The organism is Aquabacterium sp. A08 (genome assembly GCF_011742065.1).
In genome coordinates this window covers 1-40766 of sequence record NZ_JAAQQT010000661.1, presented here as the reverse complement: position 1 = coordinate 40766, position 40766 = coordinate 1, and the positions used below count along the sequence as shown (strand labels likewise).

38 protein-coding genes are annotated in these 40766 nt (G+C 67.9%); 6 read left to right on the top strand and 32 right to left on the bottom strand.

Annotation, left to right across the window (positions count from 1 at the left end):
* Positions 1-166: 166 nt before the first annotated feature.
* Positions 167-1243 (top strand): histidinol-phosphate transaminase, encoded by a 1077-nt coding sequence (gene hisC, locus HA630_RS15860; RefSeq protein ID WP_166835879.1) that lies wholly within the window; start codon positions 167-169, stop codon positions 1241-1243.
* Positions 1244-1310: 67 nt separating this feature from the next.
* Here hisC and HA630_RS15855 read toward each other — a convergent pair whose 3' ends face one another.
* From HA630_RS15855 to HA630_RS15735, 25 genes are all read right to left on the bottom strand, one after another.
* A complete protein-coding gene (locus tag HA630_RS15855) occupies positions 1311-1961 on the bottom strand; it encodes a glutathione peroxidase (protein ID WP_166835877.1) in 651 nt (216 codons plus the stop codon).
* Positions 1962-1976: 15 nt separating this feature from the next.
* The gene (hisD, locus tag HA630_RS15850; RefSeq protein ID WP_166835875.1) at positions 1977-3302 is read right to left on the bottom strand and encodes a histidinol dehydrogenase; all 1326 of its coding nucleotides are present in this window, start codon (positions 3300-3302) and stop codon (positions 1977-1979) included.
* Complete coding sequence (hisG, locus tag HA630_RS15845; RefSeq protein ID WP_166835873.1) at positions 3299-3985, bottom strand: ATP phosphoribosyltransferase; 687 nt, start codon at positions 3983-3985, stop codon at positions 3299-3301. Before hisG ends, hisD begins: the two co-directional genes overlap by 4 nt.
* Entirely contained in the window at positions 3982-5256 is a 1275-nt protein-coding gene (gene murA, locus HA630_RS15840) for a UDP-N-acetylglucosamine 1-carboxyvinyltransferase (RefSeq protein WP_166835871.1), read from the bottom strand. The genes hisG and murA overlap by 4 nt, the downstream gene beginning before the upstream one ends.
* A gap of 9 nt (positions 5257-5265) precedes the next feature.
* Positions 5266-5505, bottom strand: coding sequence for a BolA family protein (locus HA630_RS15835; protein ID WP_166835869.1), 240 nt, complete (start codon positions 5503-5505; stop codon positions 5266-5268).
* Position 5506: 1 nt separating this feature from the next.
* Positions 5507-6262, bottom strand: a complete 756-nt coding sequence (locus HA630_RS15830) for an ABC transporter permease (protein ID WP_166835884.1) — start codon at positions 6260-6262, stop codon at positions 5507-5509.
* 8 nt (positions 6263-6270) lie between these two features.
* The gene (locus HA630_RS15825) at positions 6271-7194 is read right to left on the bottom strand and encodes an ABC transporter ATP-binding protein (RefSeq protein WP_166835867.1); all 924 of its coding nucleotides are present in this window, start codon (positions 7192-7194) and stop codon (positions 6271-6273) included.
* A 12-nt stretch (positions 7195-7206) separates the two neighbouring features.
* Positions 7207-7488, bottom strand: a complete 282-nt coding sequence (locus tag HA630_RS15820; RefSeq protein ID WP_166835865.1) for an STAS domain-containing protein — start codon at positions 7486-7488, stop codon at positions 7207-7209.
* Positions 7489-7500: 12 nt separating this feature from the next.
* Positions 7501-8154, bottom strand: coding sequence for a phospholipid-binding protein MlaC (locus HA630_RS15815; protein ID WP_166835863.1), 654 nt, complete (start codon positions 8152-8154; stop codon positions 7501-7503).
* 105 nt (positions 8155-8259) lie between these two features.
* Positions 8260-8985, bottom strand: a complete 726-nt coding sequence (locus tag HA630_RS15810; protein WP_166835861.1) for a VacJ family lipoprotein — start codon at positions 8983-8985, stop codon at positions 8260-8262.
* 42 nt (positions 8986-9027) lie between these two features.
* Positions 9028-9510, bottom strand: coding sequence for an outer membrane lipid asymmetry maintenance protein MlaD (mlaD, locus tag HA630_RS15805; RefSeq protein WP_166835859.1), 483 nt, complete (start codon positions 9508-9510; stop codon positions 9028-9030).
* A 16-nt stretch (positions 9511-9526) separates the two neighbouring features.
* Positions 9527-10309 (bottom strand): lipid asymmetry maintenance ABC transporter permease subunit MlaE, encoded by a 783-nt coding sequence (mlaE, locus tag HA630_RS15800; RefSeq protein WP_166835857.1) that lies wholly within the window; start codon positions 10307-10309, stop codon positions 9527-9529.
* A complete protein-coding gene (locus tag HA630_RS15795; protein ID WP_166835855.1) occupies positions 10306-11115 on the bottom strand; it encodes an ABC transporter ATP-binding protein in 810 nt (269 codons plus the stop codon). Before HA630_RS15795 ends, mlaE begins: the two co-directional genes overlap by 4 nt.
* A 94-nt stretch (positions 11116-11209) precedes the next feature.
* Positions 11210-12685 (bottom strand): glutamate synthase subunit beta, encoded by a 1476-nt coding sequence (locus HA630_RS15790; protein ID WP_166835854.1) that lies wholly within the window; start codon positions 12683-12685, stop codon positions 11210-11212.
* A gap of 30 nt (positions 12686-12715) precedes the next feature.
* Positions 12716-17455 (bottom strand): glutamate synthase-related protein, encoded by a 4740-nt coding sequence (locus tag HA630_RS15785; protein WP_166835853.1) that lies wholly within the window; start codon positions 17453-17455, stop codon positions 12716-12718.
* A gap of 194 nt (positions 17456-17649) precedes the next feature.
* Positions 17650-18357: a transposase gene (locus HA630_RS15780; RefSeq protein ID WP_166835851.1), complete on the bottom strand. Its 708-nt coding sequence runs from the start codon at positions 18355-18357 to the stop codon at positions 17650-17652.
* 11 nt (positions 18358-18368) lie between these two features.
* On the bottom strand, positions 18369-19583 hold the full coding sequence (locus HA630_RS15775) for an MFS transporter (protein ID WP_166835850.1): 1215 nt from the start codon (positions 19581-19583) through the stop codon (positions 18369-18371).
* 16 nt (positions 19584-19599) lie between these two features.
* Complete coding sequence (locus HA630_RS15770; RefSeq protein WP_166835848.1) at positions 19600-20853, bottom strand: deoxyguanosinetriphosphate triphosphohydrolase family protein; 1254 nt, start codon at positions 20851-20853, stop codon at positions 19600-19602.
* Positions 20837-21943 (bottom strand): 3-dehydroquinate synthase, encoded by a 1107-nt coding sequence (gene aroB / locus HA630_RS15765; RefSeq protein WP_166835847.1) that lies wholly within the window; start codon positions 21941-21943, stop codon positions 20837-20839. The genes HA630_RS15770 and aroB overlap by 17 nt, the downstream gene beginning before the upstream one ends.
* A gap of 4 nt (positions 21944-21947) precedes the next feature.
* On the bottom strand, positions 21948-22493 hold the full coding sequence (locus HA630_RS15760; protein WP_166835845.1) for a shikimate kinase: 546 nt from the start codon (positions 22491-22493) through the stop codon (positions 21948-21950).
* On the bottom strand, positions 22490-24601 hold the full coding sequence (gene pilQ, locus HA630_RS15755; protein WP_243855485.1) for a type IV pilus secretin family protein: 2112 nt from the start codon (positions 24599-24601) through the stop codon (positions 22490-22492). Before pilQ ends, HA630_RS15760 begins: the two co-directional genes overlap by 4 nt.
* Entirely contained in the window at positions 24598-25149 is a 552-nt protein-coding gene (locus tag HA630_RS15750) for a pilus assembly protein PilP (RefSeq protein WP_166835842.1), read from the bottom strand. Before HA630_RS15750 ends, pilQ begins: the two co-directional genes overlap by 4 nt.
* Positions 25146-25829, bottom strand: coding sequence for a type 4a pilus biogenesis protein PilO (locus HA630_RS15745; RefSeq protein WP_166835841.1), 684 nt, complete (start codon positions 25827-25829; stop codon positions 25146-25148). The genes HA630_RS15750 and HA630_RS15745 overlap by 4 nt, the downstream gene beginning before the upstream one ends.
* Positions 25830-25852: 23 nt before the next feature.
* A complete protein-coding gene (locus tag HA630_RS15740) occupies positions 25853-26473 on the bottom strand; it encodes a PilN domain-containing protein (protein WP_166835839.1) in 621 nt (206 codons plus the stop codon).
* Positions 26470-27552, bottom strand: a complete 1083-nt coding sequence (locus HA630_RS15735) for a pilus assembly protein PilM (RefSeq protein ID WP_166835881.1) — start codon at positions 27550-27552, stop codon at positions 26470-26472. The genes HA630_RS15740 and HA630_RS15735 overlap by 4 nt, the downstream gene beginning before the upstream one ends.
* Before the next feature lie 263 nt (positions 27553-27815).
* Between HA630_RS15735 and HA630_RS15730 the strand changes: the two genes are divergently transcribed.
* Positions 27816-30218 (top strand): penicillin-binding protein 1A, encoded by a 2403-nt coding sequence (locus HA630_RS15730; RefSeq protein WP_166835837.1) that lies wholly within the window; start codon positions 27816-27818, stop codon positions 30216-30218.
* Here the strand turns inward: HA630_RS15730 and cyaY are convergent.
* Complete coding sequence (cyaY, locus tag HA630_RS15725; protein WP_166835835.1) at positions 30208-30537, bottom strand: iron donor protein CyaY; 330 nt, start codon at positions 30535-30537, stop codon at positions 30208-30210. The two genes, HA630_RS15730 and cyaY, sit on opposite strands and share 11 nt — an antisense overlap.
* A 12-nt stretch (positions 30538-30549) precedes the next feature.
* Between cyaY and HA630_RS15720 the strand changes: the two genes are divergently transcribed.
* Positions 30550-30714, top strand: coding sequence for an LPS translocon maturation chaperone LptM (locus HA630_RS15720; protein WP_166835834.1), 165 nt, complete (start codon positions 30550-30552; stop codon positions 30712-30714).
* Positions 30715-30739: 25 nt separating this feature from the next.
* Positions 30740-32038, top strand: coding sequence for a diaminopimelate decarboxylase (lysA, locus tag HA630_RS15715; protein ID WP_166835833.1), 1299 nt, complete (start codon positions 30740-30742; stop codon positions 32036-32038).
* Positions 32039-32069: 31 nt separating this feature from the next.
* On the opposite strand, the gene HA630_RS15710 is transcribed toward lysA, so the two are convergent.
* The 5 genes from HA630_RS15710 to HA630_RS15690 form a co-directional block, all read right to left on the bottom strand.
* Positions 32070-32699, bottom strand: coding sequence for a sulfite oxidase heme-binding subunit YedZ (locus HA630_RS15710; RefSeq protein ID WP_166835831.1), 630 nt, complete (start codon positions 32697-32699; stop codon positions 32070-32072).
* A 4-nt stretch (positions 32700-32703) separates the two neighbouring features.
* Entirely contained in the window at positions 32704-33702 is a 999-nt protein-coding gene (gene msrP, locus HA630_RS15705) for a protein-methionine-sulfoxide reductase catalytic subunit MsrP (RefSeq protein ID WP_166835830.1), read from the bottom strand.
* A gap of 91 nt (positions 33703-33793) precedes the next feature.
* On the bottom strand, positions 33794-35155 hold the full coding sequence (ccsB, locus tag HA630_RS15700) for a c-type cytochrome biogenesis protein CcsB (RefSeq protein WP_166835828.1): 1362 nt from the start codon (positions 35153-35155) through the stop codon (positions 33794-33796).
* Positions 35152-37296, bottom strand: coding sequence for a cytochrome c biogenesis protein ResB (locus tag HA630_RS15695; protein ID WP_166835827.1), 2145 nt, complete (start codon positions 37294-37296; stop codon positions 35152-35154). The genes ccsB and HA630_RS15695 overlap by 4 nt, the downstream gene beginning before the upstream one ends.
* Positions 37297-37490: 194 nt before the next feature.
* Entirely contained in the window at positions 37491-38105 is a 615-nt protein-coding gene (locus tag HA630_RS15690; RefSeq protein ID WP_166835825.1) for a cytochrome c, read from the bottom strand.
* A gap of 109 nt (positions 38106-38214) precedes the next feature.
* Between HA630_RS15690 and yihA the strand changes: the two genes are divergently transcribed.
* The gene (gene yihA, locus HA630_RS15685) at positions 38215-38925 is read left to right on the top strand and encodes a ribosome biogenesis GTP-binding protein YihA/YsxC (RefSeq protein ID WP_166835824.1); all 711 of its coding nucleotides are present in this window, start codon (positions 38215-38217) and stop codon (positions 38923-38925) included.
* The gene (locus HA630_RS15680; protein WP_166835823.1) at positions 38922-39833 is read left to right on the top strand and encodes an alpha/beta fold hydrolase; all 912 of its coding nucleotides are present in this window, start codon (positions 38922-38924) and stop codon (positions 39831-39833) included. Before yihA ends, HA630_RS15680 begins: the two co-directional genes overlap by 4 nt.
* Positions 39834-39839: 6 nt before the next feature.
* On the opposite strand, the gene HA630_RS15675 is transcribed toward HA630_RS15680, so the two are convergent.
* Positions 39840-40706, bottom strand: coding sequence for a lysophospholipid acyltransferase family protein (locus HA630_RS15675; RefSeq protein WP_166835821.1), 867 nt, complete (start codon positions 40704-40706; stop codon positions 39840-39842).
* Positions 40707-40766: the final 60 nt, after the last annotated feature.

Genomic DNA, 40766 nt, shown 5'->3' with positions numbered 1-40766 from the left:
GCCGTCCAGGTTGACGCGGGCGGTGATGCGGGTTTCGAGGGTGTTGCGGGTGACGTCGGCTTGCCGCATGAGGGCCAGGGCTTCCAAGAGCGATTCCAAGGGTTGTTCGAGGGGGCATGATACCATCCACCTCCAAGGCAAACACTGCCCTTTACCCCTATACCCCATGAGCCGATTCTGGAGTGCCGTCGTCCACGGCCTGACCCCTTACGTGCCGGGCGAACAGCCCAAACTCGACAACCTGGTCAAGCTCAACACCAACGAGCACCCCTACGGTCCCTCGCCCAAGGCGTTGGAAGCGATCCGCCACGCCACCTCGGACGCGCTACGCTTATACCCGGACCCGAACGCCGACGCACTGAAAACCGCGCTGGCCCAGCGCCACGGCGTCAAGCCCAACCAGGTGTTCGTGGGCAACGGCTCCGACGAGGTGCTGGCCCACGCCTTTCAGGCTTTGCTGAAACACGACGGCGAACTCTGGTTCCCGGACGTGACCTACTCCTTCTACCCCGTGTACTGCGGCCTGTACGGCGTTGCGCACCGTGTGGTGCCGCTGGCCGACGACTACACCCTGCGGGTGGAAGACTACCTGCCACGCGACGGGCAGCGGGCCGGCGCCATCATCTTCCCCAACCCGAACGCCCCCACCGGCCGACTGCTGCCGCTGCAGGCGGTGGAACGCATCGTCGCTGGCAACCCCGACGCGGTGGTGCTGGTGGACGAAGCCTATGTGGACTTTGGCGGCGACAGCGCCATCGCCCTGGTGGACCGCTACCCCAACCTGCTGGTGGTGCACACCTTCTCCAAGAGCCGGTCGCTGGCGGGCCTGCGGGTGGGTTTTGCCATTGGCCACCCCGATTTGATCGAAGGGCTGGAGCGGGTGAAGAACAGCTTCAACTCCTACCCACTGGACCGGCTGGCCATCGCTGGCGCGGTGGCGTCGGTGGAAGACGAGGCGTTTTTCCAACACAGCTGCCGCCAGGTGGTGGACACCCGCGAGCGGCTGGTGACGCAAATGACCGCGCTGGGCTTCGAGGTGCTGCCGTCGGCGGCCAACTTCATTTTCGCGCGCCACCCGGGCCACGACGGCGCGGCCCTGGCGGCGGCGCTGCGCCAGCGGGCCATCATCGTGCGGCACTTCAAACTGCCGCGCATCGACCAGTTCCTGCGCATCACCGTGGGCACCGACGCGCAGTGCGACGCGCTGGTGGCCGCCTTGCGCGAGGTACTGACCGCCGGCTGACCCCCCGACTGGCGCGACCCAGCCAGCGCCGTCAGCACCCACCCATGGCTGGGCAGGCGCGGGGCGCTCAAGGCGCGGGGCGGGCAAGTTGCGCCTGCAGGTCGGCCAGCAGCTTGCGGTCGCTGGGACCGGTGGTGCTGGCGTAGGCCGACACGACCTGGCCGTCACGGCCGATCAGGTATTTGTAGAAGTTCCACTTGGGCGACACGCCGGTCTGCTGCGCCAGCTGTTTGTAGAAGGGCGAGGCACCCGAGCCGCGCACCGAGCTTTTGGCGAACATCGGGAATTTGACGCCAAAGGTGTTCTCGCAGAACTCCGCGATTTCGTCGTTGCTTTTCTTTTCCTGGAAAAAGTCGCCCGACGGGAAACCCAGCACCACCAAGCCCTTGTCCTGGTAGCGGGCGTACAGGTCTTCCAGCCCCTGGTACTGGTTGGTGAAGCCGCAGTAGCTGGCGGTGTTCACCACCAGCAGCACCTTGCCACGGTACTGGCACAGCGACTGCGGTTTTTCGTCCTGCAGGCGCGGGAAGGTGTGGTTGAGCAGCGCGGGGCAGGCACCGCTGGCCACGGGCGCCGAGGGCGTGGCCAGCGGGCTGGCGGCCAGCGCGGTCGGGGCCGAAGACAAGGTGAGCAGGCCCAGCAAACCGGCCGGCAGCGCAGCCAACAGGCGGGGCAGCGTGGCCAGGCGGTGGAGGCAACCCAAGGGACGGTGTGGCATGACAAATTCCTGCGTTCAACGCAGGCGCAACTCCGCCGCACGGGCGTGCGCCTGCAACCCCTCGCCGTGGGCGAGGACCGAGGCTATCTGACCCAGTTTTTGCGCGCCAGTTTCACTGACTTCGATCAGGCTGCTGCGTTTTTGGAAGTCGTACACCCCCAGCGGGCTGGAAAAGCGCGCGGTGCCGCTGGTGGGCAGCACATGGTTGGGGCCCGCGCAGTAGTCGCCCAGGCTTTCGCTGGTGTAGGCGCCCAGGAAGATGGCGCCGGCGTGCTTGAGCAGCGGCTCCCAGCGGTGCGGTTCGTGGCTGGAGACTTCCAGGTGCTCGGGCGCGATGCGGTTGCTGATGGCGCAGGCCTCGTCCATGCTGCGGGTGAGGATGAGCGCACCCCGGCCGTTCAGGCTCTTGGCAATGATCTCGGCGCGCGGCAGGGTCGGCAGCAAGCGGTCGATGGCGGTCTGCACCGCGTCGAGGTAGACGGCGTCCGGGCACAACAGGATGGACTGAGCCAACTCGTCGTGCTCGGCCTGGGAAAACAGGTCCATCGCCACCCAGTCGGCGGGGGTGCTGCCGTCGGCCAGCACCAGAATTTCGCTGGGGCCGGCGATCATGTCGATGCCCACGGTGCCGAACACGTGCTTCTTGGCACTGGCCACGTAGGCATTGCCGGGGCCGGTGATCTTGTCCACCTTGGGCACGGTCTGGGTGCCGTAGGCCAGCGCGGCCACGGCCTGCGCCCCGCCCAGGGTGAAGGCGCGGCTGACGCCCGCGACGTAAGCGGCGGCGAGCACCAGCGGGTTTTTCTCGCCACGCGGGGTGGGCACCACCATGACGATGTCTTCGACCCCCGCCACGTGGGCCGGGATGGCGTTCATCAGCACCGACGACGGGTAGGCCGCCTTGCCACCGGGCACGTAAATGCCCACGCGGTCCAGCGGCGTGACCTTCTGGCCCAGCAGGGTGCCGTCTTCGTCGCGGTAGGTCCAGCTTTCGCCGCTGGCCTTCTTCTGCGCCTCGTGGTAGCGGCGCACCCGGTCGGCCGCCTTTTGCAGCGCGTCGCGCTGGGCGGCGGGCAGGCCGTCGAACGCAGTCTTCAGCTCGGCCTGGGTCAGTTCGAGTTCGGCCATGGCGGCGGCGCTCAGGCCGTCGAAACGCTGGGTGTACTCCAGCACGGCGGCATCGCCGCGCGCTTTCACGTCGGCCAGGATGTCGGCCACCCGCCGCTCGATGGCGGCGTCGGTGTCGGCCGACCAGTGCAGGCGCTGCTGGAAGCGGGCCTCGAAATCGGCGTCGGCGGTGTTCAGGCGCAGCGGCTTGGCTTTGAGGGCGGTATCGGTCATGCGGCCACCCCCTGCGGCTGGCTGGCGCGCGCGAACGCGTCCAGAATGGGGCGCAGCGCCTCGCGCTTGACTTTGAGCGCGCCCTGGTTCACCACCAGGCGCGAGGAAATGTCCATGATGCGCTCCACCTCGACCAGGTGGTTGGCCTTGAGGGTGTTACCGGTGGACACCAGGTCCACGATGGCGTCGGCCAGGCCGGTCAGCGGCGCCAGCTCCATGCTGCCGTAGAGCTTGATCAGGTCCACGTGCACGCCCTTGCTGGCAAAGAAGTCGCGCGCAATCGCCACGTACTTGGTGGCCACCTTCAGGCGGGCGCCCTGGCGCACGGCGCGTGCGTAGTCGAAGTCGGCACGCACGGCCACGCTCATGCGGCACCTGGCAATGCCGAGGTCCAGCGGCTGGTACAGGCCCACGTTGCCGGCACCGCCCCACTCGGCCTCGTGCTCCAGCAGGGTGTCCTTGCCGCACACGCCCAGGTCGGCGCCGCCGTACTGCACGTAGGTGGGCACGTCGGAGGCGCGCACCAGCACCACCCGCACATCGGGCCGGTTGGTGGGCAGGATCAGCTTGCGCGACTTTTCCGGGTCTTCCAGCACCTCGATGCCGGCGGCGGCCAGCAGCGGCAGGGTTTCTTCGAAGATGCGGCCCTTGGACAGGGCCAGGGTCAACTGGCGGGCGCTCATGAGAGCCTTTCGATGTCCGCGCCCAGGGCGCGCAGTTTCACTTCCATCTGGTCGTAGCCGCGGTCCAGGTGGTAGATGCGGTCCACCACGGTTTCGCCGTCGGCCACCAGCCCGGCGATCACCAGGCTGGCCGAGGCGCGCAGGTCGGTCGCCATGACGGTGGCGCCGGACAGGCGCTCCACGCCTTCGACCAGGGCGACGCGGCCGTCGATGTGGATCTTGGCGCCCAGGCGCTGCAGCTCCTGCACGTGCATGAAGCGGTTTTCAAAAATCGTTTCGGTCACGCTGCTGGCACCCGGCGCCACGCAGTTGAGCGCCATGAACTGGGCCTGCATGTCGGTCGGGAAACCGGGGTATTCGGTGGTGCGGAAGGTCTGGGCCTTGAGCGCCGCCGCGCCAGGCGAGGCCACCCTCAGGCCACCGGGCACCTCGTCCACCGTCACGCCGGCATCGCGCAGTTTGTCGATCACCGCGTCCAGGTGGTCGCCGCGGGCGTGGCGCAACAGCGCCTCGCCGCCGGTGGCCGCCACCGCGCACAAAAAGGTGCCGGCCTCGATGCGGTCGGCCACCACGGCGTGGTCGCAGCCGTCCAGGCGCTCCACGCCCTGGATGCGGATGCGGCTGGTGCCGTGGCCTTCGATCTTGGCGCCCATCTTGATCAGCATCTCGGCCAGGTCCGTCACCTCGGGCTCCTGGGCGGCGTTTTCCAACACGGTTTCGCCGTCGGCCAGGGCCGCGGCCATCAGGAAGTTCTCGGTGCCGGTGACGGTGACCATGTCGGTGGTGATGCGCGCGCCCTTCAGGCGGGTCTGGCCCGCGGGCAGCTGCGCCACCATGTAACCGTGTTCCACAACGATCTCGGCGCCCATGGCCTGCAGGCCCTTGATGTGCTGATCCACCGGGCGCGAACCGATCGCGCAACCGCCGGGCAGCGACACCTTGGCGCGGCCAAAGCGCGCCAGCAGCGGCCCCAGCACCAGCACCGAAGCGCGCATGGTCTTGACCAGCTCGTAGGGCGCCTCGGGCAGCAGGTCGCCGGCGGCGTGCAGGGTCAGGCCGCCGCGCTCGCCGTGGGCCTGGGTCTGCACGCCCATGTTTTCCAGCAGCTTGCGCATGGTGGCCACGTCGCGCAGGCGCGGCACGTTGCGCAGCATCACCGGCTGGTCGGTCAGCAGCGCGGCGCAAAGCTCGGGCAGGGCGGCGTTCTTGGCGCCCGAAACGGTCACTTCACCGTGCAGGCGGCGGCCGCCGCGGATGCGCAATTGGTCCATGGGCGAGGCTCAGCGTTGGGCGGCCCATTCGGCCGGGGTGTGGGTTTTCATCGACAGGGCGTGCACCTCGTCGGTCTGGATGCGGGCGCCCAGCGTGGCGTACACCAGCTGGTGGCGCTGGATCAGGCGCTTGCCCTCGAAGGCCGGCGACACGATGACCGCGGCCCAGTGGCGGCCGTCGCCCGTGACCTCCAGGTGGTCGCAGGCCAGGCCGCTGGCGATGAGGGAGTGCAATTCGTCGGAGGTCATGTCAGTGCCGGATCTTGTAGCCGGTTTTCAGCAAATGGAGGGCCAGGCCCGCCACCCCGGCGAAGGCCGCGCCGACCACCGCCAGGCTGACCCAGGGCGAGACGTCGCCCTGGCCAAAGAAGCCGTAGCGGAAACCGTCGATCATGTAGAAGAACGGGTTGAGGTGGCTGACCTGCTGCCAAAAGGATGGCAGGGAGTGGATGGAGTAGAACACGCCGCTGAGGAAGGTCATGGGCATGATGATGAAGTTCTGGAACGCGGCCATCTGGTCGAATTTTTCGGCCCACAGCCCGGCGATCACACCCAGCGACCCCAGCAGCCCGGCACCCAGGAAGGCGAACACCGCGATCCACCCCGGCGCGACAAAGGTGAGGTCGGTGAACCAGACGGTGGCCAGCAGCACGCCCAGCCCCACCACCAGCCCGCGCACGATGGACGAGCCGACGTAGGCCACGAACCAGGCGCGGTGCGACAGCGGCGTGAGCAGCACGAACACCAGGTTGCCCATGACCTTGCTCTGGATCAGGCTGGACGAGCTGTTGGCAAAGGCATTTTGCAGCACGCTCATCATCACCAGCCCGGGGAGCAGGAAGGCGGTGTAGCTGACCGTGTCGTACACCTTGACGTGTTCCTCCAGCACGTGGCCGAAGATGAGCAGGTAAAGGATGGCCGTCATCACGGGCGCGGCCACGGTCTGGAAGCCGACCTTCCAGAAGCGCAGGATTTCCTTGAGGAACAGGGTCTGCCAACCGGTCATGGTGTGGTTCATGCCGCCACCTCCGCCGCCGGTTTGTGGCCGGTGAGGTCGAGGAACACGTCCTCCAGGTCGGCCTTGGTGATTTCGATGTCCTCCACCGCCACGCCGGCCTCGCGCACCCGCGCCAGGAGGCGCTCGACCGCCAGCGCGTCGGGCGCCGGCAGTTGCACAAAGCGGCCGGTGACCCGCGCCTGGGCCGCCAGGTCGGCCGGCAGGGCGTGGTCGGTCTTGAAGCGCAGCACGTTGGCCGAGGCTTGCTTGAGCAGATCGGAGGTTTTTTCCAGCGCCACCAGTTCGCCCTGTTTCAGCATGGCGATGCGGCCGCACAGGGCCTCGGCTTCTTCGAGGTAGTGGGTGGTCAGCAACACGGTGCTGCCCTGCTTGTTCAGGCGCGAGACGAACTGCCACAGCGTCTGGCGCAGTTCCACGTCCACGCCGGCGGTGGGTTCGTCCAGCACGATGACCGGCGGCTTGTGCACCAGCGCCTGCGCCACCAGCACCCGGCGCTTCATGCCGCCCGACAGTTGTCGCATGTTGGCGCCGGCCTTGTCGGCCAGGCCCAGGCCGTCCAGCAGTTCGTCGATCCAGCCGGCGTTGTCGCGGATGCCGAAGTAGCCCGACTGGAAGCGCAGCGCCTCGCGCACGCTGAAGAAGGGGTCAAACACCAGCTCCTGCGGCACCACGCCCAGGCGGCGGCGCGCCTGGGCGTAGTCGGTCTGCACGTCGGCGCCGTGCACCGCGACGTGACCACCGCTGGCCCGGGTGAGGCCCGCCAGGATGCTGATGAGGGTGGTTTTGCCTGCCCCGTTGGGCCCGAGCAGGCCAAAGAACTCGCCGGGTTCGATGTCAAAGCTCACCCCCTTGAGGGCTTGCAGCTCGCCTCGGGGGGTGGTGTAGCTTTTGGAAACGCGTTGGAAGGAAACGGCGGACATGGGCCCAGCATTTTACGCGGGCAGCAATGCACTCACGCCGTACAGGGCCGCGAGGTCGCGCAAACGGGCCGGCAGGCCCTGCACCTGCCAGCGGGCCCCGAGCGCCAGCACGCGGCGGCGCACGCCCAGCAGCACCGCCAGGGCCGACGAGTCGAACTCGTTCAGGGCTTGCGCGTCCAGCACCACCACGGCCCCGGCCTGGGGCGGCTCGGCCCGCAGGGCCGCCAGGCAACGGTCCAGGTAGGCACCGGCTTCGGCCTGGGTCAGTCGGGCGGGGGCAGCGGGCAGGCGCATGGCGGGGCCGGCTCAGGACTTGGCCGCGTTGCTGCGGTTGCGCTCGGCCAGCGCGGCGATCAGACCGTCCAGGCCCCGCGCCTGGATTTCCTGGGCGAACTGGCCGCGGTAGGTGTCCACCAGCCAGACGCCCAGCACGTTGATGTCGTAGACCTTCCAGCCGCTGGCGGTTTTTTCCAGGCGGTAGTCGAGCTGGATCGGGTCGCCGCGGCCGCGCACCTCGGAGCGCACCACCACCTCGGTGTCGGTGGGCGCGGCACGCATGGGGCGCAGCACCAGGGTCTGGTCCTTGACCTGGCCCAGTGCGCCGGAATAGGTGCGCACCAGCAGGGTCTTGAACTCGGCCTGCAGGCGCTGGCGCTGCTCGGGTGTGGCCTGGCGCCAGGACCGGCCCACGGCCGAGGCGGTCATGCGGGTGAAGCTCAGGTGCGGCATGAGCTTGGTGTCCACCAGCTGGGCCACCTTGTTCATGTCGCCGGCCTGGATGGCCGGGTCGCTCTTGACCAGGGCAAACACCTCACCGGCGACGCGCTGGATCAGGGCGTCCGGGGCTTCCACCGCGGTGGCGTGGGCGGCCAGCGGCCAGGCCAGGGCGGCACACAGGCCGGCGCTCAAGGCGAGCCAGCCGCGGCGGTCGGTGGTCAGGGGCGTGACAGAGGGGTTCATGGGGCGTTCCTTGTGGGCCGTGGCGCCGGGGTGGTCGCGCGGGCCCTGGTGGGGTACCGGCTGCGGCGCACAGGTTCCCGTGCGTTACACCCGGTCACCGGGGTTTCAATCGTCGTAACGTTCTTCGGGGGCGGCGCCGTTGCCGCTGATCTGCGAGGCGCGCCGCTGCAGGTAGGCATCGCGGGTGAAGCTGTACTTGTCCAGGGCCACCTCGTCCAGCAGTTCGCCGGCGCGCAGCAGGCTGGCGCGGGTGTCCACCACGCGCAGGCCGATGGCGCTGTTGCGGGTGGGCACGTGGTCCACGCCCTGGGTCAGCAGGTCGCCCCGCTGGTCCACCACCAGGCCGGCGGCGTCGCGCACACTGGACGGCCCGAACACCGGCAGCACCAGGTAGGGGCCGGAAGGCACGCCCCAGCGCCCCATGGTGTGGCCAAAGTCCAGCGTGGTACGGGGGATGCCCATCTCGCTCGCCACGTCCAGCACACCGCCCAGACCAAACACGGTGTTGACGTTGAAGCGCATGAAGTTCTCGGCCGCCTCGGCCGGGCGCGCCTGCAACAGCGCGTTGACGAAGGACCAGACGTCGCGCAGGTTGTTGAAGAAGTTGTGCACGCCGGTGCGCACCGGGCTGGGCGTCACGTCCTGGTAGGCGGTGGCCACGGGCTTGAGCACCGCGTCGTCCAGGCCGTCGTTGAAGCGGGTGACGCCGCGGTTGAAGGGCTCCAGCGGGTCTTGCGGGTGGGCGTTCGGCCCGGTCGCGCAACCGGCGAGCAGGCCGACGCTCAGGCCCAGGGCCAGCAGCATCGAACGGGTCGCGTGGTGCTTCTTCATGAAAAACTCCCTCGGTGGTTGGTGTGTGGGTATTGTCGCCGTTCAGCGCTCGGCGGGCGCGGCGGCACCGGCCTCCTCGGCCTTGTTGAACAGGAACTGGCCGATCAGGTTTTCCAGCACCACGGCCGACTGGGTCTGGGTGATCACGTCACCCGCCGCCCAGTTGCCGTCGGCGCCACCGGCCTCGATGCCCACGTACTGCTCGCCCAGCAGGCCGCTGGTGAGGATTTTCAGCGAGCTGTCCTGGGGGAAAGCGTAGCGCGACTCCAGCGCCATGACCACGTCGGCCTGAAAGGTCTGGTCGTTGAAGGCGATGGACTCGACCCGGCCCACCACCACGCCGGCGCTGCGCACCGCCGACTTGGGCTTGAGCCCGCCGATGTTGTCAAAACGCGCGGTGACGCGGTAGGTGGACTCGAAGCTCAGGTTGAGCAGGTTGGCCGCCTGCAGCGACAGGAACAACAGGGCCAACGCCCCCAGCAGCACAAACAAACCCACCCACAGGTCTTTGGCAGAGCGTTGCATGCACACCCTCCTCGGTTCAAATACCAAACATCAGCGCGGTCAGGACGAAGTCCAGGCCCAGCACCGTCAAAGAAGCCATCACCACCGTTCGGGTGGTGGCGCGCGAGACACCCTCGGGCGTGGCCTGGGCCACGTAGCCCTGCAACAAGGCGATGAAGGTGACGGCCACGCCGAACACCAGGCTTTTCACCACGCTGTTGCCGACGTCGCTCCACACGTCCACGCCGGCCTGCATCTGGCTCCAGAAGGAGCCGCTGTCCACGCCCAGCATGGGCACGCTCACCAGCCAGCCACCGACGATGCCCACGGCACTGAACACCGCGGTCAGCACCGGCAGCACCACCAGACCGGCCCAGAAGCGCGGCGCCAGGATGCGCGAAACCGGATCGACCGCCATCATCTCCATCGCGCTGATCTGCTCGCCGGCTTTCATGAGGCCGATTTCGGCGGTGAGCGAGGTGCCGGCCCGCCCGGCGAAGAGCAGCGCGGCGATCACCGGGCCCAGTTCGCGCACCAGGCTCAGCGCCACCAGCAGGCCCAGCGCCTCGGTGGAGCCGAAACGCTGCAAGGTGTAGTAGCCCTGCAAGGCCAGCACAAAGCCCACGAACAAACCAGACACGCCGATGATGGCCAGCGAGTAGTTGCCCAGGAAATGGATCTGCTCGCGCACCAGGCCAAAGCGCCGCAGCGCGGTGCCGGCGCAGGCCAGCAGCCGCCCAAACAGCCGGGTGGCGTAGCCGATGTCGGCCAGCTTGAGCCGCACCGCGTAACCGATGGCCGAGAGGCCGGAGCGGCTCATGCGCGCCTCCCGGGGCCGTAGTCGTCGCCCGCGGGGGGGGCCGGGTAGTGGAAATGCACCGGCCCCTCCGGTTCGGCGTGCACAAACTGGTGCACCAGCGGGTCGGTGCTGTGCCGCACCTCGTCGGGCGTGCCCTGCGCGGCGACGCGGCCGTTGGCCAGCACCACCACGTGGTCGGCGATGGCAAAGGTTTCGTCCAGGTCGTGCGACACCAGGATGCTGGTCAGCCCCATGGCGTCGTTGAGCTGGCGGATCAGCCGCGCTGCCGTGCCCAGCGAGATCGGGTCCAGCCCGGCGAAGGGCTCATCGTACATCACCAGCTCCGGGTCCAGCGCGATGGCACGCGCCAGCGCCACGCGCCGGCTCATGCCGCCCGAGATTTCCGAGGGCATCAGGTCCCGCGCCCCGCGCAGACCGACCGCGTCGAGCTTCATCAGCACCACGTCGCGGACCAGTTCTTCGGGCAGGCGGGTGTGTTCGCGCAGCGGAAAGGCCACGTTGTCGAAGACGCTGAGGTCGGTGAACAGGGCGCCGAACTGGAACAGCATGCCCATGCGGCGGCGCATCCGGTACAGGCCCGCCGCGTCCATGGCCATCACGTCCGCGCCGTCAAAGTGCAAACGGCCGGCCTGGGCCCGGTACTGGCCCCCGATCAGGCGCAGCACCGTGGTCTTGCCCCCGCCCGAGGCGCCCATCAGCGCGGTGACCTTGCCGCGCGGGATGTCCAGGCTCAGCCCGTCCAGGATCAAGCGATCTCCGTACCCGAAGGTGAGATCGCGCAGCTGGACCAGGGCGGGGGAGGACATGCAAAGAAGGGCTTGAAACAGAAAAGCCGGCGAACCGGCTTGTCGGATGATACGGGATAACCCGCAACGGCGTGCGCCGCACGCCGTTGGCCGCTCAGCGCGGCAGGTCGGAGTAGCCCATCAGGAACTCGTCCACCGCGCGCGCCGCCTGGCGGCCTTCGCGGATGGCCCACACCACCAGCGATTGGCCACGGCGCATGTCGCCGGCGGCGAACACCTTGGCCACGTTGGTGGCGTAGCCGCCGGTGAAGTCGGTGGTGGCCTTGGCGTTGCCGCGCGCGTCCTTGTCCACGCCAAAGGCGTCCAGCACGGTCGCCACCGGATTGGTGAAGCCCATGGCCAGCAGCACCAGGTCGGCCTTGTATTCCTTCTCGGTGCCGGGAATCTCGACCAGCTTGCCGTCCTTGAACTCCACGTTCACCGTGGTCAGGCTGGTGACCTTGCCCTTGGCGCCGTTGAACGACTTGGTGGAGATGGCGAACTCGCGGGTGCAGCCCTCTTCGTGGCTGGACGAGGTGCGCAGCTTGATCGGCCAGTAGGGCCAGGTCAGCTCTTTGTTTTCCTGCTCGGGCGGCATCGGCATCACCTCGAACTGGGTGACGCTGGCGGCGCCGTGGCGGTTGCTGGTGCCCACGCAGTCGGAGCCGGTGTCGCCACCGCCGATCACGACGACGTGCTTGCCGTCGGCACGCAGCTGCTTTTTCAGCTTGTCGCCGGCGTTGACCTTGTTCTGCTGCGGCAGGAACTCCATCGCGAAGTGCACGCCGTCCAGCTCGCGGCCGGGCACCGGCAGGTCGCGGCTCTGCTCGGAACCGCCGGTCAGCAGCACCGCGTCGAACTCGGCCTTCAGTTGCTCGGGCGACACGGTTTCCTTGGCGTCGTTGGTCACCTTGGCCGCCGGACCTTCGGTCGGCAAGGCGCCGACGATGACGCCGGTGCGGAAGGTCACGCCTTCGGCCTCCATCTGCTCAACGCGGCGGTCGATCAGCCACTTCTCCATCTTGAAGTCGGGGATGCCGTAACGCAGCAGGCCGCCGACGCGGTCGTTCTTCTCGAACACGGTCACGTCGTGACCGGCGCGCGCCAGTTGCTGGGCGGCCGCCAGGCCCGCCGGGCCGGCGCCGACCACCGCCACCTTCTTGCCGGTCTTGATCTTGGCCGGGCGCGGCTGGACCCAGCCCTCGGCCCAGGCCTTGTCGATGATGGCGTGCTCGATGGACTTGATGCCCACCGCGTCGCCGTTCACGTTCAGGGTGCAGGCGGCCTCGCAGGGTGCGGGGCAGATGCGGCCGGTGAACTCGGGGAAGTTGTTGGTGCTGTGCAGCACCGCGATCGCGTTCTCCCAGTCCTGGCGGTAGACCAGGTCGTTGAAGTCCGGGATGATGTTGTTGACCGGGCAGCCGCTGTTGCAGAACGGCGTGCCGCAGTCCATGCAGCGGGCGCCCTGCACCTTGGCCTGCTCATCGGTCAGGCCCACCACGAATTCCTTGTAGTGCTTCAGGCGCTCGGGCACGGGCTTGTAGCCCTCTTCCAGGCGCTCAAATTCCATGAAGCCGGTGATTTTTCCCATGATACGTATCCTCGGTTCGGTTCAGCGGGTTCAGGCGGCCACGGCGGCCTGGGGGGCAGCGGCCTTGGCGGCCAGTTCGGCCAGCGCGCGCTTGTATTCCGTCGGGAACACCTTGACGAACTTGCCACGGGTCTGCGCCCAGTTGTCCAGAATCTCGCGCGCCTTGGTGGAGCCGGTCCAGCGGTTGTGGTCTTCCAGCAGCTTGCGCAGCTGGGCCTCGTCGGTCTGGCCACGGTGCCAGGTGGCGCGGTCGGTGGTGGCTTCCTGCTCGGCGGCGGTCACCACTTTCTCCAGGGCCACCATGGCGGTGTTGCAGCGCTGGGCGAACAGGCCGTCCTCGTCGTACACGTAGGCCACGCCGCCGCTCATGCCAGCGGCGAAGTTGCGGCCGGTCAGGCCCAGCACGGCCACGGTGCCGCCGGTCATGTATTCGCAACCGTGGTCGCCGGTGCCTTCCACCACCGCGGTGGCGCCGGACAGACGGACCGCGAAACGCTCGCCGGCCACGCCCCGGAAGAAGGCCTCGCCGCGGGTGGCGCCGTACAGCACGGTGTTGCCCACGATGATGTTCTTGGCGGCGTCGCCGCGGAACTCGATGCTCGGGCGCACCACCACGCGGCCGCCGCTCAGGCCCTTGCCGGTGTAGTCGTTGGCGTCACCGATCAGGTACAGCGTGATGCCGTTGGTCAGGAACGCGCCGAAGGACTGGCCGCCCGTGCCTTCCAACTGGATGCGCAGCGTGTCGTCCGGCAGGCCCTCGGGGTGGAAACGCGTCACCTCGCCCGACAGCATGGCGCCGACGGTGCGGTTCACGTTGCGGGCCGTTTCCATGAAACTGACCTTCTCGCCCTTGTCGATGGCGGCGCGCGACTTCTCGATCAGCTTGACGTCCAACGCCTTGTCCAGACCGTGGTCCTGCACGTCCACGTGCTTGCGCGGCACGTCGGCCGGCACGGCCGGCTGGTAGAACAGGCGGCTGAAGTCCAGGCCCTTGGCCTTCCAGTGGGCGATGCCGGCGCGGGTGTCGAGCAGGTCGGCCCGGCCCACCAGCTCGTCGAAGCTGCGGATGCCCAGCTGGGCCATGATCTGGCGCACTTCCTCGGCGACGAAGAAGAAGTAGTTCACCACATGCTCGGGCTTGCCGGCGAACTTGGCGCGCAGCTCCGGGTCCTGGGTGGCCACGCCCACCGGGCAGGTGTTGAGGTGGCACTTGCGCATCATGATGCAGCCTTCGACCACCAGCGGCGCGGTGGCGAAGCCAAACTCGTCGGCGCCCAGCAATGCGCCGATGACGACGTCGCGGCCGGTCTTCATCTGGCCGTCGGCCTGCACTCGGATGCGGCCGCGCAGGCGGTTCAGCACCAGGGTCTGCTGGGTCTCGGCCAGGCCGATTTCCCAAGGCGAACCGCAATGCTTGATGGACGACCAGGGCGAGGCGCCCGTGCCACCGTCGTGACCGGCGATCACCAGGTGGTCGGCCTTGGCCTTGGCCACGCCGGCGGCGATGGTGCCCACGCCGATTTCCGACACCAGCTTGACCGAAATGTCGGCCCGGGTGTTGACGTTCTTCAGGTCGTGGATCAGTTGGGCCAGGTCCTCGATCGAATAGATGTCGTGGTGCGGCGGCGGGGAAATCAGGCCCACGCCCGGCACCGAGTAGCGCAGGAAACCGATGTACTCGGACACCTTGCCGCCCGGCAGCTGGCCGCCCTCGCCCGGCTTGGCGCCCTGGGCCATCTTGATCTGGATCTGGTCGGCGCTGACCAGGTACTCGGCGTTGACGCCGAAACGGCCCGACGCCACCTGCTTGATCTTGGAACGCAGGCTGTCACCGGCCAGCAGCGGGATGTCGCTTTCCACCTTGTCGCGGCCGATGATGGACGCGAGCGACTCGCCCTGCTGGATCGGGATGCCCTTGAGCTCGTTGCGGTAGCGCGCCGGGTCCTCGCCGCCTTCGCCGGTGTTGCTCTTGCCGCCAATGCGGTTCATCGCCACGGCCAGCGTCGCGTGCGCTTCGGTGGAGATGGAACCCAGCGACATGGCACCGGTGGCGAAACGCTTGACGATCTCCTTGGCGGGCTCGACCTCTTCCACCGAAATGGCCTTGGCCGGGTCCACCTTGAACTCGAACAGGCCGCGCAGCGTCATGTGGCGGCGGGTCTGGTCGTTGATGATCTGCGCGTACTCTTTGTAGGTGTTGAAGTTGTTGGCGCGGGTCGAGTGCTGCAGCTTGGCGATCGCGTCAGGCGTCCACATGTGCTCTTCGCCGCGGGTGCGCCAGGCGTATTCGCCGCCGGCGTCCAGCATCTGGGCCAGCACCGGGTCGTCGCCAAAGGCGGCCTTGTGCATGCGGATGGCTTCCTCGGCGATCTCGAACACGCCAATGCCTTCCACCCGGCTGGGGGTGCCGGTGAAGAACTTGGCCACGGTGTCGCTGCTCAGGCCAATGGCCTCGAACAGCTGCGCGCCGCAGTACGACATGTAGGTGCTCACGCCCATTTTGGACATGATCTTGGACAGGCCCTTGCCGATCGCCTTGACGTAGTTGTAGATCGCCTTGTCGGCCGACAGGTCACCCGGCAGGTCCTTGTGGATGGCCTTGAGCGTGTCCATGGCGAGCCACGGGTGCACGGCCTCGGCGCCGTAGCCGGCCAGCACGGCAAAGTGGTGCACTTCGCGGGCCGAGCCGGTTTCCACCACCAGGCCAGCAGTGGTGCGCAGGCCTTCACGCACCAGGAACTGGTGCAGCGCCGACAACGCCAGCAGAGCCGGAATCGCCACCCGCTCGGCGCTCACCGCGCGGTCGCTGACGATGAGGATGTTGCTGCCGCCCTTGATGGCGTCCACCGCTTCGGCGCACAGCGAGGCGAGCTGCGCCTCCACGCCTTCCTTGCCCCAGGACACGGGGTAGGTGATGTCCAGCGTGGTGCTCTTGAACTTGCCGTGCGTGTGCTTTTCGATCTCGCGCAGCTTGGCCATGTCGGCGTGGTTCAGCACCGGCTGGCTCACCTCCAGCCGCATCGGCGGGTTCACCTGGTTGATGTCCAGCAGGTTCGGCTTGGGGCCGATGAAGGACACCAGCGACATCACGATCGCTTCGCGGATCGGGTCGATCGGCGGGTTGGTCACCTGTGCGAACAACTGCTTGAAGTAGTTGTACAGCGGCTTGTTCTTGTCGGACAGCACGGCCAGCGGGCTGTCGTTGCCCATGGAACCGATGCCTTCCTCGCCGTTCTGGGCCATCGGCGCCATCAGGAACTTGATGTCCTCCTGCGTCATGCCAAACGCCTGTTGGCGGTCCAGCAGCGAGGCATCGACCTGCTCCATCGCTGCGTGCGAGGACTCTTCGGTCAGTACCTGCTGGCCTTCGGCCTCGCCGGCCACCGGCTGGGTCACGTCGTCCAGGCGGATGCGCAGGCCTTCGATCCACTGCTTGTACGGCTTGGTGTTGGCGATGTTGGCCTTCAGCTCCTCGTCGTCGATCATGCGACCCTGTTCCAGGTCGATCAGGAACATCTTGCCGGGCTGCAGGCGCCACTTGCGCACGATCTTGCTCTCGGGCACCGGCAGCACGCCGGACTCGGAGCCCATGATCACGAAATCGTCGTCGGTCACGCAGTAGCGCGACGGGCGCAGGCCGTTGCGGTCCAGCGTGGCGCCGATCTGGCGGCCGTCGGTGAACACGATGGACGCCGGGCCGTCCCACGGCTCCAGCATGGCGGCGTGGTACTCGTAGAACGCCTTGCGGCGCTCGTCCATCATGGTGTGCTGTTCCCACGGCTCGGGGATCATCATCATCACCGCCTGGCTGATGGGGTAACCCGCCATCGTCAGCAATTCCAGGCAGTTGTCGAAGGTGGCGGTGTCGGACTGGCCGGCAAAGCTGATGGGGTAGAGCTTTTGCAGGTCTTCGCCCAGCACGGGGGACGACATCACGCCCTCGCGCGCCTTCATCCAGTTGTAGTTGCCCTTGACGGTGTTGATCTCGCCGTTGTGGGCCACGTAGCGGTAGGGGTGGGCCAGCGGCCACTCGGGGAAGGTGTTGGTGGAGAAGCGCTGGTGCACCAGACCCAGGGCCGACACGCAACGCGCGTCCTTCAGGTCCAGGAAGTATTCGCCCACCTGGTTGGCCAGCAGCAGGCCTTTGTACACCACGGTGCGGCTGCTCATGCTGGGCACGTAATACTCTTTGCTGTGCGTCAGCTTCAGGCGCTGGATGTTGGCGCTGGCGGTCTTGCGGATCACGTACAGCTTGCGCTCCAGCGCGTCCTGCACGATCACGTCGGTGCCCCGGCCGATGAAGACCTGGCGGATGATGGGTTCGGTCTGGCGCACGGTGGGCGACATCGGCATGTCGGCGTTGACCGGCACGTCGCGCCAGCCCAGCAGCACCTGGCCTTCGGCCTTGATGGCGCGCTCCATCTCCTGCTCGCAGGCCAGGCGGCTGGCGTGCTCTTTGGGCAGGAACACCAGGCCCACGCCGTATTCACCGGCGGGTGGCAGGGCCACGCCCTGCTTGGCCATTTCCTCGCGGTACAGTTGGTCCGGGATCTGGATCAGAATGCCCGCGCCGTCGCCCATCAGGGCATCGGCGCCCACGGCGCCGCGGTGGTCGAGGTTTTCCAGGATCTTCAGACCCTGCTCCACGATGGCGTGGCTCTTCTGGCCCTTGATGTGGGCCACAAAACCGACGCCGCACGCGTCGTGTTCCTGGGCAGCGTCGTACAGACCGTGCTGTTGCAGCGCTGCGATTTCGTGGGACTGGGTCACGCCAAACTCCTGAGACTGATGACAAGTGTGCGAAGCATAGTGCAATGCAACAACAATGCCAAGCCTTTTAATTGGGGTCGGAGTAAAATTAAAATCCAAAAACTCTAATCACCAAACTAATTGGGGACAGATTAAATCGACTCGATGGACTTGCGCCTTCAACCCGAGGCCTAGCACGGGCACTCCGTCTACCCTCAGGACGGCGTGGGGCCAACCTGGGCCTTGGGCGGTCGCCCGGCCCGGGCTTTGCTGGGGCGGCGGCCCGTGCGCTCGTGCAAGGCCTGCAAGAACGGCTCGCTGCCCAAGGCCCAGCCCTTGAGGGTGGCTTCCGCCAGCCGCGCCTGGGTGGCGGCGTCCAGCCCCTGCTCCACCCGCGCCGCGTAGGCGGCTTCGCGCGCAAACGGGGTGTTGCCCAGCGCCCACACCAAGGGGTGCGGGGTCAGCCAGCGGTCCTGCCGCCGGCCCAGGTAATGGGCGTGGCTGGACCACGGGTACGCCGCCGGTGCATGCACCAGACCGGCGCGCACGGGCAGCAGGTCCAGATTCACCATGCTGGGGATCAGGTAAGAGGCAGCCTCCAGCAGGGTGGAGCGGTAGCGCCCCTCCCACAGGGTGCCGCTGCGGGCGTGGCGCTGGTTGAAGGCACGCACATAGCTGCGGCCCAGCGCCTGCATCAGCTTGCCCACCGCGTCGTCGGTCTGCGGCGTGAGCAACAGGTGCACCGCGTTGTCCAGCAGACAGTAGGCATGCACCTGCACCCGCTCGCGCGGGGCCAGCGTGGCCAACAGGTCCAGCAAGCGCTGCCGGTCAACCACGTCCACGAACACCGGCTGGCCGTTGTGGCCCCGCCAGACGACCTGGTGCAACACCTCGGCCAGGGACAAACGCGGCAGGCGGGCCATGGCGGGGTGAATCAGTGCCCGACGCGGTCCAGCCGCCGCTGCAGGGCCAGCGACAACACCCCACCGACCAGGCAGCAGGCCAGGTTGACCGTCCAGGTCAGGTGCCAGCCCCCGACGCGCGCGGCCAGCCAGGCCACCAGCGGCGGCCCCACGAACTGGCCCAGCGACGACAACTGCTGCACCCAACCCACGGTGGTGGACACCGCGTGGCCCCCGGGGGCCAGCCGCACCGCCAGGGTGAACAGGGTGCCCGGGATCAAGCCCCCCAGCGCCGAAAACACCAGCACCGCCAGGTAATTGACCACCGGTCCGCCCCAGCCGCTGAAGGTCCAGTAGGCTCCCAGCGCCATGCTGCCGTAGCCCCAGCCCAGCAGCGTCAGCGGCCGCACGCCGTGGGCCAGCCAGCGCCCGGCGGCGATGTTGCCGATGAGGTTGACGCCTGCCGCCAACGCACTGAGCGCCCCCACGGCCGCCAGCGACCAGCCCGCCGCGGTGTAGATGGTGGGCAAAAACCCCACCACCGCCAGCCACTGCCCCGAATACATCAGAAACGCCAAGGCCACCAGCCACGGGCCGCCCGAAGACAGGGTGCCGGCCAGCCGGGGCCACAGACCCAAGCCACCGCCCGGGGCCGCTGGCGCGTCGGGCGGCACCCAGCGCCACACCAGCCCGGCACACACCCAGGTGGCCAGGGCCAGGGTGGCCCAACCGGCGCGCCAGCCCAGACCGGCGTACACCAGCGGCCCCACCAGCAGGGTGGTCGCGGCACCGATCGGCATGTACGCCCCCCAAAACCCCAAGGCCTTGTTCAGCACCGCGGGGGCCTGCAGCTGGCGCCGCAGCAGGCCCGGCGCGGGCAGCACGGCCAGCAAAAAACCCAGGCCCTCCAGGGCCCGGGTGGCCAGCAACACCGCCGGGCTGGGCGCCGCAGCCCCCAGTGCACTGCCCAGGCCCAACAGGGCCAGGCCCAGCAGCATCACCCGCCGCGGTCCCAGCCGGTCGGCCAGCATGCCCACCACCGCGCCCAGCGTCATGCCCGCCATCTGGATCACGGCCAGCAAAAAACCGCCCTGCACCAGGGTCAGCCCCAGGTCCCGCGCCAGCACCGGGATGGCCGGCGGCAGCTTGCCGACATGGAAAGCGCTGACGATGCCCACCCCAACGATCAGCGCGGCGATGCGCGTGTCGGTCCGTGGGTCGGCGCAACGGGGGGCGGTGCTGGGCACGGTCGTCGGGGCCGTTTCAGGTGAACAGGCGCAGGCCGGTCAGCCGCTCGTGCTCGCGGATGGCGTAGCGGTCGGTCATGCCAGCAATGTGGTCGGCCACGCGCCGGCGCAGGCTGAGCGGGCGCAGGGTCTGCGGCGGCTGCGCCATTGCTTCGGGCGCTTGGGTGTAGGCCTGGTACAGGTCGCCAACGATGCGGCGGGCCCGCCCGGTGGTGGCCAGCACCTGCGGGTGGCGGTACAGGTTCAGCATCAGAAAGCGCTTGAGCTCGGACGAGGCCTGGCGCATGCCCGGGGAAAAGCGCAGCAGCGGCCCGTGTTGCCGCACCCCGTCGAGGCTGTCCACGCCGGCCTCGCGCACCGCCGCGCGGGTGGCGTCGATCACGTCGTACACCTGGGCGCTCAGCATGCGGCGGATGGACTCGAACAGCACACGCCGCCCGGTCAGGTCGGGGTGTTCGCGCAGGACCGCCCGGCGGTGCTCGTCGAACAGCGGCACCGCCTCCAACTGCGCCAGGGTCAGCAGACCGGAACGCACCCCATCGTCGATGTCGTGGGCGTTGTAGGCGATCTCGTCGGCCAGGTTGGCCAGTTGCGCCTCCAGCGACGGCGACTGGCCCCGCAAAAAACGCGCCCCCACGCCACCCGGTTCCCGCGCTTCCAGCCACTGCGCGTTGGCCCGTGAGCAGTGCTTGAGGATGCCTTCGCGGGTCTCGAAACACAGGTTCAGGCCGTTGAAGGCGGGGTAGCGTTCTTCCAGTTCGTCCACCACGCGCAGGCTCTGCATGTTGTGCTCGAAACCGCCGCGCGGCTCGTCCGGGCCCGCGGCGTCGGCGTGGCCGGGCACACCGTCCACGGGGTCGGGCGCGTGCGGGAGCTCGACCTCGGCTTCGGGCGGCTGACCGTGCAGGCAGGCGTTCAGCGCGTCCTGGCCGGCGTGGCCAAAGGGCGTGTGCCCCAGATCGTGGGCCAGCGCAATCGCCTCCACCAGGTCCTCGTTCAGGCCCAGGCTGCGGGCTATGCTGCGGCCCAGCTGCGCCACCTCCAGCGAATGGGTCAGCCGGGTGCGAAACAGGTCGCCCTCGTGGTTGAGGAACACCTGGGTCTTGTACACCAGGCGCCGGAAGGCGGTGCTGTGGATCACCCGGTCGCGGTCGCGCTGGAAATCGTTGCGCGTGGGCGCCGGCGCCTCGGGGTGGCGCCGCCCCTGGCTCAGGGCCGGGTCGCAGGCGCAGCCGGGCGGCAGCGCGGTGGCGTCAGCCGGTGCAGGCATCGACGACCTCGGCCACCAGCGCATCGGGGGCGCCGCGCACCACGGCCTCGCCCCGGCCGTTGACCAGCACGAACTTGATCTCGCCGGCCTCGGCCTTTTTGTCCACCCGCATCAGTTCCAGAAAGCGCGAGGCCTGGTCTGGCGCCAGCACTGGGGCCCGCACCGGCAGGCCGGCGTCGGCCACCAGGCGCGTCAGCCGCGCCACCTCGGTCTCGGGCAGCAGGCCCAACCGGGCCGACAGGGTGGCGGCCATGACCATGCCGCAGCCCACCGCCTCGCCGTGCAGCCAAGCGCCGTAGCCTATGCCGGCCTCGATGGCGTGGCCAAAGGTGTGCCCGAAATTCAGGATGGCGCGCAGCCCGGCCTCCTTTTCGTCTTGCCCGACCACCCAGGCCTTGATTTCGCAACTGCGGCGCACGGCGTGGGCCAAGGCCCCGGCGTCGCGTGCCCGCAGCGCGGGCAGGTGCGCCTCGATCCAGGCCAGAAAATCCAGGTCGGCGATCGGACCGTACTTGATCACCTCGGCCAGGCCGGCGCTCAGTTCGCGTTCGGGCAGGGTGGAGAGGGTGTCCAGGTCGCACACCACCCGCAGCGGCTGGTAGAAGGCCCCGATCATGTTCTTGCCCAGCGGGTGGTTGATGGCCGTTTTGCCCCCCACCGAGGAATCCACCTGGGCCAGCAGCGTGGTGGGCACCTGCACGAACGGCACCCCGCGCATGTAGCAAGCGGCGGCAAACCCCGTCATGTCGCCCACCACCCCGCCCCCCAGGGCGTAGAGCACGGTCTTGCGGTCGCAGGCGCGCGACAGCAGGGCGTCAAAAATACCGTTCAGCGAATCCCAGGTCTTGTGCGCTTCGCCATCGGGCAGCTGCACCACGTGCACCTGGCCGTACAGACCCGCCAGGGCCCGGCGCAGTCGCTCGGCGTAGAGCGGACCGACCACGTCGTTCGTCACGATCAGGGCCGCCGCCGCCCGGGGCAGGCCAGCCCAGGTGGCCGGATCGTCCAGCAAACCCCGACCGATCAGAATCGGGTAGCTGCGGTCGGCCAGGTCGATGGAAACGGTGAGCGGTGCGGTGGCAGAGGACATCCTGCTAGTGTAGCGAGGGCGTGTCCCGGTCCTCGGCACCGGGGCTGGCCGCCAGGTCCAGTTGCATGGCGATCATGTTGACCAGGGTCGCCACCGACGGGCGCCCGGTTTCGATGACGAAATGGGCCGTCTCGCGGTACAGCGGGTCGCGCACCGCGTAGAGGTCGCGCAACTTTTGCAGGGGATCGTCCACCTGCAGCAAAGGCCGGTTGCGGTCGTGCCGGACGCGGCGGAACACGTCTTCCGGCGTGGACCGCAGGTAGAACACCCGGGCTCGGTCGCGCAGGTGCCGGCGGTTGGCCGGCCGCAACACCGCCCCCCCCCCGGTGGACAGGACACAGGGCCCGTCCTGCGTCAGCGCGTCGATGACCGACTCCTCGACATCGCGGAAGGCGTCTTCGCCTTCGCGGGCAAAGAAATCGCGGATCGAGCAACCCAGTTGGGTTTCGATGCGCTGGTCCGAATCCACGAAAGGAATCTGCAGGCGCCGGGCCAACTGGCGCCCCACGGTGGTTTTGCCGGAACCCGGCAGGCCGACCAGTGCGATCACCGCTGGCTGGACAGCGATTCGGTCTGCAACCTCGGGGTGATGAACACCAGCAGTTCGGTCTTGACCGAGGACGAACCGCGCGACTTGAACAGGTTGCCCAGCACCGGAATGTCGCCCAAACCCGGGACTTTTTCCAGGGTGTTGGTGTCGCGCTGCGTGTAAATACCACCGATCACGATGGTGCCGCCGTTTTCGACCAACACCTGGGTTTCGACGATTTTTTTCTGCACCAGCACCAATTCCTGGGTCAGTTCGTTCAATCGCGCTTCGTCCTTTTTCACCTCCAGTTTCATGATCACGTCGCCATCCGGCGTGATCTGAGGCGTCACCCGCAACGACAAGACGGCATCGATGAATTCCGTGGTGGTGTTGCCCGCCTGATCCAGCTTTTTGTAAGGAATTTTCTGACCATCTTCGATTTTGGCTTCACGCTGGTCGGCGGTCAGAATCTTGGGACTGGCGATGGTTTTCACCTTGCCGTCCGATTCGTTGGCCAACAGTTCCAAGTTCAACAGCCGGGTGGAGCCAGCGTTGAACAGCGAGAAAGTGAACAAGCCGCCGTCCCGCGTGGCATCGGGCGCAGGGATGTTCTGCACCGCCGAGGTGTTGGTGGCGTTCAGGGAATTGAAACCCAGTGAGCCACCTCCTCGGTTTTGCAAATCGCCCCGCGGCGTGGACTTGCCACCAAAGCGGACCCCAAGGCTCTTGCTGAAGTCGTCCGAGGCTTCCACAATGCGCGCCTCGATCAGCACCTGCTTGACCGGGATGTCAATCTTCTTGATCAGCGCCCCAATTTCCTCCAGCTTGGAGGCCACGTCGGTGACGAAGATCTGGTTGGTGCGCGGCTCAGAGAACACCGAACCCTGCTTGCTCAGGATGCGCACCTGCGCCTCGCCGCTGCCCACGGCGGTGGTGAGTTGCTTGGCCACGTCTTCGGCCGTGGCAAAGTTCAGGCGGAAACTTTGGGTGCGGGGCACTTCCAGCACGCGCAAGGCCTGCTTGGCTTCCAATTCGGACTTTTCCTGGGCCAGAATCTCGGCCTGCGGCGCCACCCAGATCACGTTGCCGGTCTTGCGCATGCCCAGGCCCTTGGCCTGCAACACAATGTCCAACGCCTGGTCCCAAGGCACGTCCTTCAGGCGCAAGGTGACACTGCCGGTCACCGAATCGGAGGTCACGATGTTGAAGTTGGTGAAATCGGCAATCACCTGCAACAGCGAGCGCACCTCGATGTTCTGGAAGTTGAGCGAAAGCTTTTCACCGCTGTAGTTCGGGCCTTGGCTGAGCTTGTTGGGGTCGGTCTTGACCTCGCGCACCTCCAACACGAACTGGTTGTCGCTCTGGTAAGCGCTGTGCTCCCAGTTGCCGGTGGGCTCGATCAACAGGCGCACGCGATCACCGGCCTGGGTCGCGGTGACCATGCGGATGGGGGTGCCGAAGTCGGCCACGTCCATGCGGCGGCGCAGGCCCTCGGGCAGCGAGGTTTTCAGGAACTCGACCACCAGGTTGCGCCCCTGCTGGCGGATGTCCACCCCGGTCTGGTTGTTGGCCAGGTTGACCACCACACGGCCGGCGTTCTCGGGCCCGCGACGGAAGTCGATGTCGGACAGCGCGGCCACGTCGGACGGCACGCCCGGTGCCGCGAACACCGACCCCATGGCCCCGCCCGCCACCGGTGTGGTCACCGGCGGCTGCTGCAGGGTGACCAGCAGGGCGTTGCCGTCGATCCGGGTCTCGTAGGCCACGGCCTGACCCAGGTTGAGCACGACCCGGGTGCGGTCACCGGCCTCGACCACGTTGGCCGAGCGCAGGTTGCCCTGGTTGATCTCGAACAGGTTTTTGCCGCTGGCGTTGATGGCGCCGGCAAAGTCCAGCGCGATGCGGGCCGGCGACTGGATGGCAAAGCCGGCCGGCAGCTGCTTGAGCGGCTCGCTCATCTGGATACGGATGACCTCGCCCCCGCCCTGGGTGGCGGCGGTGACGGACTGGATCGCCAGTTGCGCCTGCGCCAGCCCGGCCATGAACAGCGCCGAAACCAGGAAAGACAGTTTGCCCGTGCGGGAGAAGGTGCGTGCCATGGCGTTGCCGGTGGTGTGTGTGGTTGTCATTTGCCGGTTCCCTCTTGTAGCTCCAAAGTCGACATGCGCTCGATCCACTCGCCCGCCGCGTCCTGAACGATTTCCCTCAGGGTGATCTGGTTTTCGGTGATGCGTGTCACGCGACCGTAGTTCTGCCCCAGGTAGTTGCCCGGACGCACCTGGTACAACAGGTTGTTGGCCCGCACCAGGGCCACGGTCTGGCCACGGCGGTCCATCAGGCCGACCATGGTCATGGTGTCCAGCGGCAGGGCCTCCAGCGGCTCCTTGCGGCGGTTGACCTCGGCCGCCAGCAGGCCCGAGGCGGCGGCAGTAGAGGCTTCGTCGCGGAACGACCGGCTCAGCTTTTCCTCGCTGAAGGGCGACAGTTCCGCCTGGTCGGTGAAAGCCTGTGGCACGTAAGGCTTGGGCTCCGACACCGGCTCCACATTGGGCTTGACGGTGTTGCGTTGCCCGGTCATCCAGTCGGCCAGTTCCTGCTGCCCCGACGCGCCGCAGCCCGTCAAGGCCGCCACCAGCGCAACCAGCAGCAAGGGGCGCTGCACAGCAGAGGCGATCATTTCTTGGCCTCCTTGGCTTTCTGGGCATTTTTCTGGGCCAGCACCTCGTCCGGGTCCAGGTAGCGGAAGGTCTTGGCCGTGGCGTCCATGGTCAGCACGCCCGCACGCGCCTGCACCGGCGACAACGCCAGGTTGTTCAGGGTGACGATGCGCGAGAGGTGTGCCACGTCGGACACAAACAGGCCCACTTCGTTGTAGCTGCCGGTGACCCGCACGGTGATGGGCAGTTCGGCATAGTAGTCGCGCACCACCTCCTGCCCAGGGCGGAACAGCTCAAACTGCAGGCTGCGGCCCAGCCCGGCCTGGTTGATGTCTGAGAGCAAAGCGTCCATTTCAGCCTTGCTGGGCAACTGTTTTTCCAGTTGGGCCACATACTGACGCACCTGCTCAAGCTGGGCTTTGAGGATCTCGAAGTTGACGGTTTTTCCCAGTTTCTGCGTGTATTCGGCGCGCAGCTGGGTTTCGCGGTTGCGTTCGGCGGTCAGGCGCGTGTCGAGGTCGCTGAGCCAGACGTACCACAGGGCCACCACCACCAGCACCGCCACCACGCACAGCAGCAGGTAGCGCGGCAGGTTGGGCCACAAGGAAGGGTCGTTGGGGTCCAGCCCGGTGAACTGGCTGCGGATGTTTTGCTGCAGGGCAGCAAAGTCGATGGAAGATTTTTTCGAGGTTTTGGCCATGGTTGTCCGACGAAACCGCCGCCTCACACCTTGCCCGCCGCGGGCGTGGACGCGGCCGCCCCGTTCTGACCCGCCGCTGTGGCGGCCTCTTTGGTCAGGGTGGCACGCAGCGAAAAATTGAACACCCGGCGCTGGCCCCGTTGGCCCAGGCTGGCGGTGGTCGCGGTGATTTCGATCAACTGCGGCTTGGTCAGCCACGGGCTGTGGTTGCCCAGGTTGCGCAGCAGTTCGGACACCCGCTCCTGCGACTGGGCCACGCCCTCGATGGCGATGGCCATGTCCTCCTGTTTGAGGGTGCGCAGGTACACGCCCTCCGGCAGTTGCTTGACCATTTCGTTCAGCAGGTACACCGGCAGGTTGCGGTCGGCCTGCAGGCTCTCCACCGCGGCCTGGCGGGCTTTGAGGCCGTCCAGTTCCTGCTGCAGCGTGGCGATCTCCTTGATCTGCACGTCCAACTTGGCGATTTCGGACTGCAGGAAACCGTTGCGCTGCTGCTGCTCGGCCATGCGGGCCTCGTAGACCCCGAAGATGGCCGCCGACACCGCCAAGCCCGCCACAGCGGCCAGCCCCAGGTGCACAAAGAACTGCTCGCGCCGCTTCTTGCGCGCGGCCTCGCGGTGAGGCAGGAGGTTGATGGTGATCATTGGCTGAACCTCCGCAGCGCCAGGCCGGTGGCCACCAGGTAGGACGTGGCTTCCATGCTCAGGCGGCTGGCCGGGATGGAAGGGGCCACCGCCATGCCGTCGAACGGGTTGATGACCTTGCACGGGAAGGACGTCTGCGCCATGACGGCCTCGGCCAGACCGGGCAGCGCGGCCGAGCCCCCGGACAGCAGGATGTGGTCCACCTTGTTGTGCGGGGTGCTGGTGAAGAAGAACTGCAGGGCGCGGCCCAACTCCTGGCCCACCCCTTCCATGAAGGGCGTGAGTACCGTGTCCCGATAATCCGCGGGCAGGCCGGCGCCGGAGCGCTTCTTGGCCTCGGCCTCGTCAAAGGGGATGCCGTACTGGCGCGCGATCTGGTTCGACAGCTGGACGCCACCGAACACCTGGTCGCGCTCGTAAATCATTTCGTCGTTGCGGATCACCTGCAGGCTGGTGGTCTGGGAGCCGACCTCAAACAGCGCGATCAGCATGTTGCGGCCCTTGTTGGGCAGCGTCTCGATCAGGCGGGAGGCCGCCAGCCGCGAGGCGTAGGACTCGACGTCCAGCACCACCGGGTTGAGGCCAGCGGCTTCGGCCAAGCCTTGGCGGTCGGACACCTTTTCCTTGCGCGAGGCGGCGAGCAGGACTTCGACGTAGTCGGGCAGGTTGGCGGCCGGCCCCACCACGCAGAAGTCAAGACTGACCTCCGACAAGGGGAAGGGGATGTACTGGGTGGCTTCGGACTCCACCTGCACCTCCAGCTCGGCGTCGGTCAGGCCGGCGGGCAGGTTGATTTTCTTGGTGATGACGGCCGAACCCGGCAGGGCCATGGCGACGTTTTTCGTCTTGGTGCCGGCCTTGCGCACCAGCCGTCGCAGGGCCTCGGCGACTTCGTCGAACTTCTCGACGTTGCCTTCGTTGATCCAGCCGCGCTCCAGCGGCTCGATGGCGCAGTGCTGGAGCACCAGCCCGCCATCCCGACCACGCCCCAGCTCGACCAGCTTGACCGTGGTGGAGCTGACATCAATGCCCAGAAGCGGCGCGGGCTCCCGGCTGAACATAGACCCCAGTGAGATCAATTCCATCCCCAAATGTGTGTGTCCGTTTCACGTCACCTGTGAACGTCCTGTTTCAATACTATCAGCAAGCACGCGCTGCACCCAAGCCACTGCCGCCTCGCTGCCAGCCCCGACGTTGTCAAAAACACACGTTGCATTTCTCGCTCACGGGCACAGTATCCGCCATTTTTCACGCGCGCTTACAAACTTTCACACCCCAAACACGCAAATTCCCCCCGCCCCAGCCCCGGTTTTTATAATTCCGGCCAGACACCAAGGCCTGCATGACCCAACGCCCCACCCCCTCTTCCGCTCCCTCCTCCGCCCCCTCCCCCCAACGATCATCCCGGCCCCGTGGCGGGCTGGCGCGGGTGCTGGTCTGGTTGCTGGGCCTGGCCGGCGCGGGGGTGGCGAGCCTGGCGCTGGTGCTGGGCCTGGGGCTGGCCATGGCCTACCCCAACCTGCCCGACGTGACCGAATTGGCCGACTACCGGCCCAAGCTGCCGCTGCGGGTGTACGCGCGCGACGGCGAACTGATCGGGGAATTTGGCGAGGAACGCCGCAACCTGCTGCCGTTCGAGGACATCCCACCGGTGATGGTCAACGCGGTGCTGGCCATTGAGGACGCCCGCTTCTTCGAGCACAACGGGGTGGACTACCGCGGCATGCTGCGGGCGGCGCTGGCCAACCTGGGCGAGGCCAAAAGCCAGGGCGCGTCCACCATCACCATGCAGGTGGCGCGCAACGTCTACCTGTCCAGCGAAAAAAGCTACCTGCGCAAGATCTACGAGGTGCTGCTGACCTTCAAGCTGGAACACCTGCTGACCAAGGAACAGATTCTGGAAATCTACATGAACCAGATCTTCCTGGGGCACCGGGCCTATGGCTTTGCGGCCGCCTCGCAAACCTATTTCGGCAAGCCGCTGGACCGGGTCAGCATCGCCGAAGCGGCCATGCTGGCCGGCCTGCCCAAAGCGCCGTCGGCCTACAACCCGATCAGCAACCCCAAGCGCGCCCGGGCGCGGCAGCTGCACATCATCGACCGCATGCTGGAAAACGGCTTCATCACCGAAGCCGAGGCGCGCGCCGCCAAGGACGAGCCGCTGCGGCTGCGGCGCATCGACCCGGAGCAGTTCGTCAACGCCGACTACCTGACCGAAATGGTGCGCCAGTCGGTGTTCGAGCAATACGGCGACGAGGCCTACACCCGCGGGCTGCAGGTGCACACCTCGGTCGATGCGGCGGCCCAGCGGCTGGCCCACCGGGTGGTGCGCCAGGGCGTGCTGGACTTTGAGCGGCGCCAGTTCTACCGCGGGCCGGAACGCTTCATCGACCTGCCGGCCAACCCGCAGGCGCGGGAGGAGGCGGTGGACCAGGCCCTGGCCGCCCTGCCCGACAACGGCACCCTGCTGACGGCCGTGGTGCTGGAGGCCAGCGCGCGCAAGGTGGTGCTGGTGCGTGGCGACGACACGCCGTTCGAGGTCACGGGCACCGGACTCGACCCGGTGCGCTCGGGCCTGGCCGACAACGCGCCGCCGCACCTCAAGCTGCGCCCGGGCGCGGTGGTGCGCGCCGTCAAAGGCGCCAGCGGCTGGTACATCACCCAGACGCCGGAGGTGGAAACCGCCTTCGTGGCGCTGGACCCGCGCACCGGCGAAATCCGCGCCCTGGTGGGCGGTTTCGACTTCAACCGCAACAAGTTCAACCGGGTCACCCAGTCGCAGCGCCAGCCTGGCTCCAGCTTCAAGCCCTTCATTTACTCCGCCGCCCTGGAAAAAGGCATCACCCCGGCGACACTGGTCAACGACGCCCCGCTGTTCTTCAGCGCCACGGTGACCGGCGGCAAGCCCTGGGAGCCCAAGAACTACGACGGCAAGTTCGACGGTCCGATGACGGTGCGCACCGGCCTGGCCAAGTCCAAGAACATGGTGTCGATCAACATCCTCAAGGCGGTGGGCACCAGCAGTGCGCAGGAATGGGTCACCCGCTTTGGTTTTGAGGCGGCCAAACACCCACCCTATCTGACGATGGCGCTGGGGGCCGGCTCGGTGACCCCGTTGCAAATGGCCAGCGCCTACGGCGTGTTCGCCAACGGCGGCCACTACGTGCCGCCGATGCTGATCACCCGCATCACCGACCACAAAGGCAAGGTGCTGATGGAGGCCGCGCCGCGGGCGCCCGACGAGTCGCAGCGCGTGATCCCGGAGCGCAATGCCTTCATCATGAGCCAGTTGCTGCAGGAGATCACCCGCTCGGGCACGGCGGCGCGGGCCCAGGCCACGCTCAAACGCCCCGACCTGTACGGCAAGACCGGCACCACCAACGACTCGGTGGACGCCTGGTTCGTGGGCTACCACCCCACGCTGTCGGCGGCGGTGTGGATGGGCTACGACACCCCGCGCAACCTGGGCCGCCAGGCCACCGGCGGCGCGCTGAGCCTGCCGGTGTGGGTGCAGTTCATGGCCGAGGCACTGCGCAACGTGCCGGTGCAGGAGCCGGCGCCGCCAGCGGGCGTGGTCTACACCCAGGGCGAATGGTTCTATGAGGAATACCAGCCCGGCGCGGGGGTGGCCAGCCTGGGCATGGCCACCGGCGCCAGCGACGAAGCCGGGACCGACCCGGACGTGAACACGCCGGCCAGCGGCACCCAGGAAAAACGCAACATCCTCGACCTGTTCAGGCAGTGAAACGCAGCGCCTGGCCCGACTGCGCCGTGGCCTCGCGGCTCAGGTGGTCGAACAGCTCGCCGGCGCCCTTGGTGTCCATCCAGCACTGGCCGTCGAAGCGGTAGTGGTAGCCGCCCGAACGGGCCGCCACCCAGATTTCGTGCAGCGGCTTTTGCAGGTTGACCACGATCTGGCTGCCATTGGCAAACACCAGGGTGATCATGCCGCCGACGCGCTGGTTGTCGATGTCGGCGTCGGTGTCGTCGTTGATGCGGTCGCAACTGGCCTCGATGGCCTGCAAGGCGGCTTCGGCGCGGTCGAGGTATTCCAGATCGGTCATTACAATTCCTTGATGTTCACACTCCGCCAAATTTTAGGTGTGTCGGGATTGACCCTGGCGCTGGCGCTGGCCGGTTGCGGCCAGAAAGGCCCGCTGTACCTGCCGCCCGCCACCACCGCAGCGGCGCCCGGCGCCCTGCCTGCCCCCGCCAGCGCGCCGCCGGCCGCTGCCCGCTGACCCCCCTGCTTCTGTTGCATTGTTCATGGCCCTGTCCCCTGCCCCCGCGCCGCGCCTGCCCGGCCACCCCCACTTTGCCTACCAAGACGGCGCCCTGCGCGTGGAAGGCCTGCCGGTGGCCGACCTGGCCCGCGAACACGGCACGCCGCTGTTCGTGTATTCGCAGACCGCCATGCTGTCGGCGCTGGCCGCCTACCAGCGCGGCTTTGCCGGGCGCCAGGCGCTGATCTGCTACGCCATGAAGGCCAACTCCTCGCTGGCGGTGCTGCAGACCTTTGTGCAGGCCGGTTGCGGGCTGGACATCGTTTCGGGCGGCGAGCTGGCCCGTGCCCTGCGCGCCGGCGTGGCGCCCGAGAAAGTGATTTTTTCCGGGGTGGGCAAGACCCGCGCCGAGATGCGCGCGGCGCTGGAAGCCGGCATCGGCTGCTTCAACGTGGAAAGCCTGCCGGAACTGGATGTGCTGAGCGAAGTGGCCACCGCGATGGGCCGACGTGCGCCGGTCAGCTTGCGCGTCAACCCCGATGTGGACGCCAAAACCCACCCTTACATCTCCACCGGCCTCAAGGGCAACAAGTTCGGCATCGCACACGACGCGGTGCTGCAAGCCTACCGCCACGCGGCCCAGTTGCCGGGGCTGAAGGTGGTCGGCATCGACTGCCACATCGGCTCGCAGATCACCGAAATGTCGCCCTACCTGGACGCGATGGACCGCATCCTCGACCTAGTGGACGCGATCGAGGCGGCCGGCATCACGCTGGAGCACATCGACTTTGGCGGCGGCCTGGGCATCGACTACCAAGGCGACACGCCGCCGGCCGCCGACGCCCTGTGGCAGGCGCTGCTGGCCCAACTGGACGCCCGGGGCTACGGCCAGCGCCGGCTGTTGATCGAGCCGGGCCGTTCGCTGGTGGGCAACGCCGGCATTTGCGTGACCGAGGCGGTGTTCCTCAAGCCCGGCGAGCAGAAAAACTTTCTGGTGGTGGACGCCGCCATGAACGACCTGCCCCGCCCCGCCATGTACGAGGCTTACCACGCCATCGTGCCGGTGCAGCCGCGGGCGGGCGAAGCGAGCGCGTGGGACGTGGTGGGCCCGGTCTGCGAAAGCGGCGACTGGCTGGGCCGCGACCGGGCCCTGAACGTGCAGCCCGGCGACCTGCTGGCGGTCTGCTCGGCCGGGGCCTACTGCATGAGCATGTCGAGCAACTACAACACCCGTGGCCGCGCGGCCGAGGTGCTGGTGCGCGGCGACCGGGCGCAACTGATCCGCGCGCGCGAAACGGTGGACGACCAGTTGCGGCAGGAACGCCTGCTGGCGCTGGGCTGAACCGCCTGCGCGCCTCACCCACAGCGCACCCTCAGCGGGGCGCCCGGCGAAGGGTGGCGCGCTGGTCGGCCCACCCGCGCCACACGCGCCAAGCCAGCGCCCCCGCCAACACGGTGCCGTACAGGTAGACCTCGCCGAAATGGTTTTTGCCGGTGCGCATCCAGTAAAAATGCAGCACGGCCAACCCGGCCACCACATACACCGCGCGGTGCAGGCGCCGCCAGCGCACCGCACCCAGCGCCCGGATGGCACGGGGGAACGAAGTCGCGGCCAGCGGCAACAGCAGCAGCCAGGCCAGCAGGCCCACCGCGATGAAGGGGCGTTCCCACACGTCGCGCAGCAGTTCGGCGCCGTCCAGCCCCGTGTCCAGCCAGGCATAAGCCCACAGGTGCTGGCTGGCGTAGGCAAAAGTCCACAGGCCCAACCCGCGCCGCCAGGTCGCCAGCGCCGCCAGGCCAAACGCCTGGCGCAAGGGGGTGACGAGCAGGGTCAGGCACAGCAGGCGCAGGGTCCAGTCGCCCAGGCCGCGGATCAAGGCCTCGGCTGGGTTGGCGCCCAGCCGGTCGGTGAAACCCGCGAACCACAACCACACCGCCGGGACCGCACACAACACCAGCACCACGGGCTTGACCCAGGGCGCCGTCCCATGCCGCGGCTTCATCGTCTCAGTAGAACTTGCGCAAATCCATGCCGGCGTACAGCTGCCCCACCTGGGCAGCGTAGCCGTTGAACAGCTGGGTTTTGAGGCGTTTGGCCAGCAGCCCGCCTTCGCCAATGCGGCGTTCGCTGGACTGGCTCCAGCGCGGGTGCGGCACCTCGGGATTGACGTTGGAGTAAAAGCCGTATTCCTGCGGCGCGGCCGCGTTCCAGGCGGTGACGGGCTGCTTGTCCACGAAGCGGATCTTCACCAGCGACTTGCCGCTCTTGAAACCGTACTTCCAAGGCACCACCAAGCGCAGCGGTGCGCCGTTCTGGTTGGGCAGCACCTCACCGTACATGCCAAAGGCCAGCAGGGTCAGCGGGTGCAGCGCCTCGTCCAGGCGCAGGCCCTCGACGTAGGGCCACAGCAACACACTGGAGCGCAACCCGGGCATGCTGCCCCGGTCGGCCAGGGTGTGGAACTCCACGTACCGGGCGCTGCCCAGCGGCTGCACCTGGCGCACCAGCGCGGCCAGCGAATACCCCACCCACGGGATGACCATGGACCAGCCTTCGACGCAGCGCAGGCGGTAGATCCGCTCCTCCATCGGGCTGAGCTTGAGCAGTTCGTCCAGGTCGTAGGTGCGGGGCTTGGCCACCAGGCCCTCCACCTGCACCGTCCAGGGCCGGGTCGGCATCCGACCGGCCAGGCGGGCCGGGTCGGCCTTGTCCAGGCCGAATTCGTAGAAGTTGTTGTAGGTGCTGGCGTCGCGGTAGGGGGTCAGGGCCTCCACCGTGGTGGCGCCCGGCACCGCGGTGGGTGCGCCGGACAAGGCGGCCAGCTGGCCTGGGCGGGCCGGGCCCTGGGCCCAGGCCTGGCGCGCGGCCATGCTGGTCAACGCGGCGCCACCCAGCCCCAGCGCCGCCTGTTGCAGCCAGCGCCGCCGGTCCTGGTAAACGGCCTGCGGCGTGATCTCGCTGGGCGTGGGGTGCTGGAATCCGTCGGAATCGGTGCGTATCAGCATGGCGGCTTTCGGTGCAACAGAGACCGATGTGACCCCACCAACGGCACGGGGGTTCCGCAGAACCCCCGTGGCCGGTCTCAAGCGCCGCGGATCACAGCTCGCCGTAGCTGTGCAGGCCGCTCAGGAACATGTTCACCCCCAGGAAGGCGAAGGTGGTGACCGCCAGCCCCACGAGCGCCCACCAGGCGGCCACGGTGCCGCGCAGGCCTTTCATGAGGCGCATGTGCAGCCAGGCGGCGTAGTTCAGCCAGACGATCAGGGCCCAGGTTTCCTTCGGGTCCCAGCTCCAGTAGCCGCCCCAGGCCTCGGCCGCCCACAGCGCGCCCAGCACGGTGGCGATGGTGAAGAAGGCAAAGCCCACGGCGATGGCCTTGTACATCACGTCGTCCATCACCTCCAGGGCGGGCAGGCGTTCGGCGATGCGGCGGCGCGCGGCCAGGATGCCGCCGACGATCAGTGCCGACAGGCCGAAGTAGACGAACCAGTAGCTGCCGCCGCCCTCGGCGGCGCCTTGGCGGAACACCAGCGGCTCGAAACACAGCACCACACCGAGCAGCCACAGCGGGGCCAGCTTGTACCAGCGGGTTTCGCTGGCGCTTTGCTTGATCAGGTAGGCAAACGCCAGCATGGCGGCGATGGCGAAGGTGCCGTAGCCGATGAAGTTGGCCGGCACGTGCAGCTTCATCCACCAGCTTTGCAGCGCCGGCACCAGCGGCTGGATCTGGTGGGCTTCGCGCACCACCGTGTACCACAGCAAAAAGCCCACGGCGGCGCTGACCACCAGCATCACAAAAGCGCCCATGCGGCGGGTCTGGTAGCGGTCCTCGTAGTACAGGTAGTAGGCGGCGGTGAGCCAGGAAAACAGCACGAACACCTCGTACAGGTTGCTCACGGGGATGTGACCGATGTCCGGGCCCAGCAGGTAGCTCTCGAACCAGCGCACCAGCGAGCCGACCAGCGCCAACGTCACCGCCACCCAGGCCAGGCGCGAGCCCAGGGCCTCGAAGGCGTCGGCGTTGCGGCGCGAAAAAATGCCGACCCAAAAGAAGGCGGTGCTCATGAAGAACAGCACGCTCATCCACAGGATGGCGGACTGGCTGGAGAGGAAGTACTTGAGCAGAAAGGCTTCATCGGCCCGGGCGACCTGCGGCACACCGTCCACCTGGTAGAGCCAGATGGCCAGCAAGGCCAGGCCGGCCGAGACCACGGTCAGCGCGCGCACCGGGCGCCAGAACCAGGCCAGGGCGATCAGGCTGGGCACCGTGCCGACCAGGATGGCCTGTTCGTAGCCGTCCATGAAATCGCCGTAGAGGAACAGGCCGTAGCCGCCGGCGGCCACCACCAGCGCGGCGTACAACCAGTCCCACAGGTTGCGGCGGGCGAAATAGCCGGGGCGCAGGCCAGCGCCGCCGGCGCTTCGTTTCAGGTCGACGGTGTGGGTCGCAGCGTTCATGGGGTCACCTCGGAAGAGTTCTGCAGCAAACGGGTTTTGAGGGTGTCGAATTCGCGGTCGTTGTCCATCAGCTTGCGGTTGGACGACAGGGCCATGCTGGCCCGGGCACCGTCGCCCTGCGGCGCCAGCCACACCCACAGCCGGCGCTCGCGCACGTAGAGCATGGCAAAAACACCGATGATGAGCAAGAGGCAGCCCAGGTAGACGATGTTCTTGCCCGGGGCACGCGCCACCTGGAAGACGCTGGCCTGCACCTGCTCGAAGTCGGTCAGCATGAAGGCCATGGGGGCGGGGTAGAAGAAGCCGTCGCTCAGGCTCAGCACCGCCTGGGTCATGAAGGCGGCGTTCTGCTCACTGCGGTCGGCGCGGGCCAGCCCGGCGCGCTCGCGGCTCATCTGGTACAGCTCGAACAGGGTGCCGTTGAGGATGCGCAGCAGCACCTCGGCGGCGCGTTCGCGTTCGGCCTCGGGCACGTTCATTTCCATGAAGGCCGACACCGCCTGCAGCCCCCCCAGCGGGCGCGTGCTGTCGTTGGGCTGGCGGCCCACGTCGGGGTCGGTGCCGGCAAACAGTTCAATGGCGCGCTGGGCCGAGACCGCCAAGGCCTGCACCACCTCGGACCGCTGGCCTTGGGCGGCCTGGTCGGCGTAACGGCGCACCGCCTCGCGGCGCCAGTCGGCGTTGGCCAGGGCGGTGCGCAGCCGCACGTAGCCGTCCATGCTGTCGTTTTCGTCGGCCGGCACGCGCAGGTAGCGCAGCGGCTCGGCCGGGGTTTCGCGCACACCCAGCACGAACACGCGGGCACCGTCCAGGTCGATCGGCAGCATGTAGTTGTGGTACTCGCGGGCCTGGCCGGCGGCGTCGCGCAGCTTGTAGCTCACGCTGGGGCCGACGTTGCGCAGCTCCTTCTCGGTCATGGTCTTGTGGGCCGAGCCCAGCCGCCCCTCGATGGCCTGGCGCAGGTCCACCTTGCGCACGTCGGCGCCGCTCTGCAAGGTGTCGGTGAAGTTTTCGACGTTGATCACCCGCAGGCCGGTGAACTCGAGCAGCAGGCGCTCGTCGCCATTGGTCAGCGCGGTGCTTTCGCCGACCCGGCCCTGCACCTCGAACGCCGCGGCGCTGGCGCCGCCCATGGGCAGGCCCCGCAGCTTGAGCAGCGAGCCGCCGTCGTCGAAACTGGACTGGTAGATCTGGATGCCCCGGTGGCTGACCGGGTGGTTGACCTCCACCCGGGCTTCTTGGGTCTCGCCAGTGTCGCGGTCGTGGATGACGATGTCGCTGGCGAACAGCTTGGGCATGCCGGTGGAGTAATACTCCACCACGAATTTTTTCAGCTCGACGTCGAACGGCAGGTCCTGCAGGATGACGCCCTGCGGCTGCGCCAGGATGGCGGTGCCGGCGCGGGTGCCTTCGGTCACCAGCAGGTTGCCGCGGAAGGTGGGGTTGCGCGCGCTCAGGCGGTGCTCCGCGGGCACGTCGGCGATCAGCCCGCCGCCGGTGAACGGCGTCTTGCCGTTGAACCACATCTGCGCGCGCACCACCAGGTCGCCGTCCAGCAGCCCGCCAATGCACACCAGCACGATGGCCACGTGCGCGGCGATGTAGCCCAGCTTGTTCGCGGCGCCGGCCTTGGCCGCCACCATCCAGCCCGGACCTTGGGGCGTGTCGCGCCGTTGCAGCCGCACCTTCCAGCCCGAGGCCAACAGCACCTGGCCCATGCGCTGGGCGGCGGCCTCGGTGTTTTCGTTCAGGCGGGCTTCGGCTTTGTGCGGGAAGGCCTTCAGGCTCTGTTCGCGGATGTTTTCCTTGTAGAGCTTGAGGTCGGTGAGGATTTTGGGCGTGTTGCGCAGAATGCACAGGCTGGTGCTGACCACCAGAAACGCCAGGATCAGCAGGAACCACCAGGCGCTGTACACCGAGTACAGGCTGAGCGCGCCAAACACCTCGGACCAGAACGGCCCGAACTGGTTGACGTAGTTGTTCAGCGGCTCGTGCTGCTTGAGCACGGTGCCCACCACCGAGGCGATGCAGATCACCGTCAGCAGCGAGATGGCAAAGCGCATGGACGACAGCAGCTCCACCGCTGCACTCAACCGTTGCGAGCCGCTTTTGAGTTCGATACCTGCGGTGGATGCGCTCATGTCAAGAAAGAAAGGGGCATGAAAAAAGGCAGGCCTGAAGAGGACCTGCCCTGACTGTGAGTCGTTCGCTGGCAATCGGTTCAATACGCAGGACCCAGTATATTGTCCCGTCGAATATTAACGCTCGCTTATGCTTGCACCGAAACCCGACTGCGGCTGGGGACTCTGGCACGCGGCCGGCCCCCCCGGCCGGGTCAACGCAGGCCGGCGATGTAGTCGGCCACCGCGGCGATTTCCTTGTCGCTCATGTAGGCGGCGATCTGGGTCATCTGCACGCTGTTCTTGCGCTCGCCGGAGCGGAAGGCCTTCATCTGGGCGGTGGTGTAGTCGGCGTGCTGACCGGACAGGCGCGGGTACTGGGCCGGGATGCCGGCGCCGTTGGGCGCGTGGCAACCGGCGCAGGCAGCCACCTTGCGGTCGGCAATGCCACCGCGGTAGATGCGCTCGCCCAGACCCACCAGTTCCTTGTCGCGGGCAAAGCCCGGCTTGGCCGGCTGGCTGGCCACCCAGTAGGCGATGTTGCGCATGTCGTCGTCCGACAGGGCGCCGGCAAAGCCGCTCATGATGGCGTTGGCGCGCTTGCCCGACTTGTATTCCTGCAGCTGTTTGACCAGGTATTCCGGGTGCTGCTGGGCCAGCTTGGGGTTGGCGGCGACGGTGGAGTTGCCGTCGGCGGCGTGGCAGGCCACACAGACCTGGCCGTAGAGTTCGGCGCCCTTTTTCAGGTCGACCTTGGCGGCCTGCGCGTGCACAGACAGGGACAGCGTGGCCAGTGCGGCGGCACCGATGAGGGAGGCGATGAATTTCATGTCGTGGGCAGTGGGCGTGGATTGCTACGAACTCGCCCCCGACGACCACAAGGTCCGGCAGGCGCAAAACACAGAGATTTTACAATGTCCAATGACCACGGATTTGCCCATGCCCCCCAACACCCCTCCCGCCGGCCCCGCCACCGACGCCAAAGCCGCCAACGGCTGGCTGCACACGGCCCGTTTCCTGACCGAAGCGCCGCAGTTGCACCACCTGCCCGCGCTCGACGTGCCGGAGGTGGCCTTCGTTGGGCGTTCCAACGCGGGCAAGTCCACCTGCATCAACACGCTGACGCAGCAAAAGCGGCTGGCGTTTGCCTCCAAAACGCCGGGGCGCACGCAAAGCATCAACCTGTTCGCCCTGGGCAAGCAAGGCGCCACCGACGCGGTGCTGGCCGACCTGCCCGGTTACGGCTACGCGGCGGTGCCACAGGAGGCCAAGCGCCGCTGGCAGCAGGTCATGGCCAACTACCTGGTCAGCCGCCCCAACCTGGCCGGCGTGGTGCTGCTGTGCGACCCGCGCCTGGGGCTGACCGAGCTGGACGAGGCGCTGCTCGAGATCATCCGCCCGCGGGTGGAACAGGGCCTGCGCTTTCTGGTGCTGCTCACCAAGGCCGACAAGCTCACCCGCGCCGAGGCGAACAAGGCGCTGTCGATTGCGCGACTGCAGGCCGGCGGCGGCGAGGCGAAACTGTTTTCGGCCCTGAAAAAACAAGGCCTGGACGACGTGGCGCTGACGCTGTGGGATTGGACCCACCCGACCGCCGGCGCGGCGCCCGACACCCCCATCACCCCACCGCCACCCGACGCCACCCCATGATCCAGACCCGCACCGCCCACCTGCCGCACGGCATCCACCTGGAATGCCACGTGGCCGGGGCGGCGGGGCGGCCGGTGCTGGTGTTTGTGCACGGTTTTCCCGAGGCCGCGTTCGTCTGGGACGACCTGCTGCGCCACTTTGCCCAGCCCGAGCATGGTGGTTACCGCTGCGTGGCGCCCAACCTGCGCGGCTACGCCGGCTCCAGCGCGCCCGCCGAGGTGTCGGCCTACCGCGCCAAACACCTGGTGCAAGACCTGAAAGCGCTGATCGACCAGGTCACCGCCGACAGCCCGACCCCGGGCCAGGCCGCGGCGGTGGTGGCGCACGACTGGGGCGGCGCCGTGACCTGGGGCCTGGCGGCGCAGCACCCCGAGGCGATGCGCCAGCTGGCCATCCTGAACGCCCCGCACGCAGGCCTTTTCGCACGGGAATTGCAAAACAACCCCCTGCAACAAGCGGCCAGCGCCTACATGAATTTTTTGGTGCGACCCGACGCCGAGGCCCTGCTGGCCGAGAACGACTTCGCCCGGCTCTGGCCCTTTTTCACCCAAATGGGCGACGGCGCCCCCTGGCTGACCGAGGCGCTGCGCGAGCGCTACCGCGCTGTCTGGCGCCAGGGCCTGACCGGGCCGTTGAACTACTACCGCGCCTCGCCGCTGCGCCCGGCCACGGCGCACGACGCGGGCGCCAGCGGCGTGCAGCTGCCACCCGCGTTGCTGCGGGTGTCGGTGCCCACCCTGGTGCTGTGGGGCCTGGGCGACCACGCCTTGTTGCCCAGCCTGCTGGACGGGCTGGAGGCCCACGTGCCGCGCTTGCGCGTGGAGCGGCTGCCGGACGCCTCGCACTGGCTGGTGCACGAGCAGCCGGCGCGGGTGCAGGCGCTGCTGGGCGACTTTCTGGCCGGCTGACCCGCTTCACAGCCCTTTGCGCGGCACCTTGTAGCGGGCGTAACCCCAGAGGTACTGGTCGGGCTGGCGCAACACCATGCGCTCCATGGCCCGGTTGATCTGGGTGGCGGCCTGCACCATGTCGTCGGCCAGGGGCTCGGCCACCACCTCGTCCCAGGGTTGCACGTGCACCACGTAGCCGCGGCCCCAGGGCTTGCGTTCACCCCAGATGAACAACACCTGCGTGCCCGGGGTGCGCGCGAAGCGCACCGACAGCGTCATGGTGTAGGCCGGCTCGCCAAAAAATGGCGCCCACACGCCCAGGCCCTCGGGCGGCACCTGGTCGGGCAACAGGCCCACGGTCTGGCCCTGCTTGAGCGCCTGGATCAGCTGGCGCACCCCGGCCAGCGTGGTGGGCGCGGTGGCCAGGCCCGGGCGCTCGCGGGCGGTGCGCAGCACCTCGGCGGCCCAGGCCTTGCGCGGCGGGCGGAACAGCACCGTGATCGGCTGGGCCGCGGTGCCGGGCGTGGGCTCCAGCGCCTGGCCAAAGCGTTGGGCGTAGGCCTGGGCGGTGATCTCGAAACAGCCCAGGTGCGGCGTGAGGAACAGTATGCCCTGACCGTGGCGCAGGGCGGCTTCCACGTGGGCGGCACCCTCCCACCCGGTGGGCACGGGGGCGCCAAACCACAGGCGCGGCAGTTCGGCCACCTGCTTGCCCGCCTCGCCCACCGACGCCCAGCGCACCCGGCCCCGCACCCCCGCCAGAGCGGTGTGGTGGAACCAGCGGCGGCGGTAATCGGGCGCCAGCAGCCAGGCCAGCCAGCCCAAGCCCCAGCCCACGGCGTGCAGCAGTGGCAGCGGCCAGCGGGCCAAAAATCGGAACACAGACAGCATGGTCACACGTCAGGGCATGGGCCGGTGCCTGCACCGCCCAGCGGGTTGGAATTACAATGC

Coding starts and splice junctions, on each gene's coding strand:
- hisC (WP_166835879.1), top strand. CDS start 167: ATGAGCCGATTCTGGAGTGCCGTCGTCCACGGCCTGACCCCTTACGTG.
- HA630_RS15855 (WP_166835877.1), bottom strand. CDS start 1,961: ATGCCACACCGTCCCTTGGGTTGCCTCCACCGCCTGGCCACGCTGCCC.
- hisD (WP_166835875.1), bottom strand. CDS start 3,302: ATGACCGATACCGCCCTCAAAGCCAAGCCGCTGCGCCTGAACACCGCC.
- hisG (WP_166835873.1), bottom strand. CDS start 3,985: ATGAGCGCCCGCCAGTTGACCCTGGCCCTGTCCAAGGGCCGCATCTTC.
- murA (WP_166835871.1), bottom strand. CDS start 5,256: ATGGACCAATTGCGCATCCGCGGCGGCCGCCGCCTGCACGGTGAAGTG.
- HA630_RS15835 (WP_166835869.1), bottom strand. CDS start 5,505: ATGACCTCCGACGAATTGCACTCCCTCATCGCCAGCGGCCTGGCCTGC.
- HA630_RS15830 (WP_166835884.1), bottom strand. CDS start 6,262: ATGACCGGTTGGCAGACCCTGTTCCTCAAGGAAATCCTGCGCTTCTGG.
- HA630_RS15825 (WP_166835867.1), bottom strand. CDS start 7,194: ATGTCCGCCGTTTCCTTCCAACGCGTTTCCAAAAGCTACACCACCCCC.
- HA630_RS15820 (WP_166835865.1), bottom strand. CDS start 7,488: ATGCGCCTGCCCGCTGCCCCCGCCCGACTGACCCAGGCCGAAGCCGGT.
- HA630_RS15815 (WP_166835863.1), bottom strand. CDS start 8,154: ATGAACCCCTCTGTCACGCCCCTGACCACCGACCGCCGCGGCTGGCTC.
- HA630_RS15810 (WP_166835861.1), bottom strand. CDS start 8,985: ATGAAGAAGCACCACGCGACCCGTTCGATGCTGCTGGCCCTGGGCCTG.
- mlaD (WP_166835859.1), bottom strand. CDS start 9,510: ATGCAACGCTCTGCCAAAGACCTGTGGGTGGGTTTGTTTGTGCTGCTG.
- mlaE (WP_166835857.1), bottom strand. CDS start 10,309: ATGAGCCGCTCCGGCCTCTCGGCCATCGGTTACGCGGTGCGGCTCAAG.
- HA630_RS15795 (WP_166835855.1), bottom strand. CDS start 11,115: ATGTCCTCCCCCGCCCTGGTCCAGCTGCGCGATCTCACCTTCGGGTAC.
- HA630_RS15790 (WP_166835854.1), bottom strand. CDS start 12,685: ATGGGAAAAATCACCGGCTTCATGGAATTTGAGCGCCTGGAAGAGGGC.
- HA630_RS15780 (WP_166835851.1), bottom strand. CDS start 18,357: ATGGCCCGCCTGCCGCGTTTGTCCCTGGCCGAGGTGTTGCACCAGGTC.
- HA630_RS15770 (WP_166835848.1), bottom strand. CDS start 20,853: ATGCCTGCACCGGCTGACGCCACCGCGCTGCCGCCCGGCTGCGCCTGC.
- aroB (WP_166835847.1), bottom strand. CDS start 21,943: ATGTCCTCTGCCACCGCACCGCTCACCGTTTCCATCGACCTGGCCGAC.
- pilQ (WP_243855485.1), bottom strand. CDS start 24,601: ATGACAACCACACACACCACCGGCAACGCCATGGCACGCACCTTCTCC.
- HA630_RS15750 (WP_166835842.1), bottom strand. CDS start 25,149: ATGATCGCCTCTGCTGTGCAGCGCCCCTTGCTGCTGGTTGCGCTGGTG.
- HA630_RS15745 (WP_166835841.1), bottom strand. CDS start 25,829: ATGGCCAAAACCTCGAAAAAATCTTCCATCGACTTTGCTGCCCTGCAG.
- HA630_RS15740 (WP_166835839.1), bottom strand. CDS start 26,473: ATGATCACCATCAACCTCCTGCCTCACCGCGAGGCCGCGCGCAAGAAG.
- HA630_RS15730 (WP_166835837.1), top strand. CDS start 27,816: ATGACCCAACGCCCCACCCCCTCTTCCGCTCCCTCCTCCGCCCCCTCC.
- cyaY (WP_166835835.1), bottom strand. CDS start 30,537: ATGACCGATCTGGAATACCTCGACCGCGCCGAAGCCGCCTTGCAGGCC.
- HA630_RS15720 (WP_166835834.1), top strand. CDS start 30,550: ATGTTCACACTCCGCCAAATTTTAGGTGTGTCGGGATTGACCCTGGCG.
- lysA (WP_166835833.1), top strand. CDS start 30,740: ATGGCCCTGTCCCCTGCCCCCGCGCCGCGCCTGCCCGGCCACCCCCAC.
- HA630_RS15710 (WP_166835831.1), bottom strand. CDS start 32,699: ATGAAGCCGCGGCATGGGACGGCGCCCTGGGTCAAGCCCGTGGTGCTG.
- msrP (WP_166835830.1), bottom strand. CDS start 33,702: ATGCTGATACGCACCGATTCCGACGGATTCCAGCACCCCACGCCCAGC.
- ccsB (WP_166835828.1), bottom strand. CDS start 35,155: ATGAACGCTGCGACCCACACCGTCGACCTGAAACGAAGCGCCGGCGGC.
- HA630_RS15695 (WP_166835827.1), bottom strand. CDS start 37,296: ATGAGCGCATCCACCGCAGGTATCGAACTCAAAAGCGGCTCGCAACGG.
- HA630_RS15690 (WP_166835825.1), bottom strand. CDS start 38,105: ATGAAATTCATCGCCTCCCTCATCGGTGCCGCCGCACTGGCCACGCTG.
- yihA (WP_166835824.1), top strand. CDS start 38,215: ATGCCCCCCAACACCCCTCCCGCCGGCCCCGCCACCGACGCCAAAGCC.
- HA630_RS15680 (WP_166835823.1), top strand. CDS start 38,922: ATGATCCAGACCCGCACCGCCCACCTGCCGCACGGCATCCACCTGGAA.
- HA630_RS15675 (WP_166835821.1), bottom strand. CDS start 40,706: ATGCTGTCTGTGTTCCGATTTTTGGCCCGCTGGCCGCTGCCACTGCTG.